Source organism: Micromonospora sp. B9E7 (genome assembly GCF_039871815.1).
GTDB lineage: Bacteria > Actinomycetota > Actinomycetes > Mycobacteriales > Micromonosporaceae > Micromonospora.
On the sequence record NZ_JBDPLX010000001.1, the window covers coordinates 171,748 to 229,418 of the forward strand.

Genomic DNA, 57,671 nt, shown 5'->3' on the forward strand with positions numbered 1-57,671 from the left:
CGACTGGCTGGTCGACCGGTTCTCCCGGCTGGTGCCCGGACTGCCGGTGACCGCAAGCGTCGACGCCGGCGGCGGACAATACCTCGTCGCCCTGGCCACCGGCCGTCGCTGACCGGTGGCGCCGGCGTCGATCAGCTTCCTGATCAGAAGGGGGGTGCGTCCTCGCCCATCAGGGCCAGCACGACGCCTCCCTTTCCGCTCTTGAGGCTCTGGACCACGACCTTGCCGGTGCTGCCGTCGGGAAGCTCCAACGTGAAGGTCTTCCCGACTGCGTTCTTGGGGCCGTTGCCGGCGCTGTTGGCAGGTCGGAAGTCTCCTGCCCAGGGCGGGATCCCACCCCTGCGGGCGGGCTCGGCGAAGAGGGCGGCGGTGCCGGGGGTCCTGGTGCCGTCCGAGGCAAGAAGCACTGAGGCGCTGCGATAGGTAGCCATATGCGGCAAGGCTATCCCGGACGGCGCTCGTTCGCGCCACGACACCTGCCCCCGTTTGGGATCGGTACCGGCGCACAGCTTCGCGGTCATCGACCCGCGTCGCGGTAGAGACGACTCACGGTCTCGGCGACGCACACGGGCTTGCCACCGCTGTCGCTCTCCACGGTGACCGTCATGACCAACTGCACGCCACCGCTCACCGGCGACACCTCGGCGATGGTGGCGGTGGCCCGCACGGCGGCGCCGACCCGGGCCGGCGCGGGGAAGCGCACCCGGTTCAGCCCGTAGTTGACCCCCATCGTCACCCCGTCCACCCGGTAGAGCTGACCGGCCAGCGTCGGCAGCAGCGACAGGGTCAGGTACCCGTGGGCGATGGTGCCGCCGAACGGCCCCGCCGCGGCCCGGGCCGGGTCGAGGTGGATCCACTGGTGGTCGTCGGTGGCGTCGGCGAAGAGGTCGACGCGGCTCTGTTCGATGCGTAACCACGGCCCGGGCCCGAAGGTCTCGCCGACCGCGGCGGCCAACTCCTCGAACGAGCTGAAGACTCTCATGCCTGCTCTCCTTGCAGCTAGAAGGCGTTGACGCCGGTGAGCGCGCGTCCGATGAGGAGTTGCTGGATCTGGCTGGTGCCCTCGTAGAGGGTGGCGACCCGCGCGTCGCGCAGGTACTTGCCGACCGGGTACTCGTCGATGTAGCCGTACCCACCGAACACCTGGACCGCGTTGTTGGCGGCGCGGACCGCGGCCTCGCTGGCGAAGAGCTTGGCCATCGACGCCTCCGTGGCGAACGGCTGGTCGCGGTCGACCAGGTCGGCCACCTGCCACACCAGCAGCCGGGCGGCGGCGGTGTCCACCGCGATGGCGGCGAGCAACTGTTGGACGAGCTGGTGCCCGGCGATCGGCTTGCCGAACTGGGTCCGCTCCCCCGCGTAGCCGACCGCCGCGTCGAGGCAGCCCTGGGCGATGCCGACGCACCCGGCGGCCACCGACATCCGGCCCTTGGCGAGGGTGGCCAGGGCCAGGCGGAACCCGCCGCCCTCGGGGCCGAGGCGGGCCGCGTCGGGCACACGGACCTCGTCGAAGCGCAACTCGCCGGTGGCCTGGCCGCGCAGGCCCAGCTTGCCGTGGATCTCCCGTCGGGTCAGCCCGGGGCTGTCGGTGGGCACCAGGAACGCGGTGATGCCTCGGTGCCCGGGGCCGCCGGTGCGGGCGAAGACCAGCGCGACGTCGGCGGTGGTGCCGTTGGTGATGAACGTCTTCGTGCCGGTGAGCACCCAGTCGGCGCCGTCACGGACCGCGCGGGTCCGCAGTGCTGCCGCGTCCGAGCCGCTGTCCGGTTCGGTCAGCGCGAAGCAGCCGAGTGCGGTGCCGGCGCAGAGTCGGGGCAGCCACTCGGCCCGCTGCACGGCTGACCCGTGGGCGGCGATCGACTTCGCGACCAGGCCGAGCGAGACCGAGACGATGCCGCGCACGGCCGAGTCGCCCCGGCCCAGCTCCTCCAGGACCAGGCAGTACGCGAGGTGGTCGCCACCGGAGCCGCCCTCGGCCTCGGTGATGGTCAGCCCCAGGAAGCCCAGGTCACCCAGCATGCCGACGATGGCGGGGTCGACCGACTCGCGTCGGTCCCAGGTGGCCGCGTGCGGCAACAGCTCCCGGTCGGCGAACTCGGCGGCCAGTTGGCGGACCGCCGCCTGCTCGGCGGAGAGGGTGAGCTCCATGACCAATAAACTAGCGGTGATAGTTAATGCCGTCCAGACCGGACGGTCATCGGTCGGAGGCCAGCCCGACGTGCCGCTCGGTGGCGAACGCACGAGCCAACTCGGTACGCGAGCGGATGCCCAGCCGGTGGAACACGTTGCGCAGGTGGTGGTCGACCGTACGGGTGGACAGGAACATCCGGGCGGCGATCTCCCGGTTGGTGGCACCCTCCGCGACCAGCTCGGCGATCCGCAGTTGCTGCCCGGTCAGCAGTCGCGCCGCCGGCAGGTCCGGTGGGCCGACCGACTCACCGGCTGCCCGCAGCTCCGTGGTGGCCTGCTCGGCCCAGCGACCGACCCCGAGCAGCGTGAACATCTCGCGGGCCTGGTGCAGGTGCGTACGTGCGTCACGGGGGCGTCGGCTGCGGCGCAGCTCCTGACCGAAGAGCAGCTCGGTGCGTGCCCGCTCGAACGTGCCGGCCTCGGTCGGGTGCATCCGTAGCGCCCGCTGGAACTCCTGCTCGGCCTCGGGGCCGCCGCGAGGCGCGAGCAGCGCGTGGCACCGGGCGGACAGGGCCCGCCGCAACGGGCTCGCGGTGCTGCTGGCCCATCGGTCGAACACGGCGAGCGCCGCCGTCGCCGTCGGCCGGCAGGGCAGGTGCGCTGCCGCCTCCACCAGGTACGGAGTGGCCATCACCTGTACGAGCACCTGACCGCGCCCGGTACCGAGCCGGGCCAACGACGCCAACCGGTCCGCGGCCTCGGCGTGTCGGCCGTCGACCAGGTCGAGCACCGCCAGGGCCCAACCGGCGAGCGCGTGCGGACGGCTGCCCGGCGTCGGCGCCTCGCCGATCTCGCGGATCCGCCGCAGGCTGGTGTCCCGGTCGGCCCGCACGGCGGCGAGCACGGCGAGCATGCCGAGGTGGACGTTGGCGCAGTTGACCTGACCGGTGGCCCGGGCGACGCGCAGCCCGTCGCGGGAGGTCTCCGCCGCCGCCTCGTGCCGACCCAACCAGTACTCGGCGACCGCCCGCAACTCCAGCGCCCGGGACAGCATGGACAGCTCGCCCCGCTCCCGGGCCACCGCGACGGCACGGTCGGCGAGTTGGTGTGCCGCGCCGTCCACCGCGACCACCAGGCCGGCTGCCGCGGCGCAGCTCAGCGCGGTGGGCGTCGACGCCGGCCCGGTCAGCCGGCCACCGAGCACGACGGCGCGACGCAGCGCGGGACCGGCCCGCTCGTGGTCACCCCGCAGGGTCGCCGCGACCCCGGCGACCAGACTGCCCATCAGCTCCAGGGCGGGAGGGTCGTCCGGCCGTCGCAACGCCGACGCCCGGCGGCCCACCTCGGCGTACCGGTACTGGTCTCCGGCGAAGCAGACCGCCTCGCCGGCTCGGACCAGCCCGGACAGTGCCCGCGCACGATCGGTCCCGGCCACCGCTGCGGCGGCGGTGAGCAACCGGGCCGACGCACGTGCCGCCGTGCCGCACCGCAGCTCGAGCTCACCGAGCAGCAGGTCGGCACGACCCCGGACGGCCGGGTCCGTGCACACGGGGCGGAGACGGTCGAGGAGGAGCCGAGCCACGTCGGGCTGTCCCCCGACCCAGGCGTACTGGGCGGCGGTCAGCAGCCGGGCGGCTGTCCGGGTTGGTTCGTCGCTGAGGTCGGCGGCCCAGCGCAGCGCTGCCGACGCGGTGGCCCAGCCGTCGGCGCCACCGACCGCCGCCTCCTCCAGCTCGTCGGCGAGGGCCGGGTCCGCGCCGGCCGCGGCGGCGGCGAGATGCATCGCCCGGCGCAGCCGCTGCCCGTCGGCGCCCAGCACCCCGGCGAGGAGTCGGTGCGCCGTGCGCCGTTGCGCGAGCGTCGCACCCGACGCGATCAGAGCGCGAACCAACGGTTGCGGGAACGTGACGCCCCGCGGCTCGACGCGGACCAGGCCGGCGACCTCCGCCGGGGCAAGCGCCTCGACCTCGGTGCCGGCGACAGCCGCCGCCCGGATCAGCGTGCCCGGCTCGCCGTCCTCGTCGAGTGCCGCGAGCAGCAGCACCCGCCGGGTGTCCGGCGGTAGTCGGTCCAGCCGGGCCCGGTACGCGCGGCCCAGCGCGCCGTCCGCCGGTGGCGCGGCGGGCAGCGGATCCTCCCCCCGCCACTGCCCCGGAGTGAGCACCTGGGCGAGATCCACCAGGGCCTGCGGGTTGCCGCCACCGACCACCGCGAGGGTGGCCGCGACCGGCGCGGTGGGGCACTCGGGCAGCCGGTCCGTGAGGATGGCGACGCTGTCGCGCGCGTCGAGCGGCCGGAGTCGGTGCGCCGGTATTCCGTCGACCATGGTGGTGACATCCGCGGTGAGCAGGACTGCGACCGGCAGGTGCCGCAGCCTGCGCGCCACGAAGGCCAGCACCTGCGCCGTCTGCGGATCGCCCCGGTCGACGTCGTCCATGATGACGAGCAACGGATGGTCCCCGGCGCCGGCGGCGAGCAACCCGAGCACCGCCATCGACAGCGTCAGTTGGCGGTCGGCCGGGCAGCTCTCCCCGGCCAGCGCGCGCCGCAGCAGCTGGCGCTGCTCGTCCGCCAGTGCGGCCATCCGGTCGAGCACCGGGTCGAGCAGGCGTTGCAGGCCGGCGTACGGCAGGGCGGCCTCCTCGGCGAGCCCGTTCCCGGCGAGCACGGTGCAGCTCTGGGCGTACCGGTGGGCGTAACCGACCAGCGCGGTTCGGCCCGATCCGGGCTCCCCCTGCAACAGCAGGGCGCCGCCGCCGTCGGTCACCCCGTCGAGCAGGCGCCGGAGCGCTCGACATTCGTCGTCTCGCCCACGCAGCACGGTTAATTGCACTCTCGATGCAGTAACCATGCATGCCAGTGTCACTCATCGGAAACCGAATGGAAAGAGCTGCTCTCTGCTGCCGCGACAGGTCGACGCGGTCGAAGCCGGTGGGCCTCGTCGGAACGGTGTCGCCTGCCGGCGTCAGTCGGCCGCGACCTCGGCCAACAGGGCACCCACCGTCCGGGTCATCACCGCGCGAGCCTGGTCCACGCCGAGCCCGAGGCCGTAGCGCAGCATCGACCAGGCCGGCCACATGCTCGCCGCCACCAGGGCGTTGAGCAGTTGCTGCCGACCCCGACCAGCCTGGGCCAACTCGGCGGCGAAAAGCTCCTCGACCTCGTCGCGCACCCGGTCGATGTGCTTGAGGCGGTTGCGGTGCAGCTGTTCGGAGACCGGCTCCCGCATCTGCGCGGCCCGCGCCGACGGCGTGATGAGCTGGAGCAGCCGGGCCCGCTGCCGGCAGTACGCGTCGACCCGCTTCGCCAGCGGCAACCCGGTCGGCACCGGCCGGAAGGCGGCGTCCTGTTGGCGGAGCACCTCCGCGCCGCTCGCCTCGAAGAGCGTCTCCATGTCCTTGAAGTTGGTCCACAGCGTCCGCAGCGAGATGCCGGCCCGTTCGGCGATGCGCTCCCCCGTCGGGCGCAGGTCACCCTCACCGATGAGTGCGAGATGCGCCTCGACGATGGCCGCACGGGTGCGCTCGGCCCGGGCGGTGCGCCCGTCGACCCGACTCGCCACCTCGACCCCGTCCATCCGCCCCCGCCTCCTCACCGCCACGGCGCCCCCTGACGCACCGCCGAGTCTAGACAGGCGGTGATCAGCTGTTCCGGGCCGACCGTCGGCACGGTCATCCGGCCCGGCCGGTCAGCGAGACGCCGCCGTCGGCGGCTCGCGCCGGTGACGATGGCGACACGGTCCACGAGCCGGGTCGTATATGCATTCACAGTGCAGATAGTAGGAGGGCGGATCGGTGGTGGTCAACGCCCCGGAACGATGGGTCGGAAGGAGTGGGCACAGCCGTCCGACCGGGCATGGTCACGCGCGACCACGCCCGGTCGGGCGGCTGTTGTCCGGGTCGTCAGGAGCCGGTCGGCACCCCGTTCGCCGGCGGCGCTGCCGGCGGGGCGGTGTACTCGTTGACCGCCCCGTCCGCCTCGTCGGTCTCGTACGCCGGCCCGAAGTAGCTTTGCACTCCCCCGCTCACCCGGCTCAGCCGCTGCCCGCCGTACCCGGAGTGGTCCTTGTCGGAGAAGCGCAGCGGCACGAGGCCGGGGCCCTGGAAGCCACCCTTTTGCACGGCCTCGATCACCTTCTCGCGGGTGAGGTCCTTGCCGGCGGCGAGCAACGTCTGCACGAAGAGGTAGCCGACGGACATGCCGTAGACGGTGTTGCCGTCGAACGGCGCGTCCCCGTTGTGCTCCTTGTTGACCTTCGTGAAGAGCTGGATCCACGGGTTGGCCGTGTCGTTCTGCATCGGCAGGTAGTTGGTACCGACCATGCCCTCCAGGATCGGGGCGGAGGCGCCGAGCTGCTTGGCCAGCGTCGGGTGGTCGGCCCCGACGTTGGAGACCAGCCACTGCGCCTTGAAGCCCAGCCGCGCGGCGGTGCCGATCGACAGCGCGGTGAAGCCGGGCACGGTGGCGAGCACGACGACCTTGCACTCGGCCGCCTTGAACGCGCCGATCTGCGGCGCGACGTTGGTGTTGCTGGTGACGTACGTCTGCTTGACCGCCACGGCACCCGCGCCGAGCACCTTCTCCACACCGGCCAGGCTGTCCCGGCCGAAGTCGTCGTCCTGACCGAGGAAGCACACCTTCTGCCCGGCCAGGTTCTCCTTCGCGTAGTTGGCGAGGATCTTGCCCTCGACCGTGTAATCCGGGTTGAACCCGAACGTGCCGGGATACTTGTCCGGCTGGTCCCAGCTACGGCTGCCGGAGGCGACGAACAGGTCGGGCACCCGGTTGCTCTTGAGGAAGTCGAGCACGCCGGTGTGTGTCGGCGTCCCGAGGCCGTTGAGGATGGCGAAGACCTTGTCCTGCAGGACGAGCTGACGGACCACCTGCTGGGTGTTCGCCGGGTTGTAGCCGTCGTCCATGATCTTGTAGGTGATCTTCCGGCCGTGCACACCGCCGTTGGCGTTGACGTAGTCGAAGTACGCCTTCGTCGCCGGGGCGATCTTCGAGTAGCCGGCCGAGGCCGGCCCGGTGAGCGGCATGTGCGTGCCGACGACGACCTCGGTGTCGGTGACGCCCGGCACCGATGCTCCCCCGGGACCGGAGCCGTCGTCACCGCTGCAACCAGCGGCGGCGGCCAACAGGGCGATGGTGCTGGCGATCGCGAGACCACGTTGTGCCAAACGGTGCATGGAGAACACCGACCTTTCTCGGTCCGGTTTGCGGGGACGGTGTGGGTGGTGGGGCGCCCGGCCGGGGCCGGGCTCAGAAACAGCTCAGGAACGCCGGGCCCGCAGGCGCCGACCAAGACGGGACAGCAGTCCCTGCACGCCACCGGGCGCGGCGATCATGACGACGATCAGGGTGAGGCCGAAGATCGCCAGTGGGAGGTTGCCCTCCAGCCGCTGCGCCACCGCGGGCGACAGCGTGAGCAACTCCGTCACGGAGTGGGTGAGGTCGGGCAGGGCGACCAGCAGGACAGCCCCCCACAACGCGCCGCTGAGCCGGCCGAGACCGCCGATCACCACGGCCATCAGCAGGAACAGCGACAGGGTCAGCGAGAACGCCCCCGGGGAGACGCTCTGCGCGAGGACCGCCAGCAACGCGCCGCCGAGCCCGGCGGTGGCGGCACTGACCACGAACGCGAGGACCTGGGTGCGGGCCACGTGGATGCCGGCGAGACGCGCCGCCACCTCGTCGTCCCGGACCGCCCGGAAGGTCCGCCCGTACCGGCTGCGGATGAGGTTGGCCAGCAGAAGCAGGGCGAGCAGAGTCGCCGCGCCGGTGAGCCAGAGCTGCCACCGCTCGTACGGGAAGTAGGGGCCGAGCGCCAACGGCGGCGGCTCCACCGGCACGGACAACCCCTGCTCGCCGTTGAACACGCCGTCGAAGCTGACGGCCAGCGCCGGCACGACGATGGCCACCGCGAGGGTGACCCCGGCCAGGTACGGGCCACGCAGCCGGGCCGCGGCCACACCTACCAACGCGCCCACCGCGACCGTGCTGACGATCGCCGCGACCAGCGAGAGCGGCAACAGCCAGCCGCCGGTCATCCCGCGGTCGGCGAACGCGTTCTGGCACAGAGCCACGGAGTACGCGCCGGTGGCCATCAACGCCCCGTGCCCGAGCGACAGTTGCCCGTTGAGGCCGGTGAGGACGGTCAGCCCGGCGGTCGCGCAGAGGTAGGCCGCCACGGTGGCGAGTTGGAAGTTCCGGAACGGCTCGACGGCGTAGCTGACCCCGACCAGCAGGAGCCCGACAGCGAACACGATCACGAGGTGGCGCAACAGGGTCGAGCCGCGTCGCCGGTCGACGGGTCGGCCCGTGTCGACCAGTTGCCGTTTCGGCGGCAGGGCCGCCCTCGTGGCGCTCACACCCGCCTCGCCGAGACCGGGGCGAACAACCCACCGGGCCGGACCAACAGCACCGCCAGCAGCAGGACCAGCACCGCGAGCGGCGTGAGATCACTGCCGGCGTAGCCGCTCACGTAGGAGAGCAGCAGACCCACCACCAGACCGCCGACCACCGCACCCGGCGGGCTGTCCAGGCCGCCCACCACCGCCGCCGTGAACGCCGAGACGAACACCAGGTCCATGGCGTGCGGGTGCAGGCCCAACTCGGTCGGGATGACCAGCATGGCGGCCAGTGCGCCCACCCCGGAGGCCAGCGCCCACCCGAGGGTCAACATGCCACCGACGTTGACCCCGAGCAGCCGGGACACCTCGGGCGCGAAGGCCGCCGCGCGCATCCGCAACCCCACCGGGGTACGCGCGAACATCCACGCGAGGCCGCTGACCACCACCCCGATCGCGGCGAAGACGAACAGGTCGTACGGCGACAGCACGGCGACCCCGCCCACGCTGAGGGCGGACCGGCTGAACGGCGCTTCGGCGGGACGGAACTCGTTGCCGTAGACCATGCCCAGCACGGCCTGGATCAACAGCACCAGCCCGAGCGCGACGATCACCGGGTTGAGCGGTGAGGCATGGTCGACGTGCCGCATCACGACGCGGTCCACCAGCGCACCGAGCAGCAGGCCGGCGACGATCGCGACCACGAAGCCCAGCCAGTAGGAGCCGGTCGCGGCGGCGACTGTGTACGCGACGTACGCGGCGGCGACGGCCATCGCCCCCTGGGCGAAGTTGACGACCCGCGCCGCCCGCCAGATGAGCACCAGGGCCAGCGCGAACGCGGCGTACACCGCGCCCCGGGACAGGCCGTCGACGGTGAGGAAGACGAAGCGGTCCAACAGTCCTCCCTCCGGGGGACGAGGTGGTGGTCAGAAACCGAGGTACGCGTGGCGCAGGTCGACGTCGTCGCGTAGCTGCACCGCCGGGGCGGCGATCACCACCCGGCCGAGGGACATCACGACGCCCTGGTCGGCGACGGCGAGCGCGCTGCGCACGTTCTGCTCGACCAGCAGGACGGTCAGGCCGGTGCGGTCGCGCAGCTGACGCAGCAGCGCCATGGTCCGGGCGACCACCCGTGGCGCCAGGCCCAGCGACGGCTCGTCCAGCAGCAGCAGTCGGGGTCGGCCGACCAGGGCCCGGCCGAGCGCGAGCATCTGCCGCTCACCGCCGGAGAGCTGATGGCCGAGGTGCCGGCGGCGTCGAGCCAGCGGCTCGAAGAGCTGGTAGACCTCGTCGAGGGCCCGTCCGGCGTCGGCCCGGTCGCGCCGCCACAGCCCGCCGAGGCGTAGGTTCTCGTCGACGGTCAGCTCGCTGATCACGCCCCGCCCCTCCGGCACGTGCGCCATGCCGCGCCGGACCAGCTGCTCCACCGGCGTACCCCGGAGGTCTTCCCCGGCCAGGAGGACCTGGCCGGCGGCCGGGCGGATCATGCCGGAGAGCGCGCGCAGCAGGGTCGTCTTGCCGGCGCCGTTGGCACCGACGACCGCGGCGATCGTGCCCGCCGGCACGGTGAGGTCGACCGCCTGCAGCACCGGCGCGGCGCCGTAGCCGGCCACCAGCCCGCGCACGACGAGCAGATCGGTGCCGGTCGCCGGGCCATCCTTCGTTCGCGACTGCGGGGCTCGCAAACCCGGCTCACTCCTCGCGCTCACGGGGCGGCCTCCTCGACGGTGGCGCCGAGGTAGGCGTCGGTGACCGCCGGGTCGTCGCGGACCTCGTCCGGGGTGCCGGCGGCGATCACCCGGCCGAAGTCGAGCACCACCAACTCGTCGCAGACCGCCATCACCAGGTCCATGTGGTGCTCGACGAGGAGCACGGCGCAGGGATCGGTGTCCCGCCGGGGCAGTTGCCGGATCAGCTCCGCCAGCTCGGCGATGTCGTCGGCGCCGAGGCCGCCGGCGGGCTCGTCGAGCAGGAGCAGCCGGGGTCGGGCGGCGAGCGCGCGGGCCAGGGCGACCCGCTGGCGTACCGCGAAGGGCAGTGTGGTCGGTGCGGCCTCGGCGTGTGCGGCGATCCCCAGGTCATCGAGGATGTCCAGGGCGTGCTGGCGCAGCCGGCGCTCGTCGCGGTCGCTGGCCGGCAGCCCGAGCAGCGCCGGGACGAAGCCCGCCCGAGCGGTGTGCGAGGCGCCGGTCATCACGTTCTCCAGCACGGTCAGACCGGCGAAGAGCCCGGTGCCCTGCAGGGTCCGGGCGATGCCGAGCCGGGTCAGCCGGTGCGGTCGCGGGCGTAGCGGCCGGCCGTCGAGGGTGAGTGAGCCCGTCTCCGGCGCGACGAAGCCGCAGATCACGTTGAACAGCGTGGTCTTGCCCGCGCCGTTGGGCCCGATCACGCCGACCACCCGGTTGGGTGGCACCCGCAGCGAGACGTCGTCGAGGGCGGTGAGGCCGCCGAAACGGACGCCGATGTGGTGCAGTTCGAGGCCGCGCTCCATCACCCATCCCTCTGTCGTGGCGGGTGTTTATTTACACTCGCAGTGTACGTTTCTCGGGTATCGCGTCAAGACCTTCAATGCCCCGACCGCACGTGGACGGGGCGGCCGCCATCGGCGACCGCCCCGAGACCACGATCAGGAGCTGGGACAGGTGTTGCGGTACTCCTCGATGGCCGAGCCGCTCGGGCCCGGGCAGAGGAACTGCTCGTAGCGGGTGTCGTCGTCGACGAACCGCTTCAACCAGGCCACCATCTGCCGGGCGGTGGGCGTGTTCGTCGTCTGCGGGAAGAAGTGGCTCGCCCCGTTCAACTCCAGGTACGCCTTCTCGGCGGAGGCCGGGATGCTGTTGTAGAACGGCACCGAGTGCGACGAGACGGGCGCGACGCTGTCGCTCTCGCCACCGATGATCAGCGTGGGCACGCGCAGCTCGGACCAGCTCTTGTCCAGGTTCCACGGCGCCAGCGGCACCGCGGCCTGCAACGACGGCCGCGACGACGCCGCCTCCAGACTGCCCCCGCCACCCATGGAGTGACCGGCCACCGCGAGCCGGCTGCTGTCGATCCGGCTGCGCACCGAGCTGCGTTCGGTGAGGTAGTCGAGCGCGGCGAGCAACTGCCGGCCCCGGCTGTCCGGCTGGTCCAGCCGGGTGTTGGTCTCGATGCCGATCACCACAAAGCCGTGCGAGGCGATGCGCGGCCCGAGCCAGCTGATGCTCGACCAGGAGGCGGTGTAACCGGGTGAGATCGCGATGGCGCCGAAGGTGCCCTCGCTGGTGCTGGTCGGGTAGTAGATGACGCCGCCGCCGAAGCCGGTGACGCTGAGCGAGGACACGCTCTGCGACGCCGTCGCGAAGGGGCCGCGACTGGCCTCCAGGATGGCGGTGGTCGGGGCGGGGCCCCGCTCGTACGGGCCGGCGGCCTGGGCGGCGCCGGTCGATCCGGCCACGACGCCGCCTGCGGCCAGGACGGCGGCCAGCGCGAGCCGGGTGGCGCGGGCTGCGACGGAACGGGGACGGGTGGTGGTTGGTGAGGACACGTCGGGCACTCCCTAGGGTCGAGGGATATCGACGTGTGTCAGTTTTGATTCCTGCGCGGATCCTCGCATCGGCGAAATCACCAGTCCCGGCGACACATGCCGGCTTCGGTTGTGTTTCGGCCCCCTGACCAGGGGTAGCAGGGCAACCGCCGGCTCACACACGCACCATGGAGAGGTTCGTCCAGTGGATTCCAGCAAGCCCGCCGAGGCGGTCAAGAACGCCGTGAAGACCGCCTCCGGAAAGATCGCCGACGCCCTGAACCCGGATGTCCCGGGTGCGCCGGGAAGCGCCCCACCATCCGTCGAGGAACCGACGACCCCGCACGACCCGCTGCCGCCAAAGCCGGAACAGGGGGCACCGCAGACGCGTACGCCGACCGGCGCCGAGACCGGCGCGCCGCCCACCGTGAAGAGTCAGCAGGGCGCCTACCTCACGACCGCCCAGGGCGCGCGGCTACGCGACACCGACCACTCGCTCAAGGCCGGACCGCGTGGCCCGGTGCTGCTCCAGGACCACCACCTGCGCGAGAAGATCACGCACTTCGACCACGAGCGCATCCCCGAGCGGGTGGTGCACGCGCGGGGCGCCGGCGCGCACGGCGTGTTCACCGCGTACGGCACCGCCGAGGCGGTCACCCGGGCCGGCTTCCTGAAGAAGGGGCGGGAGACCGACGTCTTCGTACGCTTCTCCACCGTGCTCGGTTCGCGTGGTTCGGCCGACACCGTCCGCGACACCCGGGGCTTCGCCACGAAGTTCTACACCGACGAGGGCACCTTCGACCTGGTCGGCAACAACATGCCGGTGTTCTTCATCCAGGACGCCATCAAGTTCCCCGACATCATCCACGCCGGCAAACCGCACCCGGACCGGGAGATCCCGCAGGCGCAGAGCGCCCACGACACCTTCTGGGACTTCGTCTCACTGCACACCGAGGCGCAGCACCACACGCTGTGGAACATGTCCGACCGGGGCATCCCGCGCTCGTACCGCACGATGGAGGGCTTCGGCGTGCACACCTTCCGCCTCGTCAACGAGGCCGGGGAGACGGTGCTGGCCAAGTTCCACTGGAAGCCGAAGTTGGGCGTGCACTCCCTCACCTGGGAGGAGGCCCAGATGTTGAGCGGGATGGACCCGGACTTCCACCGTCGGGACCTCTACGACGCCATCGAGGCCGGCGCGTACCCGGAGTGGGAACTCGGCATCCAGGTCTTCCCCGACACTCCCGAGGAGACCTTCGCCGGCATCGACCTGCTCGATCCGACGAAGATCGTGCCGGAGGAGCTGGCCGAGGTGCAGCCCATCGGCAAGCTGGTCCTCAACCGGACCCCGACGAACTTCTTCGCCGAGACCGAGCAGGTGGCCTTCCACCTCGGTCACCTCCCGCCGGGCATCGACGTCACGAACGACCCGCTGTTGCAGGGCCGGCTCTTCTCGTACGTCGACACGCAGCTCACCCGCCTGGGCGGGCCGAACTTCTCACAGATCCCGATCAACCGCCCGCACGCGGCGGTGAACGACATGCTGCGCGACGGCTTCCACCAGCACGCCGTGCACGCGGGTGTCGCGCCGTACCGACCGAACTCGCTCGACGGCGGCAACCCCTTCCCCGCCGGGGACGCCGAGCACGCGTTCGTCGACGTGCCGGTCACCGTCGCGCAGGCGCCGAAGGTGCGGGCGAACCCGGCCTCGTTCGACGACCACTACAGCCAGGTACGCCTGTTCTGGTCGAGCATGTCGCCGGTCGAGAAGGAGCACATCATCCGGGCGTACACCTTCGAGCTGGGCAAGTGCTACCACCAGGCGATCAAGGAGCGCCAGCTCCAGTGCCTCGCCAACATCGATCCGGTGCTGTGCGAGCAGGTCGCCACCGGTCTGGGCCTGCCCGCCCCGCAGCCCACCGTGCCGTTGGCCGACGTCACACCCAGCTCGGCGCTGTCGCAGGTCGGCCGGGAGTGGCCGAGCGACGGTCGTACCGTCGGGATCGTGGTCGACCCGGACGGTGACCTGGACGCTGTCGCCGACGTGCGCCGGGCCGTGTTCGAGGCCGGCATGGTGCCGCTGCTGATCGCGCCGCACGGCGGCATGGTCGGCGGCATGCCGGTCCAGCGGACCTTCGCCACCGGCCGGTCGGTCGAGTTCGACGCAGTCCTGCTGGCCGCAGCTCCGGCACCCGCCCCGGATGCCCTCCCCACCCGCGACGACAAGGCTGGCCGGCCCGGCCCGGCAGCCGTGGATCCCCGTGTGCTGCTGCTCGTCGAGGAATGCTGGCGGCACGCCAAGGCGATCGGCGCCTGGGATGCCGGCGTCACCGTGCTGGAGCAGGTCGGGGTGACCGGCACCCCCGGCGTCGTCGCGGCGGGCTCCGGTGCCGAGGCACTGACGGCGGTGCGGCGGTTGATGGCCGCACACCGGGTGTGGGAACGGTTCCCGGCCTCGGTGGCCTGACCCGACCAGTGAACAAGGGCCGTCCCCCGCTCTGCCGGGAGGACGGCCCTCGTCGGTGTCGTGGCGCTATCGCCGGGTCCACTGCAGATGGCTGGCGCCGACGCCACAGCCGCGCTGCTCGATCAACGCCCCGTTCGCGGTGCTCTGACCGACCGCGCCCAGGCACAGTCCGCTGTGCGCGTTCACCAGGTGCCGATCAGGATCCAGGGTGAACTGCTGCGCCGGGGTCGTGTTGCAGGTGGTGAGTTGGATCGCCGCACCGGCGTCGCTGGACGCACCGAGCACGTCCAGACAGCGTCCGCCCAGTTGCACGCTGCCGTCCGACCGCATCGTCCACACCTGGTTGCGGGCCCGGTCGTCCCGGCAGTCCCAGAGTTGGAGCCGGACCGGATCCGGTGAGTCCGGTGCCGCGATGTCCAGGCACCTGTTGCTCGCCACCCCGACGAGCCGGTAACCCGACCGTGCCGGGGGCGGCGGCGCACTGGACGTCGGCGACGTGCTGAGGTCGGGCTTGGCGGACGGAGTGGTGCCGTCCGCCGTCGACGCCGGCCGGAAGCCCGCGGTGACCTCGCGAAACGTGTCAGCCCCCGCCGCCCAGTCGGCCTGCGGCGTGAGCCACGCGATGCTGTAGCCCTGACGCTTCGCCGTCGTGAAGGTCCGCTGGCGCGCGTGCATCGCCGTGCCCGCCTCGCTGGTGTAGACCCACTCCAGGTCGGCGGCCTTGAGCTGGTAGTTGACGGCGTGCAGCTCGACCCGGCGGAAGTCGCGGTACCGCTCGCCGACGGCCGCACTGCCCAACTCGGCCAGCGGATCACCACGAGGCGAGTCGGTCTGGCCGACGACGAGCCGCCGTTCGCCGTTCGGCTCGCGGAACTCGACCTGCTGGCCGCGCCGGACGACCTGCCAGTCGCGCGGCGCCGGCAGGGCGAAGCCGGTGCCGTCCCGGTAGAGCGACCACGAGATCGGTGCGGGCGTCGCGGTGACCGGTGCCGTGCCGGGCGTCGACGCCGCGCCCGGTGCGGCGGCCTCCACCAGCTCCGCTCCGCTGCCCGCCGACCGCGACGGGCGGCGGTTGGCCAGTGGAATCCCGATCACCAGGCCGAGCGCGACCAGGGCCGCCAGGCCACCGAGCAGCCAGGTCCGCCGCCGGCCGGCCGAGCTCGGCCCGTCGCCGTCCGCCGTGACGTCGACCGGCGGGCGGGGTACGTCGGACGCGCCGATCGCGCGCGACACGGTCACCGCCGCACCCGAGTCGAGCGCGGTGGTCGCGGCCGGGCGCCACGTCACGGCGATGGGCCCCGGTGTGCCGTCGAGCACCCCGCGCAACAACCGCTCGGCGGTGTCGGCGTCCATCCGCTCGTCCGGATCCTTGCGCAGCAGGCCGGCCAGCACCGGGGCGAGTGGTCCGGCCTGTCGCGCCGTCGGGGGTGGTTCGGTGACCAGCGCGGTGAGGCTCATCAGGCTGGACGGCCGGGCGTACGGCGACTGGCCCTCGACGGCGGCGTACAGGGTCGCGCCGAGCGACCAGATGTCCCCCTCCGGACCCACCGTGCCGCGCATGGCCCGCTCGGGAGAGACGTACGCGGGCGAACCGAGCACCACACCGCTGAGGGTCAGGTTCACGTCCTCGACGGCGGTGGCCAGGCCGAAGTCGGTGAGCACGATCCGGCCGTCCGCGCCGACGAGGATGTTTGCCGGTTTGACGTCGCGGTGCATGATCCCGGCGCGGTGGGCGGCGCGCAACGCGCCGAGCACGGCCAGCCCGATCTCGGCCGCCCGCACCGGCGGGACGGGGCCGTCGGTGGTGATGGTGTCGTGCAGCGACCGGGACGGCACGTACTCCATCACGATCTGCGGGTCACCGTCGGCACTCAACAGAACATCGAAGACCCGGACGACGTTTACGTGGTCGAGCTGCGCGATGGCCCGGGCCTCTCGAAGTGACCGGATCCGCAATTCCTGTCGCGCCTCATCGGTCAGGCCGGACGGTGGAACGATTTCCTTGATGGCGACGTCCCGTTGCAGCATTCGGTCGCGGGCTTTCCACACTCGACCCATTCCGCCCTGGCCGATGAGCTCGACGACCTCATACCGATCGGTAACAAGAAGCGGTGACATCTGCGACACCCGGAGAGGCTACCTGCCATGCCGTCGAACAATTTCCGGCAGTGGAGATAAACCACCGCATGTGATCCGACTCATCCTCGCCGGAAAGGTCTCTTGTAGAGCCGAATGCGGTGCGGGCGCACCGTTGATCTACCAGGAGTTGGCCCATTGTTCACCGTGGCCGCCCACCGGGGCCGCCCTCACCGTGGCGGCGGAATCAGCCGACGTCGGCCAACCGGGGCAACACCTCGTCGCCGAGCCGCCGGGCGAACTCGACCGGGTGCCGATCCGGCGTCACCTGCACCTCGCTCACACCGAGCGCGGCGTACTCGGACACCTCGGCGAGGAACGCGTCGACGTCGTCCAGCGGCGCCCGGGAGGCGACCACCGTCTTCTCGATGGTGTCGTAGTCGCGGCCCTCGGCGGCGCAGTGCCCGCGCAGCACGTCCAGCTTGCGCGCGATGTCGTCGATTCCGCCGCGACCGAACAGGTTGCAGGCATCGGCATAGCGGGCCACCAGCAACAGGGTCTTCTTCTCGCCCCCACCACCGATCATGATGGGCGGGTGCGGGCGGCTCAACGGCTGCGGTGAGTTGATGGTCTCGGCGAGCTGGTAGTGCTTTCCGTTGAACGGGCCGTCGTCGGCACTCCACATCTGCCGGCAGATGCGCAGCGTCTCCTCCAACCGCTCGAACCGCTCGGCCACCGGGACGACCGGCACACCCAGCCCGAGTTGCTCCCGCTCGTACCAGGAGGCGCCGATGCCGAGACGGGCCCGCCCGCCGGAGAGCACGTCGAGGGTCGTCACGGTCTTGGCGAGCAGCCCCGGATAGCGGTACATCACACCGGTCACCAGCACACCCAGCGTCATCCGCTGAGTCTGCCCCGCGACGTAACCCAGCGTGGTGTACGCCTCCAGCATCGGCTCCTCGGCCGCGAAGACCGCGTCCATCTGGAAGAAGTGGTCCATCACCGTGAACGACGCGACGCCGGCCTGCTCGGCGGTGGCCGCCGTCTGCGCCAGGGTCGGTGCGATCGCGGTCGGGTCGGCCGGGGTCGAGTAGTTCCAGTAGTGCAGTCCGAGCTTCATGTTCGGCACCTCCGCAACGAGCCTAATGGGCCTCCAAGCCGCCTTTGGGGATAACGCGGTGGAGCCGCCCCGGCCACCAGATCCACCGGTCGAGGTCGATCGTCAACGCGGTCACCAGGATCGAGCGAACCACGATGGTGTCCAGCAGGATGCCAAGGGCGACGGCGAAGCCCAGCTCGACGAACTGAGTCAGCGGCAGGACCGTCAGCACCGCGAACGTGCCGGCCAGCACGATCCCTGCTGAGGTGATCACCCCGCCGGTCGCCGCGAGTCCGATGAGCGTTGCCCGTCGCGTGCCGTGCCGGACCGTCTCCTCACGTACCCGGGTCATCAGGAAGATGTTGTAGTCGATGCCAAGAGACACCAGGAACACGAACACGAACAGGGGGAATGAGCTGTCCGTGCCCGCGAAACCGAAGACGTGCCGGAATATCAGTGCGCTGACGCCGAGCGCCGCACCGAAGGACAGCACCACGGTCGCGGTGAGCACCAACGGGGCGATCAACGACCTGAGCAGGGCCACGAGGATGAGGAAGATCAGCGCGCAGACGATCGGCACGATGACCCTGCGGTCGTGCTGCGCCGCCCGTTGCCCGTCGAGTTTCACGGCGGTGTCCCCGCCGACCTGGGCTCGCGCGTCCGGGATCTGCCGCAGCGCCGTCCGAACCCGGTCCACGGTGGCGTACGCGGCCACACTGTCCGCCGGGTCGGTGAGCGTGCCCTCCAGGTAGGCGTGCTCGCCCTTGAGGACGGGTTCGGTCACCGTGGTGGCCTGGATGCCGGGTGTCCCGGCCAGGGCCGCGCGGACCGCCGGCCCCGCCGACCGGTCGCTGACCACCGCGAGCGGGCTTCCCGCCCCCGCCGGGAAGTGTCGACTGAGCACCTTCGCCCCGACGAAGGAGTCGTGCGCGCCCCGAAACGACTCCGCACCGGACAGTCCGGTCGCGTCCAGCCGCAGCACACCGGTCGACAGTGCCGCCAGCACGAGCGCAGTCAGCGCCCAGATCAACCGAGGCCGCCGGGCGACAAGGGCACCGAGCCTGACCCACAGCCGAGGAGCCGCCGCGTCCCGGCCGTTCAGAGCAGGGACCACCGGCCAGAACACCCAGCGTCCCGTGATCACCAGCAGTGCCGGGAAAAGGGTCATCATCACCGCGAGGCCCACCACGATCCCGATCGCGAAGACCGGGCCGAGCGCACGGGTGGCGCCCGTGTCGGCGAGGAGTAGACACAGCATCCCGGCCGCGACGGTGAGGGCGCTGGCAGCCACCGCTGGCGCTGAGCGACGGAGGGCGATTCTCATCGCCGCATGCCGATCTTCATGTCGATGCAACTCCTCCCGGTACCGGGCAATGAGCAGCAACGCGTAGTCCGTGCTCGCGCCGAACACCAGGATGGTGAGGATCGCTGCGCCGTCCGCGGTCACGGTGAGGTCGGCGTGCCGCGCCAGCAGGTAGACGACCGCCTGGGCACAGGCCAGGGCGACCCCGGCAGCGGCGACCGGGATCAGCCACAACACCGGGCTGCGGTACGTGACCAGCAGGATCACGACTACCACCGCGAACGTCGCCAGCAACAGGGTGGTGTCGAGGCCGGCGATGGCGCGGCGCTGATCGGCGGCAGCACCCGCTGGCCCGGTGACGTACACGGCGAGCCCGTCGCGGTCGTCCTGTGCGACCTCTCCGATCGAGTCGACCGCGTCGCGCGCGTCGGCCATCGGATCCAGCGGGATCGTGATCTGGGCCGCCCGCCCGTCGCTCGAGAATACCGGCCCGATGACCTGACCAGCGAGGTCTGCCCGCTGGGCGAAGGCGCGAGCGTCGCCGTCGGCCCCGCTACGATCGGCGGCGGTGAGTCCGGCGGCCCGCTCGTAGACAACGATCGCCGGCCGGCTGTCCGCGACGACGAACGACCGTTGCAGGTCCAGGACCCGGGTCGACTCGGCACTCGCCGGGAGGGACGCGCCGCGCTCGTCGCGCTGGACGTCCCCCAGCCGCCCAGCGAACACCGCGGCCACCACCACCAGGCCCAACCAGACGAACACGACGACGTACGCGCTGCGCCGGCCAGTCAGCAGGGCGGCAAGCGACCGCCTGCGTCCGACCTCTCCCTGCCCCGTCACACCCGCTCCTTGATCGGGGCGAGCGGGGTGGGCCGTCCGCCGCTGCGGGCCCGCAGGCGGCTCATCGGACGCGGGAACCACCAGATCGTGCGGCCCAGCAGGGTGACCAGTGCCGGAGTCAGCACACCTCGGACGATGGTGGCATCGATGACGATGCCAGCAGCGAGTGCGGTGGCGAACACCTTCACGTCGGTGACGGGGATCCCGGCGAGCGCGGTGAAGGCCAGGAAGAGGATCAGCGCGGCAGAGGTGACCAACCTTCCGGTCCGGCTGATGCCGGTCACCACCGAGGCCACCAGGGTGTCGCGCTCCCCCGCCGCGTTCAGCCGCAGGTGGGTCTCCCGGATCCGGTGCAGGATGAACACCTCGTAGTCCATCGACAGCCCGAACAGAAACGCGAACACCGCCATGGGTATCCAGATGGTGACCGCCCCGATGGCCGGTGTGTCGAAGAGCAGCTCACTGCCGTGCCCCTGCTGCCAGACGAACACCACCACGCCGTACGCGGCGGCGGTGGACAGGGCGTTGAGGGCCAGTGCCTTCAGCGGAAGGACGACCGAGCGCAGTGCCCGCGCCAGCACGACGAAGGTGACCGCGGCGACGAGGAGCAGGACCAGCACCAGCGACCCGTAAACCGCGTCGATGAAGTCGACGTCGGTCGCGGGTGCGCCGCCGGCGAGCACGCCGGGGGTCGCGCGGGCGGTGTCGAGGATGCCGTTGATCGCCGACCGACCCTGCTCGGCGGACGGGTCGGCAGCCGTCCAGACGTCGATGATCCGCGTGTCGCCCTGCGCCCACTGGTCCGGGGCGACGCTGCCCATGACTCCGTCGAGTTGCCGCAGTTCGCCGGTGAGCGACGGCAGCGACCCGGCGGGTACGAGCACCTCGATCGGCCGGGCGATGCCCTCGCCGAAGCCCGCGTCGACGATCCGGGCGAATGCCTGCGCGGGTGCCCCGCCCTGAGCGAGGGTCGCAGTCGCCGGTTGACCCAGCCGCAGCGCGAGCGCGGGAGCTGCCAGTGCCAGCAGGACGAACCCGCTGACCAGCACGGACGCCACCGGACGCCGGGTGGTGAACTGGGCGATCCGGGTCCAGGCCCGGCTGTCCACCTGGTGCGGACGTCGCGGACGATCCAGACGGTCGCCCCACGAGTACAGCACCACGGGCAGCAGGGTGAGCGCGACCGCGACGCTGACCAGCGGGATGAGCATCCCGGCGTAGCCGACACTGCGCAGGAATGGCACGGGCAGCACCACCAGCGCGGCCAGTGAGATGGCGACCGTCGCCCCACTGAGCGCGACCGCCCGACCCGCACCCGCCATCGCCCGGACAATCGCCGTGTGCCGGGCCGCTGCGCCGGTTTCGGCGTCCGGATCGTCGCGCTCCTCCCGCCAGCGGGTGACCACGAGCAGCGCGTAGTCGATGGCGACGCCCAGCCCGATCAGCGCCACGAGGAACTGCGCGATGAACGAGACGTCGGTAAGCGCGGTGACGCCGCGTACCAGCAGGAACGTCGTCGGAATGGCGACGGCGGCCATCAACAGGGGCACGACGGCCAACCCGCTGGCGAAGACAACGGTCAGCACGATCAGGGCACCGGCAGCACCGAGGAGGGTCTCGTAGATCGGTCCGCGCTGGGCGCCGCTGTTGCGCCCGGAGAGCACCGGCTGGCCGGTCAGTTCGACCGGTGCGCCGAGGATCCGGGCCTGATCCACGGCGGCGGTGATCCCGGGCAGCCACCTCTCGTAGGGTGCGTTCGACGGAGTCGCCGGTGGATATAGCAGTGCGATGGTGGTACGCCCATCCGCAGAGACCAACGACTCGTCGCCGGCGCCCCGGTAGAAGGCGCTCCGGCCGCCCTCCGGGGTCACCCGCGTCACCAGCGCCGACCACTGCTCACGGACGTCGGCACTGGTGACGCTCGCGCCCTCGGGCAGCGTGACGACGAGCAGCAGCGGGGCGTTGCGCCCGCCGGTCTGATCGAAACGCTGCGCGAGGGCGTCGTTCGCCTCCTGCCCCGGCCGGTCCGGCAGGCGGGTCTCGTAGCTGAGCCGGTCGATGGTGCCAGCCGCCAGCGCGCCCCCGGCCAGTGCGAGCGCCACCCAGACCAGAACCACCGGCAGCCGATGGGCGAGCACCCACCGCGTCATCCGCTCCATGGCGGCGTCCTTCCGTTCGTCGCGGGCGCCAGGGCACTGAGGACCCGGATCACCCGTCGTTTCGCAGCAGACGATGCCGGCTGCCCGGGGTCGGTGTCGTCAGGCCGGCGATGGTGATCCAGCTACCGCAGGAGGTGCACGACCAGGCGAACTACATCCGCTGCGGTAGTACCGACTGCCGCGTCAGGGTGACGTGCCGCACGGGCGATTCGTCTATCGTTCCCGGCATGATCGGCGCGGGTTTGCGGAGGACGTTGTGGTTGGTCGCCGAGCCCATCGGCCTCACCGTCCTGGTGATCGTCGGCGCGCGGACCGCGCCGCCCGGTCGCGAGGTGCTCGACGTCGTCGGCTTCCTGCTGCTGACCTTCCCGGCCCTGGCGACCGCGGCACGCCGGCAGCTGCCGGTGCCGGTGCTCGCGCTGACCGCAGCTGCCCTGGTGGCGTACCAGATCAGGGGTTATCCGGGCGTCACCCCGGCGCTGCCGGTCCTGCTCGCCCTGTACGCGACGGTGACCGCGGAGCACCGCAGGGCCGCCGGGGTCGCCATCGGCCTCATCCTGGTCGGCGGTTCCGCGGGGGAGACGGTCGCACTCGGCGATGCCGGGCCGCCCGCCGACACGTTCCAGCGCTGGTTCCTGCTCATCGGCTGGATGGTCGCGATCAGCGTCGCGGCGGAGTTGTCCCGCCAGCGCCGCCGCTACCTCGCACAGGTCGAGCAGCGCGCAGTCGACGCGGAGCGCACCCGCGAAGACGCCGCCCGGCGCCGCGCCGACGAGGAGCGGCTGCGTATCGCCCGCGAGCTGCACGACTCGCTCACCCACTGCATCTCGATCATCAACGTGCAGGCGGGGGTCGCCGTGCACCTGGCCCGCAAGCGCGGCGAGGCGGTGCCCGACGCGATGGTCGCCGTCCAGCAGGCGAGCCGCGAGGCGATGCGGGAGTTGCGCGCCACGCTGGAGGTGCTGCGGACCGAGAGTCCGGCGGGCGAAGCGCGCCTGGATCGGCTGGACGACCTGGTCGACGGCGCCCGCCGGGCTGGCCTGCCGGTGACCCTGAACGTCGGCGGCCATCCTCGTCCGTTGCCGTTGGCGGTCGACCGCGCCGCGTACCGGATCGTTCAGGAGTCCCTGACCAACATCGCCCGGCACGCGGGCCCGGCAACGGCGTCGGTCGAACTCCGGTACGACGTCGGCGCGCTCGCCGTCCGGGTCGACGACGACGGCAAGGGCGTGGCGACCGCCGACCTCGCTCCTGGCGTCGGGCTGCTCGGCATGCGGGAACGGGTCGCCGCGCTGGGCGGGTCGTTGGAGACAGGCCCGCGCGACGGGAGCGGCTTCCGCGTATATGCCACCCTCCCGCTGGACGGTCCAGCATGATCCGGTTGCTGCTCGTCGACGACCAGGCGCTGGTCCGCGCCGGTTTCCGCGCGTTGCTCGACGCCGAAGACGACCTCGAGGTGGTCGCCGAAGGCACCAACGGCCGTGAAGCGGTCGACCTCGCGGGCCGGCACCGCCCCGACGTCGCGCTGATCGACATCCAGATGCCGGTCCTCGACGGCATACAGGCCACCCGGCAGATCGCGGCGGACCCGGCGCTGGGCGGCGTGCACGTCGTCATCCTCACCAACTACGGGCTCGACGAGCACGTCTATGCCGCGCTGCGGGCCGGGGCAGCAGGCTTCCTGGTCAAGGACACCGAGCCGGAGGACCTCCTGCACGGCGTCCGAGTCGCTGCCCGGGGCGACACGCTGCTCTCCCCGACGATCACGCGCCGGCTCATCAGCGAATACCTGACGCACCCGCCGCCGGGGGCGCGCGGGGCGGAGTTGGCGGCCCTGACCCGGCGGGAACGCGAGGTGGTCGCACTCGCCGCCCGTGGCCTGTCCAACGACGAGATCGCCGCACGGATGGTGATCAGCGTCGCCACGGCGAAGACCCACATCAGTCGGGCGATGTCCAAGCTGCGGGCCCGTGACCGGGCGCAGCTCGTGGTCCTCGCGTACGAGGCCGGCCTGGTGGTGCCCGGCGGCGGGTGAGGCCGGCGACAGCCATTACCGGTTCATGACAATCCGTGGATCACGTGCGGATATCCGGCTGGCAACTTCGGGTGGGTGATCCAACAGCCCACCAAGTCCCGGCCCGCCGAACTGGAGCCGGACGCGACGCGCGTCCGGTTCCGCCACCGGTACCGGACCGGGACCACCACCGCCGCAGGGCTGTCCCGGCGGGCGGAGTGGGCCGACGCCGCGAAGGGCGTCTGCATCATTCTCGTCGTCCTGTGGCACGTCGTCGTGAAGGACTACCTGCAGATCGACTGGCACCTCGGCGTCCCGGTGCCGGGCCTGTGGGGAACGCTGGGTGAGCAGTTCCTTCCCCTGCGGATGCCGCTGTTCTTCACCATCTCGGGCGTCTTCGCGGCGAACGCCGCCCAGCGGCCCTGGCGGGTCGTGGCCCGCAGCCGGGTCGCCGGGTTCCTCTACCTGTACGCCCTCTGGCTGCTGATCCACACGGCGATCCTGGCCGCCGCCCCGGAGCTGCCGACCGACCGCGCCACCTCCGCCCTCGGCGTGCTGGAGCAGCTCACCATCACGCCGTCCAACCTCTGGTACCTGTACGCCCTGGCGCTGTACTTCACGATCGCCAAGGCGACCCGTCGGGCACCCCGGGCGCTGGTGCTCGTACCCGCCGCGGTGTTGTCCGCGGTCGCCGCCGCCGGCCTGCTCGACACACCGGGCAACCGTGGCGGCCTCTACCAGAATCTGGTGTTCTTCCTCGCCGGCCTGTACCTGCGACCGCAGATCCAGCGGTGGGCCGCCACCGCCAGCCGGCGACGTCTCCTGCTGACCTCGGGGGCCTACGTTCTCGCGCTCGCCGCGATGGCGGTGGCCGGCGCACAGCAGTGGTTCGGCGTGTGGCCGGCGGTCTCCGTCGTGGCAGTGATCTTCGGCATAACCGCCGCTGCCAGGCTGGCCCGCTGGTCGGCGCTCAGCAAACCGATGGCTAGTCTCGGCCGCATCACGCTGCCGATCTACGTCGTCCACATGCCGGTCCTGGCTCTGCTGCACCGGCTGTTGCTCGTACCGGTTTCCGAGCTGGGGCGGTCCGCTCAGGGCCTGATAGTCCTCGGATATCCGGTTCTGCTGACCGGCCTGGTGATCGGCCTGAGCCTGGCCGTGCACCGTGGCCTGCTGGCGGTGCGGGCGGGCTGGCTGTTCGCGCTGCCCGGCCCTCGTCGACCGGAGGCGGCCCGATGAGCGCCCTGGCCGAGGCCCTCGTCGACCTCGACGCGATCGCCGGCAACGTGCGGACGATCGCGTCGGTCACCGGCACCGACCTGATGGCGGTGGTGAAGGCGGACGGGTTCGGCCACGGCGCGGTGCAGGTGGCCCGGGCGGCGGTGCGCGCGGGCGCGAGCTGGTTGGGGGTGACCTCGGCGAGCGAGGCCCTGGCCCTGCGTGACGCGGGTGTGACCGCGCCCACGTTGAGCTGGCTGCACGGGCCGAGCGACGACTTCGGTAAGTTGATCAACGCTGGTGTCGACGTCGGCGTGTCGACGACGACGCACCTGCACGCTGTCGCCGACGCGGTCCACCTGCTCGGCGTGCCGGCGATGGTGCAGCTCAAGGCGGACACCGGTTTGTCCCGCAACGGGGCCGCCGGGGACGACTGGCCCGAGTTGGTGGGTTGGGCCCGCAAGTACGAACGGGAGGGCGGGATCCGGGTGCGCGGCGTGTGGTCCCACCTCATGGACGCGGACCTGCCGGGCGCTCCCGAGCTGACCCGACAGGTGACGACCTTCGAGGAGGCGCTGCGGGTCGCGCGGTCGGCCGGCCTCGACCCCGATCTCGTCCACCTGGCCAACTCGGCGGCCGCGTTGTCCGCGCCACGGACCCGCTTCGACCTCTGCCGGATCGGGATCGCGCTCTACGGCGTGGACCCCTTCGGCGCCACCGGCCCGGGCGAGTTCGGGCTGCACGCCGCGATGACCCTGCGCACGAGCGTGGTCAACGTCAAGCGGGTGCCGGCCGGCACCGGTGTCTCCTACGGGCCCGAACATGTGACCGGGGCGTCGACCACCCTGGCGCTGCTGCCACTCGGGTACGCCGACGGACTTCCCCGGGCCGCGGGTGGCCGCGCCTGGGTGTGGCTCGCCGGCCGGCGGTGCCCGATCGTCGGGCGCATCGCCATGGACCAGTGCGTGGTCGACGTCGGGGACCTGCCCGTGGCGATCGGCGACCCGGTCGTGGTGTTCGGCCCGGCCGAGGCCGACCAGAGCCCACCGACGGTGGTCGAGTGGGCCCGCTGGGCCGACACCAACCCACACGAGATCTTGACCGGCATCGGGGCCCGGGTGGCCCGCGACCACCACCACGGAAGGGCACGCATTTCATGACAACCCGACTGGCAGTGCTGTACGGCGGGCAGAGCGGCGAGCACGACGTGTCCTGCCGCTCGGCGGCGAGCATCCTCGCTCACCTGGACCGTGAGCGGTACCAGGTCGTCGAGGTACTCATCGACCGCGACGGCGGGTGGCACGTCGACGGACGCCCGACGCCACTTCCGGCGGCGCTGCGCGTGCTGCGCGCCCAGGACGTGGTGTTCCCGGCCCTGCACGGCCCGTACGGCGAGGACGGCACCGTGTCGTCGCTGCTCGAGTGGCTCGGCGTGCCGTACGTCGGCAACGGCGTCTTCGCCAGCGCCGCCGGCATGGACAAGGGGGTCACCAAGCGGCTCCTCGCCGCGGAAGGGCTGCGGGTCAGCCCGGGGGTGACCCTGCGGCCGGGCGAGGACCTGTCGGCCGACGACCGGCGACGCCTGGACCTGCCGGTCTTCGTCAAGCCGGCTCGGGCCGGCTCCAGTCTGGGCGTCGTCAAGGTGGACGACTGGTCGGGCGTTCCCGCCGCGCTGGAGCAGGCCCGACAGGTCGACCCGAAGGTGCTGGTCGAGCAGGGGGCCCGGGGGCGGGAGATCGACGTGGCCGTCCTCCAACACCCGGACGGCCGGGTGCAGGCCGGCCCGCCGCTGGAGATCCGGGTGACCGGTGCCGGCTTCTTCGACTACGACGCGAAGTACGACGGCGGTGCGGTCTTCCAGATCCCCGCCGCGCTCGACGCGGCGACCACCGAGGTGCTCCAGGACCGCGCGATCCGCGCCTTCCACGCCCTCGACTGCCGTGGGCTGCTCCGGGTGGACTTCTTCCTGCCCACCGAGGCGTCGCCCGAGCCCATCGTGAACGAGGTGAACACGTTCCCCGGTTTCACCGCCGCGTCGCAGTTCCCACAGATCTGGCAGCAGGCCGGCATCGGGTTCGCCGACCTGATCGACATCCTGATCGACGGCGCGCTGGCCGACCAGGACCACGGCCGGCACAGCGGGTTGCCCGGGCTGGGCCGGGCGGTCGACCTGGTGTGAGCGGTGGTGGGTGCCCGGTCACCTGATCGGGCACCGCCGAGGCGGCCGGGCACCGTCCGGCCCGACGATGGTGACCGTGGCGGACCTGTTCGTGAGGCCGGTCTGCGCCGCGGCGTCTGCGACCGTGCAGACGATCTGGTCGACCGCGTTCGTCGACAACGGCCGCGCCGCACCGGTCGTCGTCACCGTGAGGCCGGATCGCTGCGTCTCCGGCGTCACCATGACCAGGCCGAGCCCGGCGGGCACCTCGCTGGTCAGGCCGCTGGCACGTTCGTTCCCGCTCGGACCCGCCGCGAGCAGGGCGAGGGCCTGGGCCGGCTGGCAGGACGAGCCGACCGGGGATGCCGGTGAACAGTTCACGGCGGGCGATGCACCGGACTGGATCACTTTCGGCTGGCGCAGGACCAGCGCGAGTTCGCCCTGCGCGAGCAGGTAGACCCCGATGCCCTCGGTGGGGCCGCTGACCGCGGCGCGACCGGTGATGACGCCGCTGGGCCTAACTCCACACCCCGCCGTGAGCAGGGCGACGAGCAGGCTGCCGGCGATCAGCGCGCGGCCCGTCCGCCGGGCGGTCACCGGGCACCTCCGGCGTACGCCGTCTCGCGGGGCAGGCGGAGCGTGAACACGGCACCGCCACCGGGGCGGTTACCGGCGACCAGGCTTCCCCGTCGTTCACCGTGTCGGTGCAGGCGCGCGTTCTCCCAGGAGATGGCGAGGCCGAGGCCGCTTCCCTCGGACCGGGTTCGGGCGGTGTCGGCCTTGTAGAGACGGTCGAAGACGTGCGGCAACACGTCCGGGTCCAGGCCGGGCCCCTGGTCGGCCACGTCGACGGTGACCCACTCCTCGTCGGCGCTCAGGCGCACGGACACCGGCTCGGCACCGTGCCGGAAGGCGTTGCCGACCAGGTTGGCGACGATGACGTCCAGCCGACGGGGGTCGACCCGGGCCACGACTCCGGGTGGCAGCTCCGCGCGTACCCGGTCGGTCCAGCCGCGGATGCGCAGGGTCGCGGTCACCGCCGCGGCCACGTCGACGTCGTCCAGGGCGAGCCGTGCCGTGCCGGAGTCGAACCTGCTGACCTCGATGAGGTCGTTGACCAGCTGGGTGAGGTTCTGCGTCTCCTGACTGACCAGCCGGGCGGCCCGGCCCGCGTCCCCTGGCAGGTGTTCCGCCTCCTCGTCGAGGACGTCGGTGACCGCCGTCATCGCGGCCAGCGGCGTACGAAGTTCGTGCGAGACGTCCGCCACGAACCGGCGCGCGTCGGACTCCATCCGGCGCAGCTCGCCGACCTGCCGCTCCAGCGTTCCCGCGGTGTCGTTGAAGGTCCGCGCCACATCGGCCAGCTCGTCGACGCCCCGGACGGTCAGCCGGGTGGTCAGGTCCCCCTCGCCGAGGCGGCGCGCCGCCCGGCCCAACTCGCGTACGGGTCGCAGCACACTGCCGGCGGCCAGCAGGGCCAGCAGGACGGCGAGGACCAGCGACAGCCCGCCGGTCAGCCACGCGCGGGTGGCGAGCCGGTCGATGCTCTGCTGCTCGGGCAGGAGGCTGCGCATCGAGTAGACCTCCAGCCCGGACGGTCGGGAGGTGCCATCGGGTCGTTCCAGCCCCAGTTGGGTGCCGATGAGCAGCTTGGGTTCTCCGTCGAGCGCGACCCGTTGCCAGGCGACGGAGCCGTCGCCGACCTCCTGCCGCAGCTCGGGGGTGAGCGCGTCGGCCACCCCGAAGCTCTGCGACCGTAGGTCACGGTAGACGACCACCGTGGTCGTGTCCCGGTCGGAGAGGCGCTGGGCCAGCAGGTCCAGGTCGTTCTGGTTCGGTGGGAGCTGGACTATCGGGTAGACCTTGCTGAGCTGGTCGGTCAGCGACATCACCGCGGCGTCCTGCGCCTGTTGGAGGATGACCGTCCGGGCCTGAAAGTAGCTGCCGCTGGCCACGACGGCCGTAGTGGTCACGCCGAGCAGCGCGAACGCGAGGAGCAGCCGGACCCGCAGGCCCGAGACCCGGGTGCCAGCCCAGCGCCAGAGTGTCACAGCGGCCCGAACCGGTATCCGAATCCGCGGACGGTCTGGATGAAGACCGGCGCCGACGAGTCGACCTCGATCTTGGCGCGCAGCCGCTGGACGCACGCGTCCACGAGCCGCGAGTCGCCGAGGTACCCGTGCTCCCACACGGCCTCCAGCAGTTGCTGGCGGCTGAGCACCTGGCCCGGCGTGTGCGAGAGTTCGAGCAGCAGACGCAGCTCGGTCGGGGCGAGGCCGACCGGCACGCCGTCCTTGCTGACCACCAGCGCCGCCCGGTCGATGGTCAGCGCGCCGTGCTGTTCCAGGCCGGGCCGCTCGCCACCGGCACGCCGCGAGTCGCCGCCGGTCCGTCGGAGCACCGCGCGGATCCGCGCCTCGAGCACCCGGGCCTGCACGGGCTTGACCACGTAGTCGTCGGCGCCGGCCTCCAGCCCCGCCACCACGTCCATGTCGTCGTTGCGGGCGGTCAGCATGATGATCGGCAGGTCGCCAAGCTGCCGGATCCGGCGGCAGACCTCGAACCCGTCCATCCCGGGCAGCATCAGATCGAGGACCACGACGTCGGACGCGCTGGTGCGCAGCCGTTCCAACCCCTGCTCCCCGGTCTCCACGGCGTGCACCGTGTGGCCCTGTCGGGTGAGCGCCAGCTGAAGCCCGTCGCGCACCGTCTGGTGGTCTTCGATCAGCAGGACCTGGGACATGTCGTCAAGTATCCCATCATGAGATCTTCTGGAAATCGCTCGGCGACGGCAGCTCACCACGCCGGGCCCGCAGCGGGACCACGAAGTCCGCCGAACGCACCAGGAACACCACCGAACCCACCAGGAACATCGTCGACGCGCCCGCCACCACGATGGCGACGAGCGCCCCGCGCTGCACCGAGGCCGCCAGAGCGGGGACCACGATCACCACTGCGCCGACCAACGCGACCAGGCCCACCGCCACCTCGGCCAACCCGCGCCACAGGCTCCCGCCGTCCGGCCCACCGTCCGACTCCCGGTCACCCCGCAGGCCCGCCAACGCGGCCGCGGCCAGGCAGAACAACGCCACCCCCAGCAGTACGCCGCCCAGCACGTCACTGAACCGGTGCCAGCCCGCGATCATCGTGGCCGAGGCGATCACCGAGACACCGGCGGCGCCGGGCACCGTCACCCAGCGCCGGGCCCACCCGGGCAGGACCAGCATGAACGCCAGCAACAGCGCCGTCGCCGCGGCGACATGGCCGCTGGGGAAGCTGTTGTGGGTGGTCGAACTCTCGATCTGGAGATCCGGACGGGGCAACGCCGACTTCACCACGCCGGCCGTCACCACCGTGCCGACCACCATGCCCACACCGACGACCCCCGCCACCAGCCGCCGGCGGAGCACACCCACCAGCAGCACCGCGCCGAGCAGCGCGGCGAGGAGTGTCGGGCTGCCGAAGGTGGCCAGCACGGTCTTGGCCGGACCCACCAGGACGGTCTCCTGCTCGTACCCCCCGCCCCGCTCGGCGCGCGGCAGGAGCAGGCCGTCCAGCCACTGACCGGGGTACGTCCGGACGAAGACGGCGGCGGTGAGCGCCAACGCGACCAGACAACACAGCGCCGCCGCGAGCAGCCGGAGACCCAGCGGCACCGCCACGCGGGCGGTTGGCAGGGGTCGCGCCGGCGGCGGGCTGGGCGTCGACCGCCCCACGGGGTACGACGATCCGATGGTCATGCCGGCCATGCTCGTTCCGGCAGGTCTGTATGCCGTACTCGGATTGTCTTGGTTCTGTCACAACTGCCCCCGCTGCTTCCGGGAGGCGGATCGTCGTCGGGAGGGCCGGGGTGGACCTCGACGGAGCAACGGGATTCACGTGCTTACATGCAACCATGTTTTACCCCGCCGAGATCAGCCACCACTAGGGTCAGGACACCGATCGATGTCTTCGTCGGTGCGAAGAATCCATCCGGAGTGAGCTGGGGAACCGGAAGGGGTTGGGGGAATGCAGGGAATTCCAGTCGCCAGCCTGGTCATCGGCATCGCGTCCTCGCCGGCCGAACGCCGACATCTGGCCCGGCTGCTCGGCGGAAGTGACGCCTTTCTGATCGTCTCGACAGTCGACCAGGCCCGAGAGTTCCTCGGTGTGGTCGACACGCCTCCGGCGGCGACCTCGCCGGACCGGCCTGTGCTCGCCGAGGCCCGGCAAACCGAAACCGCCACGGCCCCGCAGGCCGCAACCGTGCTCGCCACGGCCCCGCAGGCCGCAACCGTGCTCGCCACGGCTCCGCAGACGAGCACCATGCTCGCCACGGCTCCGCAGACGAGCACCATGCTCGCCGAGGTGACACCGAGCCCGCAGCCGTCGCCGGACCTGGCCGTCGACTCCGACCGCCGGGTGCTGCGGTGGCGCGACCAGGAGATCGACCTGACCCGGTTGGAGCACGACGTCCTGCTCTGCCTGGTGCACGCGCCCGGGCAGATCTGGACCTACGAGCGTCTGCACCTTGAGGTCTGGGGCAACCGGCACCTCGGCCGGGGCTCCGACATGCACTCGGTGGTCCGCCGGGTGCGCGGCAAGCTCGCGAGACTCAACGCCGCGACGACCATCCACTCGGTACGCGGCGTCGGCTTCCGGCTCGCTCCGGTCTGACCCTCGGACACGGTCCGGCCCGCCTGGTCGAGACCAGGCGGGCCGGACGGTGCGCTAACGCTCAGGCGTCAGCACTTGATCGGCACCAACCCGAAGTTCTCCACCGTGGGAGTGGTGGTGTTGATCTTCGTCTGGCGGGTCTGCGGCTTCCAGCCGTCCTTGGCGACGATCATCGTGAGCGGGTTGTTGCGGCGGTCCACCCAGTAGGCGTACTTGCCCTCGGCATCGGTGGCGAAGGTGTACGACGCCGCCCACGAGTCGACCTGGACGACCGCGCCGGTGAGCGGCGAGGTCGCACCCTGGCAGCTGCTGCCGATGACCGTACCCATGAGCTTGCCCCAGGTCTTCGGGGGGTTCGCGGTCATGGTCACCGCGACCGGCGCCACCGAGTACGGCGTGTTCTCGGTGATCCCGACCGAGCCGGAGTAGGTGCCCGGCTGGTCCACGTTCGCCGTCAGACCGACGGTGACCGTCACCTTCGCACCCGGTGCGAGGGTGGCCGACGACTTGTCGATGGTCATCCAGCTGACGTCGGCCGCCGACTCGGCGCATCCCTCGAAGCCCGGGAGCACCTCGCTGTTGGCCGCCGCGTTGAAGCTGCCGGACGAGCCGCCGACCTTGTAGAAGCCGCATGCCGCGCCGCCCCGGTAACGGGCGGTGTTGGCGTTCGGCAGGTTGGACCACGAGCCGGCGGCCGGGTCGAAGGCGAAGCCGGCGTTGCTGATGGCCCCACCCTGCGAACCACCGACGACGAGCAGCTTGCCGCTGGCGACGGCGTACGAGCTGGCCCAGTTGTCGGCCGGCGCGTCGGCGATCGCGGTCCAGGTGTTGGCACCCGGGTCGAAGGCGTAGCTGGACTTCTGCGAAACCGAACCGTCGTTGCCGCCGGTGCAGTAGACCATGCCGTCGATCCCGCCGCAGGAGGCGAAGGCCACCGACTTCGGGTAGTTGGCCATCGTCTCCCAGGCGTCGGTCGCCGGGTCGTACCGGACGACGCTGTTCGACATCGGCGTACAGGCGGCCGTGGTGCAGCCACCGATGGCGTACAGCTTGCCGTCGACGACGGCCTGACCGGCGGCGGCTCGCGGTGCCGGGTTGTCGGCCAGCTCCGTCCAGGTGTTGGCCCCCGGGTCGTACGACCACGTGGCGGAGTCCGGGCCCTCGTCGCCCCAGCCACCGCTGGCGATGATCTTCCCGTTCAGGACGCCCACCGTCACGGCGTTACGAGCGCCCGGGAGGTCCGCGATCGCCGTCCAGGTCTGGGCGGCCGGGTCGTAGGCGTAGTTCTTGGTGGTGGAGGCGCTACCGTCGCCACCACCGATCGAGTACACCTTGCCGTCCAGGTTCACCACCCGGTTGTCCATGATCGCGGACGGGTAGTTGGCGATGTCGGTCCACGGTGCCGCTTGCGGGCCGACCGCGGAGGCGGCGGCCTTGGCCTCCTTGCCGGACGCCTTGGCGGCGAACGACGTCGGTACGGTGAGCCGCTGCTCCGGCGCACCGCTGCCCCCGAGCACCTGCTGCCGGGTGACCTTGGACCCGTCCGCCCGGAGGAGTTCGAATCCGTTGTCCCGCTCGCCGAACTTGACCTCGACCGGCGCGCCGCCGGTGTTGGTCACCGTGAACGTCCTGCTCGCCTTGCCGTTGGGCATCTGGAGCGTCGCGCTCAGCTCAGTCGGCGTCACCGACAGCCGGCCGGCCGCGAGCTGGAAGTTCGCGGTGGTCGCCCAGTCGGCCTCGACGTCGACCGACTTGGTCTGGCTGACGTAGTTGCCGGCGCTCGCCGTGAACTCGTGCTCGCCGGTCACCGACGAGTAGATCCAGTAGAAGCCGTCGGCCAGCCCCGGGTCGTCCGGGGTCGCCACCGTGACGGCCTTCTCGGTGGGCCGGTCCTTGCTGGTGACGGTCGCACCGTTGACGTAGCTGTCGTCGTTCTTGTCGCGGACGTTGCCGACGACCAGACCGCCGTCGACCGGCACGCAGGTGACCTGGCTGCCGATGAGGACGTTGTCGACCTCCCACCACCACTCGTACGAGGCGTCGTAGTAGTGGAACCGCACCTGCACCTGCGCCTGGCCAGCCGCCTGCGGGATCGGAATCTCGGTCACCTTCGGTCCCCGGACGTCGGTCTCCTGCCGGAGCAGGTTGGTCCAGGTGGTGCCACCGTCGATGCTCAGATCGACGTCGGCGGTGTCGTCGGCCAGCTGGTTGAAGTCCTGGTTGAACCGGATGACCGGGGCCGTGACAGCGGTCAGGTCGACCACCGGGCTGACCAGGGAGGTGTCCTGGCTGCTGCCCGCTCCGTAGGCGTCGCTGTCGATCATCGCGAAGTTTCCGGTGCCGCCGGTCAGGTTGCCCCGGTCGCCGTCGTCGGTGAACTTCCAGACCTGACCGCTGCCCGCGTTGTCCACGACGGTCCAGCCGGCCGGGGTGGTCGTGCCGTCGAACGTCTCGTACTCACCGTCGGAGCCGAACGTGTAGCCGGGTGCCGTGGTGCAGGTGTCGGTGTCCACCGGCACCGCGACGTTGGCGGTGGCGTTACCCGTGCCGACCACGACCTGCTTGGTGACGGTCTGGTAGCCCGGGTACTGCGACTCGTACTTCAGGGTGTAGGTCTGCCCGGCCGGCAGCTTGATGCTGTAGCGACCGTTCGACGGGGTGGTGTAGTCGTAGACGCCGGACACGCCGGTGACGGTCACCTTCGCGTACAACGGCCAGCCGTGGCCGGAGCCGTCGGTGACCGATCCGGTGACGTTGACACTGGGCACCGGCGTCAACGCGACGTCGAGCGTGGTGGTCGCGCTCTTGGCGACGGTCGCCGGCTTCGTGGTGCTGCCGTAGCCGAAGGCCGCCACGGCGACCTGGTAGTCACCGGTGGGCAGTTGGGTCGAGTACTTGCCGTCGGCGCCGGTGGTCAGCTCCCGCGCGGCCGGGCCGGTGAGCGTCAGGGTCGCGCCGGCGATCGGGGCGCCGGTGGCCGCGTCGGTGACCGTGCCGGCCAGGGTGCCGATGTCGCCGGTCGGGGCCGCGTTGAGCAACGCGAGGGCGTCCAGCGTGCCTTCGCCGTAGACGTTGTTGTCGGCCGCGGTGCCGCCACACTGGTCGTCGGCCTTGTCGACCGCCGCGCCGTTGAGCAGCGCACGGGTGGCGTCGACGTCACCGATCAGCGATGGCGCCGCCGAGTACAGCAACGCGATCGTGCCCGCCAGGTGTGGTGCGGCCATCGAGGTGCCGCTGATGCTGCCGTACGCGCTGCCCGGGATGCTCGACCGGATGTTCACGCCCGGTGCCGAGATGTTGGGCTTGATCTCGCCGTTCTGTCCGACGCCCCGGGCGGAGAAGCCGGCGACGTTGTTGTTGATGTCGTACGCGCCGGTCGAGTAGTTGCTGGCGAGGCTGCCCGGCGAACCACTGGTCTGGCACGCCGGCCCGCTGTTGCCGTTGGACCAGGCGCCGAAGATCCCGGACGCGGTCCAGGCGTTCGTCACGTCCTCCATGAACGGCTCGTTCGACGGGTCCCGGGTGCCCCACGAGTTGTTGATGATGTTCGGCCGCTTGCTCGCGTCCGCGTTCTGACCGTTGAGGTCCAGCGGTTCGAGCATCCACTGACCGGATTCGATCAGGGCGGCGTCACTGGGGCAGCAACCGTTCGCCGCGATCCACTTGACCCCGGGGGCGACACCGATCTGGTTCGCGCCGTCGGAGCCGGCCATGGTGCCCATCGTGTGCGTACCGTGGCCGTCGCCGTCACAGGGGGCGGTCGCGCAGGCACCGGTGGCTTCGGCCGCGTTGAACCAGTTGTAGTTGTGGTCGAACGTGCCGTCGCCGTTGTTGCCGCGGTAGGAGTTGACGAGCGCCGGGTGGTTGAACTGGACCCCGGTGTCGATGTTCGCGATGGTGATGCCCTCGCCCTTGACGCCGTACTGGGACCAGACGTCGTCGGCGTTGATGTTGGCGATGCCCCACTCGAGGGCGTTCACGGTCTTCTCGTCCGCGCCCTTGGTGGTCTCGGGCACCTTGTAGGCAACCGGCGCGTAGAGGCCCTCGACCTCCGAGTGCCCGGCGAACTTCTGCGCCATCGCGAGCGAGCCGCTGCTCACCTTGATCGCGTTGGTGGCCCAGAAGGTCTGGTACCTGGCGCCCGAGCTGTCGAGGTCGGCCCGGATCTTGCCCTGGCTCGCGGCGGCGGTCTTGCGCAGAGCGTCCGCGACCGCGGTGCCGCGCTTCGACCAGTCCTTGATGGCGCTGGCCTTGCTGAGGTCCGCCCGGTCCTTGAACCGGATCCAGAAGTCCCCTTCACTCTTGGCCTGGAGCTGCTTGGCGAGCTCGGGTCGGATCTTGTCGCCGGTCGGGGCGCCCGCCTGCATCCCGCCGCCCGGCGCGGCCTGTGCTCCGGAGCCGACGGTGGCCAAGCATGTCGCGGCGAGGATCGCCGCCGCACCGGCGCTCACCAGTGATCTGGCTGTGCGCCGCCATTGTGGACGTCTGAACATCGGTGCTGCCTCCCTCAGAACGACCCAGGGTGAAGATGGGCCATGGGTGGACTCCCCATGCACCGCGCGGGTCACGCCGGTTGCCCGAGTGGACACTATGATCGAGAAGAAAGGACGATCAAGAACTTGCCGTGAGCAACTTGTCGCTAAGAGTTGCAGCGCTGGCGACGCGCTTGCCAATCATTGTCAGGACCATGACGAGAGCCGGGCAGGGATGCCCATCGATCCCGGGCGGTGCTGTGGCCGAGGACGACGATGCGACGTCGAACAGGGAGGGTCCGGCCGACGAGCCGTTCCCGCTACTGATCGCGGTGACCTCGTCGCCGGCCGAACGCATCCGGCTCGCGGAACGTCTCGACGGCATCGCACCGTTGCTGCTCGTGGCCGACCTCGACGAGCTACGCCGACTGATCGCCACCCCGCAGCAGATGGCAGTCGCCGCGTCCGAGCCCGCGCCGGTCACCGCTCTGGTGATCGACTCGGCCCGATCCAGCGCCCGCTGCGGGGAACGGGAGGTCGACCTCACCCGGCTGGAACACGACCTGCTGACCTGCCTGATCACCGAGCCGGCCCGGGTCTGGAGCTACGCGGAGTTGCACCGGTCGGTCTGGGGTGACGAGGGACGTGAACGGAAGGCGGACGTGCAGTCGCTGGTGAAGCGGCTACGCCGCAAGCTGCACGACCTCGGCACCGGGGCCACCATCGACGTCGTTCGAGGCGTCGGGCTGCGGCTGACCGATCACCAGCAGGCCCGGGTCGAACGCGCCTGACGCGCCGGCGCATGAACTGATCAAGGGGCGGGTACGACCTGACAACCTGGGGATCGACCTGATCCAGTTCCAGGACCCGGTAGGCGAGGCCGCCCAGGTGGCCGCCAACCGGCCCGGCTCGATGCACCTCTGCTTCCACGTGGACGACGTGCGTTCGTTCTTCGACCGGATGCGCGCCGCCGGGTTCGAGTTCCTCGGGGAGCCGTACACCTTCGCGGCCGGTGAGGTGAACCCGCCGGAGGCCCTCGGCACCGAGGTCGCGTACTTCAACGACCCGGACGGGACGAACCTCGAACTCATCGCGCCGAAGGGTGGCTTCGCCCGCAGCGAGTGAGCCACGCGGGCGGCGTGGGGGGCCGGCCGGAGACGGCACGCCCCCACGCCGCTCCACCGAGGGAGAAGGGTCAGATCGGCCCCCGGCCCGGGGCGAACCGGACATGCCGCGCCCGCACGCTGACCCCTGTCGCTGGCGAGCCGACGTCCCCCATCCCGCGTTTCTGGGTAATCACATGGCGTGAACCTGTCGCCACGTAACGTGAGGCTAAGCCGGTAATCGGCTGACGCCAGACGTGCGCCGAGCCGCCACTGCGGCGGCGCCCCTCGGCCAACTGCCGGGTCGGACAGCTCGGCAACGTCCCGGCCTTTTCAGCCGCAGGAGGTGTGGACGATGCCCATGCTGTCGGTCTTCGATCCCCGGCACACGGTCGCTCCCCCGGGATACAGCCGCTGGCTCATTCCGACCGCCGCACTGGCCGTGCACGTCTGCATCGGCCAGGTCTACGCGACGAGTGTCTACAAGAACTCCCTCATCGCGCACTTCGACACCAGCCAGACGGCGATCGGGGCGATCTTCAGTATCGCCATCGTCATGCTGGGTTCGTCCGCGGCGGTGGGTGGCCGTTGGGTGGAGCGGAACGGACCGCGCCGGGCGATGTTCGTCTCCGCCTGCTTCTGGGCGGTCGGGTTCCTGGTCGGCGCACTCGGCATCGCGACCCAACAACTCTGGCTCCTCTACCTCGGGTACGGCGTCATCGGCGGCATCGGGCTCGGCATCGGCTACATCTCGCCCGTCTCCACCCTGATCAAGTGGTTCCCGGACCGCCCCGGCCTCGCCACCGGGCTGGCCATCATGGGGTTCGGCGGCGGCGCCCTGGTCGCCGGCCCGCTCGCGCGCCAACTGCTCTCCCTCTACGACTCCGGCTACAACCCCAACAACCCGGCCGCCGTGGCGTCGGGCAACGCCCTCGTGGCGCTCTTCGTCACGTTCGGCATCGGCTATTTCGTGATCATGATGTTCGGCCCGTTCAACGTCCGGGTGCCGGCGCCGGACTGGCGGCCCGCCGGGTTCGACCCCGCGAGCGTCGCCGCCCGGCCGCTGGTGACGACGGCGAGCGTGTCCGCGTCGAACGCCGTGCGTACCCGGTCGTTCTGGTTGCTGTGGATCGTGCTGTTCTGCAACGTCACCGCGGGCATCGGCATCCTGGAGCAGGCAAGCCCGATGATCCAGGACTTCTTCCGGGACAACGGGACCACCACCACGGTCTCGGTGACGGCGGCGGCCGGTTTCGTGGGAGTGCTGTCGCTGTTCAACATGGCTGGGCGGTTCGTCTGGTCCACGACGTCCGACCTCATCGGCCGCAAGCCCATCTACATGGTCTACCTCGGCGTCGGCATGGTGCTGTACCTGCTGCTCGCCGTGGCCGGCCACTCCGCGACCGCCGTCTTCGTGCTGATCGCCGCCGCGATCATCTCCTTCTACGGCGGTGGCTTCGCCACCATGCCCGCCTACCTGCGTGACCTGTTCGGCACCTTCCAGGTCGGGGCCATCCACGGCCGGATCCTGACCGCCTGGTCGGCCGCGGGTGTCGCCGGTCCGCTGATCGTCAACGGGATCCTCGACACGCAGGGCAAGCCCGGCACCCTCACCGCGGCCGCGTACCGGCCCGCGCTGTTCACCATGGTCGGCATCCTCGCCATCGGATTCGTCGCGAACCTGCTGGTCCGTTCCGTGCCCGAGCGGTTCCACGAACCGAACCGAGGGCCGACCTCACCCGTGGCGAAGGCCACCGTCACCGAGCCGGTCGCTCTCGGGCGGGACAGTCGACCTCCCGCGCCGCCGCGCGTCGGTAGCCAGACCGGGCGGCTCTGGTTGTCGTGGCTGCTGATCGCGGTACTACTCGGGTACGGCATCGTCCAGACCGCGATCACCGCCGCGAAGCTGTTCACCGGCTGACGCGCGGCGGCCCGTCGCGGCCGGACCTCTTGCATCGCAACGGAAGGCGCCCCTGAAGGGGGCGCCTTCCGTTCGCCGATCCGCTCAGAGTTGGGTGGTCGACCGGTTCTCGGCGAGCCGCTCCCGTTGCGGCACGACGGTGTACTTCGGATCGCGGGCCGACACCCTTCCCGCCTCGAAGACGCCGAACCGGGTGGCGACCGACGACGCCACGAGGGCAGTGCCGGAGATCGCCGACAGGACCCGGCTGCGTCGGCTGACCAACGCGATGGCGGTGCCCACGGCGAGCAGGGCGCGTCCCGCCTTGACGAGCCGGCCGCTGCGTCCGTGCCTGTAGGGCTCGCTGGTGAGGCCCTGCCGCTCCAGCCGGTGCCCCCCGCCCAACTCGATGGCCGCGGCGGCCAGGGCGAGTCGGCGCAGTGGGGTGGTCTCCGCGGCCGGCGCCGCGATCAGTCCGACCCCGGACGCGGCGGCGAGCGCGCTACCGGCGAAGACGAACGGCAGCGACGGGTAGGCGTCGTGCCAGGACGGCACGGCCGTGTCGGCGAGCAGCACCCCGGTGTACGTCGCCAGCGCCGGCGCGGTGGCCGCGGCGGCCAGGCCGGCGACGTTGCCGACGGGCGGTGCGAGCCGACGGGCGAGGCCGAGCACACCGTGCTGCGGGAGCAGCGGCGCGAGCTCGGCGACCGCGGCCACGCCGGCCAGCGGGCCGAACGCGGCGAGGATCCAGGTGCCGACCGACATCGGCGAGGTCACCTTGGCGACCCGGAGCATGTGATGGAACCGGGCCGGCCGGCCGAGGTCGTGGACCAGCAGGTACGTGCTGGCGGCGACGCCTCCGAGGGCCGTCCAACGGCCCACCTTGCGTAGTCCGGGTCGTCCGGTCAGTTGGGCGCCCGCGCCGATCAGCGCACTTCCGGCGGCGAGGCCTCCGGTGAACAGGTAGCCGGCGATGTCGTACTTCCACACCGGTGGCTTCAGAACCGGCCGGCCGTAGTAGGAGGCGAAGTCGGCCGGCGGCACCGTGAGCTGCTCGCCGTCGCCGCCTCGTCTGCGGGGCTGCCGGTGGCGCTTTCCGTCGGGCTGATCGAGGCCAGCCTGGAACTCGCGGAACCGGGCGCCGACCGGCTCGTTCGATGGCGTCCCGTCGGTCATCGCCGCCTGCCCAGGAACGCGACCGCCGTGGCGACCCCCATCGTCATCGCTGCCAGGCCGGCACGCTTCCACATGGCCGGCAGGTCGCGGGTGGTCACGATCGGGTCCGGGGGCAGCCCGTACACCTCCGGCTCGTCCAACAGCAGGAAGAACGCACCATCACCACCGACGCCGTCGTTCGGGTCATGCCCGTACAGACGCGCCTCGGGGACGCCCCGCTCGTGCAGCGTCTCGACCCGCGCGGCGGCCCGCTCCCGCAGCTCGTCCAGCGGCCCGTACTGGATCGACTCCGTCGGACACGCCTGCGCACACGCCGGCGTCATCCCCGCACCCAACCGGTCATAGCACAGCGTGCACTTCCACGCCCGACCATCATCCTTACGTTGATCGATGACGCCGTACGGACACGCCGAGATGCAGTAACCACAACCGTTGCAGATGTCCTCCTGCACCACCACGGTGCCGAACTCCGTCCGGAACAACGAACCGGTCGGACACACATCCAGGCAGGCCGCATGGGTGCAGTGCTTGCACACATCCGACATCATCAACCAGCGGAAATCCGTCCGCTCCTCCGCGCCCGAGCCCCTCCCCGGCGGCTGCGCACCCGGCATCCCCAGGAACTCCGGCCCGCCCGACATGCGGGCCGCCGCGGCAGGCGAGCCGGTGTCCAGGCCGGGGTCGGTTCCGGTGTCGGTGCTGGTACGCGCGCCGACGGCCGCCGTGAGCGGGCTGATCGCCGGCCCGTCCGGTTCCCCCTCGAACGCCGGAGTCGCCCAGCCGGCCGAGCGGGGCTGCTCGATGAACGCGACGTGCCGCCACGAGTTGGCGGTCAACGCGCCGGTGTTGTCGTACGACATGCCCAGCAGGTCGAGCCCACCCGCGGGGACGCCGTTCCACTCCTTGCAGGCCACCTCGCACGCTTTGCAGCCGATGCAGACGCTGGTGTCGGTGAAGAACCCCATCCGCGGCGGCGGGTTCTCGTAGCCGGCGTCCGGTGCGGGGTCCAGCGGCCCGTACAGGGCGTTGGCGTGGGGCATCGGTCAGGCCTCCTGGTCGCTGCTGCTGTCGGCGACGTCGGTCGTGACCATCGGCGGGTACCGTTGGACGAGGTTCCCCGACCGCCGCCGGTAGTCGACGACGAGGTCCAACAGATCCTGTCCTCTGGGGCGTCGTCCGGGCCGGACGTCGCACGTGCCGACCTTGCTTTCCTGAATCAGGACGTTCGGGTCGAGGGTGATGCCGAACAGGTCGTTGGCCGAGTCGCCCGTCACCAGGCCCTCGTAGCCGAAGTGGTACGGCACCCAGACCTGGTGGATGACCCGGCCATCCACCCGCAGCGGCGTGACACGGTCGGTCACCAGTACCTTCGCCTCGACGGCCGCGCGGCTGGTGACCAGGTGGGCCCAGCCCAGGTGACTCAACCCTCGCAGGGCCGCCAACTCCGGCGACACCTCGACGAACATCTCCGGTTGCAGCTCGGCCAGCGGTGACACGGTCCGGCTCATCCCGCCGGCGGTGTGGTGCTCGGTGAGCCGGCTGACCGTGAACACGTACGGGAAGACGTCGCTGTGCTGCTGCGGCGGACTCGGGTTCAAACTGTTGATCGGGTGCGCGTAGACCTTGCGGGTGGGGTTGGCCTGCTGCCGGTAGAGCGGGTTGCGCACCGGCGACTCGACCGGCTCGTAGTGGGTGGGCAGCGGCCCGTCGAGCACGCCGGTGGGCGCGTACAGCCAGCCCTTGCCGTCACCCTGGAGGATGAACGGGTCGTCGCCGGCGATGCCCGCCACGCCCGAGGCGTCGCGCTCCGGCCGGTAGGACGGCGGCTTGGTCTTCTCGAAGTCCGCCACGTCGTAACCGGTCCACTCGGATTTCTCGGCGTCCCACCACACGTAACGCTTGCGCTCGGACCACGGGTTGCCGTCCGGGTCCGCCGACGCGCGGTTGTACAGGATGCGCCGGTTCGCCGGCCACGCCCAACCCCACTCCGGCGCCACCAGAGACTGCTCCGCGCCGGGTTTGCGGCGGGCGGCCTGGTTGACGCCGTCCGCGTACACGCCGGTGTAGATCCAGCAACCGGCGACGGTGGAGCCGTCGTCCTTCATCTCGGTGAACGACGCCAGCGGCCGACCGGTGGCCACGTCGTACCCGTTGATCTCCCGCAGCACCGCCTCGGCGCTCGGCTCCGCGTGCGGACCGTGCGTGGGGTAGTCCCAGCTGAGGTCGAGCAGCGCCCGGTCGCGGGGCGTGGTCGACGCTGCCAACCGTTCCCGGATGATGCGCCCGAGGTGGTAGAAGAACCACAGCTCGGAGCGGGCGTCGCCCGGCGGTTCGACGGCCTTCTCCCGCCACTGCAACAGGCGTTGCGTCTGGGTGAAGGTCCCCTCCTTCTCCACGTGTGAGGCGGCGGGCAGGAAGAACACCTCGGTGCGGCACTCCTCGGGCACGATCTCTCCGGTGGCGAGCTCGGGCCCGTTCTGCCAGAACGTCGCGCTCTCGATCATGAACAGGTCCCGAACAACCAACCAGTCCAGGTTGGCCATCCCGAGCCGCTGCGCCCGACCGTGCGCCGACCCGACCGCCGGATTCTGCCCGAGCAGGAAGTACCCCTTGATCTTCCCGTCGATCATGTCGAGCACCTGCTGGTACGTGCCGTGATCACCGGTCATCCGCGGCAGGTAGCCGTAGCAGTAGTCGTTTTCGGCGGTGGCGGCATCACCCCAGTACGCCTTGAGCAGGTTGACGCCGTACGTGCGGGCGTTGCCCCAGAACCCCTTCTGTCCCGGGTGCCGGATGCTGTCCACCCACTCGTCCAGGGTCGGGTGGTCGGCGTGGTGCGGCATCGGCAGGTAGCCGGGCAGCAGGTTGAACAACGTCGGGATGTCGGTAGAGCCCTGGATGCTGGCGTGTCCCCGCAGGGCCATCACCCCGCCACCTGGGCGGCCCACGTTGCCCAACAGCAGCTGGATGATCGCGCCGGTGCGGATGTACTGCACACCGACGCTGTGCTGGGTCCAACCCACCGAGTAGACGAGCATGCCGGTGCGGTCGCGGCCGGAGTTCTCCGTCCACGACTGGGCCAACTCCAGGAACTTCTCCTGCGGGACGCCGCAGACCCGTTCCACCATCTCGGGTGTGTAGCGGGCGTAGTGCCGCTTGAGGATCTGGTAGACGCAGCGCGGGTGCTGCAACGTCTCGTCGCGTTCGGTCTCGCCGCCGACCGGTGCGCCGTGCGACTCGTGTTCCAACCCGGCCGCGGTCTCCCGCTGGGTCTCGCTGTCCCGGGTCGTCTGGTCCTGCGAGTGGCCCTCGTAGCGCCAACTGGCCTGGTCGTAGGTCGCGTTGTCGTCGTTGAAGCCGGAGAAGAGACCGTGCATGTCCTCGGTGTCGGCGAACTCCTCGGTCACGATCGTCGCCGCGTTGGTGTAGGCCACGACGTACTCCCGGAAGTCCAGCTCGTTTTCGAGGATGTAGCGCACCACCCCACCGAGCAGCGCGATGTCGGTGCCCGCCCGGATCGGCAGGTACGAATCGGCCAGCGCGCTGGTGCGGGTGAACCGCGGGTCGACGTGGAAGACCTTCGCGCCCCGGCGCTTGGCCTCCATCACCCACTGGAAACCCACCGGGTGTGCCTCGGCCATGTTCGAACCCTGGATGACGATGACGTCGGAGTTCGACAGGTCCTGCTGGAACTGGGTGGCGCCGCCACGGCCGAAGCTGGTCCCCAGACCGGGGACGGTGGCGGAGTGTCAAATACGGGCCTGGTTCTCGATCTGGAGCGCCCCCATCGCGGTGAACAACTTCTTGATGAGGTAGTTCTCCTCGTTGTCCAGCGTCGCCCCACCCAGGCTGGAGATGCCCAGGGTCCGGTTGAGCGGTCGCCCCTCGGGGTCGACGTCCTCCCAGGTGTCGTCCCGGGCGGCCAGCACCCGGTCGGCGATCATGTTCATCGCCGTGTCGAGGTCGAGGTCCTCCCACTCGGTGCCGTACGGGCGGCGGTAGCGCACCTTGGTCTGCCGCAACGGACTGGTCACCAGGCTCTTGCTGGCCGAGCCCTTCGGACAGAGCCGACCCCGCGAGATCGGACTGTCCGGATCACCCTCGATCTGGGTGACCTGCCCGTCCTTCACGTACACCCGCTGGCCGCAACCGACGGCGCAGTACGGGCAGACGGACCGGGCCATCGAGTCGGCGGTGTCGGTGCGGGCGGTGAGCGCGCGGGACCCGTCGGACTTCGCCGCGGCACCACGGCCGAGCGGGTCGGTGCCGGTGAGCTGGCGGTAGACCGGCCAGCCCTCGATCCAGCGAGGCACCCCCATCGCGCACCTTCCCGACTAATCACACCAAATGTGAATAGCCTGACATTAGTCGAGGTGCCGTCCCCGTCGCAGCGGGATCAGAAGAGAGAGAAGCCTCCCCCGCCCTCTTCGCGAGGGCCGGGGGAGGCTCGGTGGCCGCCGGGCGGGGGTCAGTTCGGCTGGAGTTGGCCGACGGGGTGGTCGTTGAAGGTCCGGTAGCGGTGCAGTTCCCAGAACAGCCAGCCGATGCTGACGACGGCGACCACGACGAAGACCAGCGAACCGGTGAACGTGTCCCAGAGGGTGTGCAGGACGACGACGCCCAGGAACGTGCCGATGAACCCGAACAGCCGGCGGACGCTCGGGCTGGCCAGCAACGCCCAGAGCGCCCCAGCGGTGAGCCCGGTCCAGGCGGTGTGACCGGCGGGCGCGGTCAGACCACGGATGAACAGCGTCTGCTCGACCGCCCCGATGTTGCCCTGCGAACTCAGCAACGCGCTGAACGCGTAACCCATCGTCTCCAGCGCGGCGAACCCCATGCCGGCGGCGACGCCGATGACCAGCCCGTCCGAGGGCACCCGACGCCGATGCTGGGCCACCACCGTGAACAGCAGCACCACCGGCACGATCAGCTTCGCCGACTCCTCGATCAGTGCCACGAACAGCATGGGCAGCGTGCCGAGGCCACGCAGGGTGTCGTACTCCAAGGTGCCGGCGACGACCGTGCCGATCACACCACCGAAGAACGCCGACGTCGCCAACACCGACGCCGGCACCTGCCACCGCCCGGTGCGGGCCTGCGCGAACGTCAGGAACGTCAGCGGCACCAGCGTCGCCCCGAGCAGGATCAACGCCGGTACGAAGTTCGGATTCTTGGTGCTGACGAGGGTTCGCAGCACCGCCACATAGAGGATCAGCCCGATGACGAGCACCCCGACCCACGCCCACCGGCGCCAACGATCACGCATACCGCGCAGTGTGGCCGACCCAAGTTACGAAAGGCCAGCCCCGGCACTGAGATCCTGGCGACGTCGCTCGGAGGCGCTGTCCGACAACGCTCGGCAGGAACACGTGCGACCGCACCCGTCGCTCGGGTCGCGCAAGTCAGCGCTTCTGGAACATCAACGCTGCCGCCTCCGCGATCAGCTCGATTGCCCAATCAAGCTGCGGACACTTGTTGCGACCTCGGCACTCTAGGCATCCACCCACACGCCAGGGACGGTCGAGTGCCCGCGTCCAATGCGCGTCCAGGACCCGCTTCGCCGTGAACAACTGCGTTGCCTTGGAGATCGGCTCGTCGATCGGCACGGCCAGCACCCTCCCCGCACTCATGATTAGTCCCCACCTGGGAGGCAGAGTCCGTGCGTCGTACTCCCCCAGGTGGGTATGCCGCCGGGATCCCAGGAGTTTGCCGAAACCAGGGAACCCGACTGAGCCAACAACCTATTCCAACTTGTAGGAGTAGGTCAAGCTAGGTCTTGGAACTTGTTGGAACAGGTCCGCTTGTGATCGAATCAGGGTGCCGAAACCAGGGAACCCGCGGAGATCGACTCATGCCGACCGAGAGAGTGGACTACCGGCGCATCGCCAACGAGATCACCGAAAAGATCAATTCCGGAGAACTCGCGCCGGGAGAGAAGCTACCGTCCATACGCGAACTGGCCGATCAACACAAGGTTCACATCTCGACGATCAACCGCGTCATGACGATCCTCAAGGATCGAGGGGTGGTCGAGGGACATCCGGGCAAAGGTGTCTACGTTGCCGAATCTGGTCAATCGGATTAGGACGCAGCTCGCTCTTGGATGACCCAGATTCAGCGCCTGATCAGTGCTTGTCTTGGGCACCTCGGGAGGGAGTCACCCGTCGCGAAGTCCGGCATTGGCGGCAAGCCATTTTGGCGGCAAGGGGATGGTGTGGAACCACTCGCGCGATATCTGGCCGTAAAATGGCCCCTTGAGCACCTGCGTTCCCCCGCCGAACCGGGCGGCGGCTGCGGCAGCTCGCCCGACGTTCAACCGCCAGCCGCCCATCCCTCGGGAATGGACGATTCGGCTACCTTGAACGAGGCCCACGTTACGGTTCGTGGCTGGCATGCTACTGGTCGTCCACACCCGACCGTGGAAGTGGACTATGCAGTCGATGTTGGACCACGGCACGCGCATCGCCGGCCGGCCAAAGTCATCCGGACCGAGGTAGACGCCCTTCTCGTCAATGGCGAAGAGCAGCTCCCGGCGCGCCGCTCTGCGCACACGACCACGTGCGTCGATGAGGACTAAAGCCTCGATCACCAGTCCGATGATGAAGAACAAGTAGCGGACGGACAGGTCCTGCAGGCCGATCACCATGGCCGTGACCGGCAACAGGCTGTACAGCGCCAACGTCAGTCCGGTCCGGATCCGGCCCTGCCGAACCTCGTACGCCGAAGCTGCATCCACTCCCATGGCTAGAAGATAGCGAGTGCCGTCACGACAACATCCTCGGCTTCACGCTGTGCGTAGGCTCACCGCCGTGCGCCCGTTGCTGTAGGCAGTGCTGCTCGTTCCTTGATCGTTGGCAGCTGACCTGCTCGACACGCCGAGCGGTGCCCTGCTGAGCTGCCACCGATCCATGTGGCGATCTCGCGCACACGGGACGGTGATCGGGGCGGGGTGGACCGGATGACGGCTCAGGCGACATGCACCAGCCGGAAGCGCTCGGTCACCACCAGGGTGTCGTCGTCCACTGTGAAGTCGGGATCGCCCAGCTCGGCGCGCACCTCGGCGCTGTGCCAGAACGTCTCGTGCCCCGCCCGCCACTGCGCCACCGACTCGTCGCCCTCCCCCTCGGCCAGGGCGTGTGGCAGGTCGACGTCGGCGAGCCGGACCACCCGCACGTCGGTCAGCTCGATGGCCGCGACCCGCCGGCCCGCCGAGTCCACGACGACGGACAGTTGGCCCACCTCGGGCAGCGGCTCGTTGGCGCACTCGTACCCGATCAGCAGGCCCGTGGTCGAGGTCTTCGCCCCGGACAGGATCGCGCCCACCAGCTTGTCCCGCAGCGGCCCCGGAAACGCGAACTCGGCCAGCGGAAGTTCATCGAGGTCCATCCGCGGAGGGTACGCGACCCGGCGCGCTACGACCGGCGGCGGTCTGGTGCGACGCGGTTCACGCAGTACACGTCGCCGGAGTTCGCGCGGTGCGGCAGTGCGGCGAGGTGTGTCGCCATGTCGGTAGCGGAGACCCAGCGTTGGAACGTCATCGCCTTGTCGTCGCCGAGCGCGACGTCGAAGCCCTCGAAGCCGAGCGCGGTCAGGCGATCGAGACACCGGGAGGCGACCGGGCGCGCGATCGTGGTGAACTCGAACGAGAGTGCGGGCAGTGGACGGCTCAGACCGGCCAGCACCTCGTCCTCGAAACCCTCCACGTCGATCTTCGCGAAGGTCGGCACGCCGTACTCGGCGATGAGGGTGTCGACGGTGACCACCGGGACCTCGATGTCGGCGTCCCACACCTCGCCCTCCCACCCGCCCGCGCCCTCCGCGGCCCGCATGAAGTCGGGCGAGGCGGTCGACACGGTGGGATTGGCGGAGTTGACGTGGAAGCGGGTCTTCCCGGGGGCAGCCCCGCAGACCGCTTCGACGAGCGTCACCTGCTCGTCGTCGGCGTAGATCGCTCGCAGGGCGCGTAGGCACAGCGGCTGCGGTTCCACGGCGACCACCCGTGCCCCGAGGCGACGGAAGCTGGCGATGTGGTCGCCCACGTGCGAGCCGACGTCGAAGACGAGATCCCCCTCGGCGACGAAGCTGGAGTAGAAGGCGTCCATCCGCGCGTCGCGCTCGGCGTCGCCGTAGTAGACGTCCAGCGATCGGTGCAGGAGGGACATCGCCGGATCGGTCCGGAGCGCGGCGATCCTGGTGTTGGTGCCAGCCGTCATCTGTCTGAGTCCTGTCCGTGAGGGTGGCCGGGTCACGGCCCGAAGGCGGTCAGGAACCGGTCCCGGAAGGTGTCCATCCGCCAGACCGGCGCCTGCGGGCCCGGCTTGAGCCCGTCCTGCCAACCCCACCCGGAGATCCGGTCCAGGACGGCCCGGTCCCGGGTGATGAGGCTGATCGGGACGTCTCGGCTGGCGTTGTCGCCGGTGACCACGGTGGCGGGCTGGTGGTCGCCGAGGAAGATGAACACGAGGTCGTCGTCTCCGTAGGTCTGCACGTAGGAGATGAGCGCGCTCAGCGTGTACTCGATGGAGTACCGGTAGTCTGCCCGGATCTGGGCGGTGTTGCGTCGCCGGTCGTCGGACTCCTTCGCGGTCCCCTTGAAGATCGCCCCGTCGCCGATGTCGGCCCAGTCGACCAGATCCGGGACGGGCGTCCACGGCGCGTGACTCGACACCAGCGCGAGTTCCGTCATCGTCGGGTTGTCGTCCTGCTTCGCCTGCTCCAGGCGCCGCCAACTGGCGAGGGTGTACTGGTCGGGCATGGTGCCGAAGCTGAACTTCGGGCCACGGTACGCGAGCTTCCGGGCGTCGTAGAACCTGTCGTAGCCGAAGAAGGAGCCTTCCGGCCATGCCCTGCTGACGGCGGGCATCACGCCGACGGTCTGCCAGCTCGCCCGCCGGAAGGCACCGTTGAGGGTCATCCGGTCACTCGCCAACAGGGTGCGGTGACGCTGGTCGTTGTCGATCCAGAGGCCGGAGAGCAGCGTGTCGTGCGCGAGCCAGCTGCCGCCGCCGAACGTCGGCGAGGTGAGGAAGCCACTCTGCGCGGCGAACCCGGCCGCGCTCAGCCGGCTGGTCCCGCCGTCGAGGACCGCACCGACCTGTGGGGCGAACTCCGGGTCCTCGACGGCGTCCCGGCCGTAGCTCTCCACGAAGGAGATGACCACGTTCTTGCCGCGCAGCGCGGTGAGTAGTTGGTCGCCGGGAGTCTGGTCGAACCGGTCGTCGCCGAGGAGCGCGGCGAACTTCTCCCGGTCGTCGAGACGCAGGCGCACCTGGAAGCCGTGGCCGTTGGTCAGGGTGGTCGCGGACGTGTCGGCAACCGTCACGCCCTCGACCACCCGCACGTTGAACGCGGCGCAGACCACCCAGACGACCACCAGCGCCGCCACGATCCGGGTGGTCCCGGCGCGGTGCCGGATCACCAGCCGGCGCATTCGCCGCATCGACAGCGTGACCAGGGTGGGCAGGCCCACCGCCACCACCGCCAGGGCGATCGCCGCACCGACGGCGGCGGGTCGGCCGTACGACTCGCTGAGGAAGGCGAACCCCTCGTCGAGCAATGCCCAGTCGAGCACCGGGTCGAAGGCCCGGCTGAGCGCGGCGGTGAACCCCAGGTCGAACAGCTTCAGCAGACCGAGCAGGCCGAGGGCCACGCCGGCGAGGGTGGCGACCCACCGGCTCGCGCGAGGCGGTAGGGCCAGCAGGAGGGCGACGGCCAGCAGCGCCTCCAGGGGGATCCGCACGAACGCACCCGGGCTGAAGCGGCCGAAGTCGTACGGCAGGGTGAGCACGAGCAGCACGAGCAACGCGGCCAGGACCGTCGTCAGTCGTGCCGCGACGGAGCGCTTCGGCTGATCCTCGGCTTCGCCGCCGACGGTGGCGGTGACGTCCGGACGTTCGCCCCTCATCGCCTTCCGTCCCTGGCTCGGCATCTGACGTACGCGCGTCAAGAGCGACAACCCGGGCATCCTTCCATGATCTTTGTTGGGCGCGGCATCCGGGCGGCTCAGACGCGGGCGATCCCGCGCCGGGCCACGGCGACCGTCCGGTGTTCCGGCCAGGGCAGCCCATCCGCCCTGCCGTGGCCCAGCCCGGGCAGCCCCGCGCCCGCACTCGGGACACTGTGGCTCGGCTGACTGCCCGCGTGGGCCATCGCGCCGGGCGCATCGGCAATGCCCGAGGCGTGCTGGGCGACCGGAGCGTGCTGGTCGACCGGAGTGTCGTGGACGAGGACGCGGCGGAGAAGGCGCGTCGTCCACAGCCACCTGACGTCCCGCCCGAACGACTCGACCAGCAGCGCCAGTGACGCCACCAGCACGACGGTCGTCAGCGGGCCGGGCAACGCGTCGCCCATCGCCACTGTCAGCACCACACCCTGGATCGCGGCGACGACCTTGCGCCAGTAGCGCGGCGGCAACGATCCACGCATCCATCCCAGCACCCAGCTCGCGGCGACGAAGACGTACCGCATCGCGCCGATCGCGAGCACCCAGCCTCCCGCCGAGGGGGCCACGTACAGGCAGAGCACCAGGACCAGGAAGGAGTCGATCTCCATGTCGAAGCGCGCGCCGAGCTCGCTCGACGTCCCGGTGCGGCGGGCCGTGTATCCGTCCACGGCGTCGAGGGCCAGCGCCACGCTGGTGAGGACGACCATCAGGGTGACCGGTGCCGGCCCGGAGAACGAGTCCGCGGCCAGGGCCGTCACGCCGCCGACGAGGACCGCCCGACTCAGGGTCACCCGGTCGGCCGGGCTCAGATCACGCGCGCCCGAGCGGGACATCCCCCGGCTGAGCAGGGCGCACAGGACCACCCCGTACGCCAGCCCGGCCACCCACCCGGCCGAGCCCAGACCGACTGTTCCTGCGAGCACCGCCAACACGCCGATCTGCGCGAGCAATCCGATGACCGGACCCGTTCGAACCGTTGACATCGCGCCTCCGTGACTCTGGTGGGGTGACCCTGACCGTCATCACGGAAAACATGACCGATCGGTTCATTCTGAACGCGACTCGGCAGGGTGGCACCGATGGACGTGCCCCTTCGGGGGCCGGTTAATCGTCCACCGTGGCTGCAGCGCCGGGCTGTTGACCCGGCATCACGGGCGCGACGGTGGTGCTGGAGGTCAGCCAGCGCTGACTGCGGGCGCGCCGAGGGCGTGGAGCGCGGCGGTGGTCACCGGATCGGCGGGAAAGAATGCCTCCACGGCCAGCCCGGCGACGGTGACGTCCAGCGGGGTGCCGAAGAGGGTGGTCGTGCTGAGGAACGACAACTCCTGGTCGCCGTGGCGGTAGCGAAGTGGGATGACGACACGCGAGACGTCGTCGCTGGTCGGTGCCTCGACGTCGTCACCACTGGGATAGCCGCGAAGCTCCTCGAACAGTTCGGACAGGGCCGGGTCGTTGGTTGTCGCGGCCTGCTGGTGCAGTCGTCTGAGCAGGTGGGCCCGCCACTGCGGGAGGTTGAGAATCCGGGAGGCCATGCCGTCGGGGTGCAGGCTGAGCCGTAGCACGTTGATCGGAGGGGCCAGGAGGTGCGGCTCCGCGCCGGCGGTGAACAGGGCGACGGCGGGGTTGGCCTCGACGAGGTGCCAGTGTTGGTCGACGAGCACCGCCGGGTACGGGCTGTGTCCGTCGAGAATCTGCCGTACGGCCGCGCGTAACGGGGCGAGTTCCGGATCTGTCAGCTGGTGGCTGGGGAAGGCGGGGGCGTAACCGCCAGCGAGCAGCATCGCGTTGCGCTCGGCCAGCGGCATGTCGAGCTGCTCCGCCAGCCGCAGGATCAATTCCGCGCTCGGCCGGGATCGCCCGGTTTCCACAAAACTGAGATGCCGGGCCGACACCCCCGCCTCGATCGACAGGTCGAGCTGGCTCTTCCCGCGCGTTCGGCGCCAGTCGCGCAGCAGCTCCCCCACCGACCGTCCCGGCCTGGTCATGATCGTCACACCCTGACCCTAGTGACGACGGCGCGGCACGACCCCTTACCTGCGACGTAATCGACAACGTGGATGGGGGTTCGCGACCATCTCCTGGAAGGCGACAACCCGGCTACGACGAACGGAGAATCATGACCGCGTACGCGCTTGCTCATCTACGGAAAGCACCCGTCCATGCCGAGGTGCTGGAGTACCTGGATCGCATCGAGGCCACCCTGGCGCCCTTCGGCGGCCGGTTCATCGTTCACGGTGGGTCCGTCGAGGTGCTGGAAGGCAGCTGGCCGGGTGACCTGGTCGTCATCGAATTCCCCGACCTGGCCGGAGCCCGCTCGTGGTACCACTCCAGCGCCTACCAGGAGATCAGACCCTTGCGGACGAGGCACCTCGTTGGCGAGGTGATCCTCGTCGAGGGGGTCGACGCCGACCACAGTTCGGCGGAGATGGCCGCCGCGATCCGACGAGCCGACGGCTCCTGACGTCGGGTCACGGCTTCGGCAGGGTGAGCACCTCGGCGCCGTCGTCGGTGATGGCGATCGTGTGCTCGCTGTGGGCTGTCCGGCAGCCGGTCACGCTGCGCAGGGTCCATCCGTCGGGATCGGTGACGAGCGTCGCGGTGTCCGCCATGACCCACGGCTCCAGTGCCAGCAGCAGCCCCGGGCGCAACCGGTAGCCGCGGCCGGGTCGTCCCGTGTTGGAGACGTGCGGGTCCTGGTGCATCGTCGAACCGACGCCGTGGCCGCCGAACTCGGTGTTGATCGAGTATCCCGCCGCGCCGAGAACCGAGCCGATGGCGTGGGAGATGTCACCGATGTGGACTCCGGGGCCGGCGGCGGCGATGCCGGCGTTCAGCGCGCGCTGGGTGGCGTCGATCAGCGCAATGCTCTCCGGGGGCTGCGCCTCGCCCACGACGAAACTGATCGCGGAGTCGGCGACGACTCCACCCAGGGAGACGGCGAGGTCGAGCGACAGCAGGTCGCCGTCGGCGAGCGTGTAGTCGTACGGCAGGCCGTGCAGCACCGCGTCGTTCACCGACGTGCAGATGTAGTGGCCGAACGGCCCACGCCCGAAGGACGGCTCGTAGTCGACGTAGCAGGACTGCGCGCCGGCCTCGATGATCATGCTTTGCGCCCACGCGTCGATGTCCAGGAGGTTCGTGCCGACCACGCTGCGGCCCTTCAACGTCTGCAGGATGCCGGCGACCAGCGCGCCGGTGTCCCTGGCGCGCGGCAGGTCGGTGGGGCTCAGGATCTCGATCATGCAGCGCCTTCCTCAAACCAATAAGTATCCCGGCCATATTATCCCGGTACTAGAATCGGGCCATGGTCAGGTTGCCACTCACCCCCGCAGAGGTCGAACGCGGACAGCGCCTCGGCGCCCTCCTGCGCCGAGCCCGAGGGGAGCGCTCGATGCTCCTCACCGCGCTGGACGCGGGGGTCTCACCGGAGACGCTCCGGAAGATCGAGTCCGGCCGCATAGCCACCCCCGCCTTCCCGACCATCGCGGCGATCGCCGACGTCCTCGGCCTCTCCCTCGACGCGGTCTGGTCGGAGATCAACAAGTCGGACGACGGGGTCGATTTCACCCGAGCGGGCACCAAGGTGGGTGAACGGTTGGCCTCGTAGGTCCCGTCGCGCGGCCGCCGGTTCCACCTGACCGCAGGCCGTCTGGCCACGGCGACCACGCCGCCGACCGGAGCCACCGATCTCATGGTCTAGAGTTTCCCCCTTCGGCAGCCGCGCGCTTCTGGAGTCATCGAAGGTGGTCGTCATGGCCCCTGACCCTGCTGACGTGACCCGACGTCTGGACGCGGCGCTGGTGGGAATCGCCACCAGTTTCCGGGGCATGAGCGCCCACCCGCAGGAGTCCAACTGCGAGTGCCACTGGGGCAGCGCCGAGGAGTTGGCCCTCCTCAAGACACCGGACGTCGCGCTCGACGACGACCTGCTGCGCCGCACGTACTGGACGAACGACTGGCACCACCCGGGGCCACTGCTGCGCCGGATCCTGCCCCAGGTGACGCACGGCCTCGTCACCGGTCAGGTCGAGCCGGTGGACCAGTTGGGATGCCACTTCGGCCACTCCCGTTGGCAGGAGTGGCCCACCGCGCAACGCGACGCCGTCCAGGAGTTTCTGGACGCCTGGTGGCTGCACGTGCTCATCGATCCCACCGCGAAGGCGCCCGCCCACGAGGCCCTGGTGCTCGTCTCCGAGGCCAGCGCGACACTGACACCGTGGTTGACCACCTGGGCGAGCGTACTGACCGACCCGATCGCGGGGCATCAGCTCGTCGTGGCGACGAGCGAGTGGATGTACGACCTGCTGGGCGACGCCCACCCCTGGTCGAGCTGGCACGACGAGGACGACTGGTCCGTCGCGCTGTCGCGGTGGGTGCTGCGGCACGCACCGGCGGCGCTGCGGCAGTTCGGCGGCCCGTCCAGGCTGCACGACGACGTACGGCGACTCGCGCTGCCGTTCGCCGATCGGTGGGACCGGTAGGGCCGCCGCCGCACACGTGAGCGGCGGATCGGCAAAAGGCGCTGGTCCCGGTCGGTGAGCGACCGGGACCAGCGGGTGACGCGTTCAGGAGGCGGCGATGCCTTCCATGCCGATGCCGTCGGTGAACTTCGGCAGGCCCTCCACGGTGGTGACGAGCTTCAACGAGCCGTCCTCGTGCACCTCGTAGCCCTGCACGTTGCCGGCGGTGGCGTTCTGCACGTACAGGAAGCCGTCGCTGGTGGTCATGTCGATCGACCCGCCGCCGGTGTCCGCGGCGACGGCCTTGACGAGTTGGAGCTTGCCGTCGTCGTCGACCCGGTAGGAGCTGATGGTGGAGGTGCCGGCGTTGGCGACGAAGAAGTAGTCGCCGACGCGCTGGATCCAGCACGGCGCCTGCTGACCGTTGGGCACCGACGGCCCGATCTGGTCGAGCGCGCCGTCGTCCTCCAACTCGAACCGGCTGACCGCGTTCGCGTTGGACTCGGTGACCAGCAGCGAGTCGTCGGTGTCGAAGGTGAAGCCGAACGGACCGTCCCCCGCGTCGCTGATGACGGGGTTGCGGGCCAGCTCGCCGTGGCGACCGATCTCGTAGCTGAACATGACGTTCGCGGCCTTGGTCGACACCAGGACGAACTCACGGTCCGGGTCGATCTTGACCTGGGCCGGGGCGGTCCCGAACGCGGGCGGGTTGCCGTTGTGCAGGCCGAGCGACCGGTTGGCGTTCTCGATCCGCGACAGGTGCCCCTTGTCCAGCTTGAAGCCCTGGACCGACCCCTCGCCGCCGGCGTTGAGGACGTAGACGAGGTCGCCACGGGCCGCGATGCTGACCGGCAGCAGACCGCCGGACCAGATGACCTGGAGCTTGTGCAGCTTGGTGCCCTCGACACCGAAGACCGTCACCGTGTTGCTGCCGGCGTTCACGGCGAAAAGCAGGCCCTTGTGGTAGATCAGGGACCCCTGCGAGGCCAGCGCGTCGAGCGGCGCGCCGATGGTGAACCCGCCCAGCCCGCCGGTCTCGTACTCGCCGGCTTTGGTGAGGCGGCCGTCCTCGTCGCGGTCGTACACCTTGATGGTGTTGCCTTCGGCCTTGTTGGTCTGCACGAAGACCGCGCCCTCGTCGCCGTGATGGTGTTCACCTCCCTTGCGGTCGTCGTGGTAACCAGGGCCGCCGCCATCGGCGAAGGCGGTCCCGGGGATCGATCCGACGCTGGTCAGACCCGCCAGGAGGGCTGCCGCAAGCGCGATGCTGCGCTTCATCACTGACTCCTTATGCACCCGAAGGGAGGAATACGAATTTTCCTCTCCTTCGAAAGCTATCGGAGGAGGTAGGCGGGTTGGACGCACTTACCCTAAAGCGGTAATTCTGTGCCGTTCCGTGGAATGACCAGACGTACGCGCTGAGGTGGCATAGGGCGAAGCGGACGTTCGGCCCGTCAGGGCAGGAAGTCGGCAGTCAGGCCGATCAGCACACGTGCGGCAGCCCCGAAAGTGCTGCCTCGCCCGCCGTGGAGGCACCTACATCCCTGCAGTTGTGCGGATCCTGGCCGGCGCACGGGATGTCCGGGGTCAGGTCGCGTCCGGCCACCACGGTTCGAGGAGGGTGGGGTCGGCGACGTACTGCGCCACCTGCGTCCGCTGCTCCGGGGTCAGGGACAGCGCCTGGAGGCGGGCGCCCCACTCGGGCACCCGGTCGGCCTTGTCCAACGCGGTGGCCAGCTCGATCAGGCCGGCCAGCGCCATCGCCTGCTCGACCACCGGCGCGTCCTCGGCGCGGCGGCGCATCCCCGAGTCGAGCGCCCGGTAGGCCGCCCGGTCGTCCATCTTGAACTCGCGCAGGATCCGCGCGTTGTCGAGCACCCGGGCCAGCCCGTCAAGCTCCTTCGACCCGCCGTACTCCACGTCCTCCGGCTCGTCCCGCTGGATGAAGACGATGGTGTTGCCCGACGGGTCGACGATGCTGAACCGCGACGCCCCGGCGCGGTAGCGGGTGATCCGGGGTAGACCCTTGACCAGCACCTTGCCGTAGCTGCGGCGCATCGCCTCGGTGAACGCCGCGTGGTACGGCGCCACCGCGTCCACCATCACCAGGCACCCGCCGGACTGCTCCTTCGCCGGGTCGAGGTCCTTCGGCGCGGGGCCGTAGTCCAGTTGGAACCCACTCCACGTGAAGGCCAGGTACACGTAAGGCTTGAGCTGCTCGTAGGCCACCTCGAACCCCAGCGCCCGCCAGAACGCCAGGGTCTCCTCCGGGGCTGGGCAGTGCAGCAGCGGCACGGTGGTCTCGTTCGGTTGGACACGGTCCTCGTCGGTCGTCATCGTCGATCCCCGTCCGGTCGGCAGGCCGGCCATTGTGCCAGCACCACCGAGCGGCTTCGACGGGTTTCGTCTCCTACCCGGGGAGGAGACGCGTTCCGACCACCGGCCACAACCGGGGCTCGCGGTCGGACGCGATCGGAGGGCACGGCCGCGAACATCTACAGACATGACTACCGTTATGCGCCGGGCGACGCGCTGGAACCGCCCGCTGATGTTCCTGGTATCCGTGATGGCGGTGCTCGCCGTCGTCGCCGTGGTCGGCATCCTCGTCGACTCGCGCGTCCTCACCGGGGCGCCGATCTGGC

Annotated in this window: 48 protein-coding genes and 3 pseudogenes (2 of these 51 only partly in view); 16 read left to right on the top strand and 35 right to left on the bottom strand. The window is 70.7% G+C overall.

Annotated elements, in window-relative coordinates; genetic code table 11:
- Window positions 1-112 carry the end of a hypothetical protein gene (locus tag ABGB10_RS00775; RefSeq protein WP_347658852.1) on the top strand. The gene continues 329 nt to the left of window position 1, outside the view, so the window shows 112 of its 441 coding nt (coding positions 330-441); its start codon lies off the left edge, out of view; its stop codon occupies window positions 110-112.
- Between the two features lie 31 nt (window positions 113-143).
- Here the strand turns inward: ABGB10_RS00775 and ABGB10_RS00780 are convergent, their stop codons facing one another.
- The 11 genes from ABGB10_RS00780 to ABGB10_RS00830 form a co-directional block, all read right to left on the bottom strand.
- Window positions 144-431 (bottom strand): hypothetical protein, encoded by a 288-nt coding sequence (locus ABGB10_RS00780; protein ID WP_347658853.1) that lies wholly within the window; start codon window positions 429-431, stop codon window positions 144-146.
- An 86-nt stretch (window positions 432-517) separates the two neighbouring features.
- The gene (locus tag ABGB10_RS00785; RefSeq protein ID WP_347658854.1) at window positions 518-982 is read right to left on the bottom strand and encodes a MaoC family dehydratase; all 465 of its coding nucleotides are present in this window, start codon (window positions 980-982) and stop codon (window positions 518-520) included.
- Window positions 983-999: 17 nt separating this feature from the next.
- Window positions 1,000-2,148: an acyl-CoA dehydrogenase family protein gene (locus tag ABGB10_RS00790; protein WP_347658855.1), complete on the bottom strand. Its 1,149-nt coding sequence runs from the start codon at window positions 2,146-2,148 to the stop codon at window positions 1,000-1,002.
- Window positions 2,149-2,194: 46 nt separating this feature from the next.
- Window positions 2,195-4,981: an AAA family ATPase gene (locus tag ABGB10_RS00795; RefSeq protein ID WP_347658856.1), complete on the bottom strand. Its 2,787-nt coding sequence runs from the start codon at window positions 4,979-4,981 to the stop codon at window positions 2,195-2,197.
- Window positions 4,982-5,095: 114 nt separating this feature from the next.
- Window positions 5,096-5,707, bottom strand: a complete 612-nt coding sequence (locus ABGB10_RS00800) for a TetR/AcrR family transcriptional regulator (protein ID WP_347658857.1) — start codon at window positions 5,705-5,707, stop codon at window positions 5,096-5,098.
- A 325-nt stretch (window positions 5,708-6,032) separates the two neighbouring features.
- A complete protein-coding gene (locus ABGB10_RS00805; protein ID WP_347658858.1) occupies window positions 6,033-7,319 on the bottom strand; it encodes an ABC transporter substrate-binding protein in 1,287 nt (428 codons plus the stop codon).
- Between the two features lie 84 nt (window positions 7,320-7,403).
- A complete protein-coding gene (locus ABGB10_RS00810) occupies window positions 7,404-8,501 on the bottom strand; it encodes a branched-chain amino acid ABC transporter permease (protein ID WP_347658859.1) in 1,098 nt (365 codons plus the stop codon).
- A complete protein-coding gene (locus tag ABGB10_RS00815; RefSeq protein WP_347658860.1) occupies window positions 8,498-9,376 on the bottom strand; it encodes a branched-chain amino acid ABC transporter permease in 879 nt (292 codons plus the stop codon). Before ABGB10_RS00815 ends, ABGB10_RS00810 begins: the two co-directional genes overlap by 4 nt.
- Window positions 9,377-9,406: 30 nt before the next feature.
- Window positions 9,407-10,114, bottom strand: a complete 708-nt coding sequence (locus ABGB10_RS00820) for an ABC transporter ATP-binding protein (protein WP_278142313.1) — start codon at window positions 10,112-10,114, stop codon at window positions 9,407-9,409.
- Between the two features lie 71 nt (window positions 10,115-10,185).
- The gene (locus tag ABGB10_RS00825) at window positions 10,186-10,971 is read right to left on the bottom strand and encodes an ATP-binding cassette domain-containing protein (protein ID WP_347658861.1); all 786 of its coding nucleotides are present in this window, start codon (window positions 10,969-10,971) and stop codon (window positions 10,186-10,188) included.
- A gap of 135 nt (window positions 10,972-11,106) precedes the next feature.
- Window positions 11,107-12,006: an alpha/beta hydrolase gene (locus ABGB10_RS00830; protein WP_347658862.1), complete on the bottom strand. Its 900-nt coding sequence runs from the start codon at window positions 12,004-12,006 to the stop codon at window positions 11,107-11,109.
- 184 nt (window positions 12,007-12,190) lie between these two features.
- On the opposite strand from ABGB10_RS00830, the gene ABGB10_RS00835 reads away from it, so the two are divergent.
- Complete coding sequence (locus ABGB10_RS00835) at window positions 12,191-14,452, top strand: catalase (protein WP_347658863.1); 2,262 nt, start codon at window positions 12,191-12,193, stop codon at window positions 14,450-14,452.
- Between the two features lie 66 nt (window positions 14,453-14,518).
- On the opposite strand, the pseudogene ABGB10_RS00840 reads toward ABGB10_RS00835, so the two are convergent.
- The 5 genes and pseudogenes from ABGB10_RS00840 to ABGB10_RS00860 form a co-directional block, all read right to left on the bottom strand.
- A pseudogene (locus tag ABGB10_RS00840) lies at window positions 14,519-14,893 on the bottom strand (RICIN domain-containing protein); the annotation flags it as partial.
- 96 nt (window positions 14,894-14,989) lie between these two features.
- Window positions 14,990-16,579 (bottom strand): annotated as a pseudogene (locus ABGB10_RS00845) (serine/threonine-protein kinase); the annotation flags it as partial.
- Window positions 16,580-16,775: 196 nt separating this feature from the next.
- On the bottom strand, window positions 16,776-17,648 hold the full coding sequence (locus tag ABGB10_RS00850) for an LLM class F420-dependent oxidoreductase (protein WP_347658864.1): 873 nt from the start codon (window positions 17,646-17,648) through the stop codon (window positions 16,776-16,778).
- A 22-nt stretch (window positions 17,649-17,670) separates the two neighbouring features.
- Window positions 17,671-19,725: an MMPL family transporter gene (locus ABGB10_RS00855; protein WP_347659226.1), complete on the bottom strand. Its 2,055-nt coding sequence runs from the start codon at window positions 19,723-19,725 to the stop codon at window positions 17,671-17,673.
- A 41-nt stretch (window positions 19,726-19,766) separates the two neighbouring features.
- The gene (locus ABGB10_RS00860; RefSeq protein ID WP_347658865.1) at window positions 19,767-21,929 is read right to left on the bottom strand and encodes an MMPL family transporter; all 2,163 of its coding nucleotides are present in this window, start codon (window positions 21,927-21,929) and stop codon (window positions 19,767-19,769) included.
- Window positions 21,930-22,156: 227 nt separating this feature from the next.
- Between ABGB10_RS00860 and ABGB10_RS00865 the strand changes: the two genes are divergently transcribed.
- The 5 genes from ABGB10_RS00865 to ABGB10_RS00885 all read left to right on the top strand — a co-directional run bounded on the left by ABGB10_RS00865 (window position 22,157) and on the right by ABGB10_RS00885 (window position 27,340).
- The gene (locus tag ABGB10_RS00865) at window positions 22,157-23,305 is read left to right on the top strand and encodes a sensor histidine kinase (protein WP_347658866.1); all 1,149 of its coding nucleotides are present in this window, start codon (window positions 22,157-22,159) and stop codon (window positions 23,303-23,305) included.
- Window positions 23,302-23,964, top strand: a complete 663-nt coding sequence (locus ABGB10_RS00870) for a response regulator transcription factor (RefSeq protein ID WP_347658867.1) — start codon at window positions 23,302-23,304, stop codon at window positions 23,962-23,964. Before ABGB10_RS00865 ends, ABGB10_RS00870 begins: the two co-directional genes overlap by 4 nt.
- A gap of 75 nt (window positions 23,965-24,039) precedes the next feature.
- Entirely contained in the window at window positions 24,040-25,182 is a 1,143-nt protein-coding gene (locus tag ABGB10_RS00875; protein ID WP_347658868.1) for an acyltransferase, read from the top strand.
- Window positions 25,179-26,321: an alanine racemase gene (alr, locus tag ABGB10_RS00880; RefSeq protein WP_347658869.1), complete on the top strand. Its 1,143-nt coding sequence runs from the start codon at window positions 25,179-25,181 to the stop codon at window positions 26,319-26,321. The genes ABGB10_RS00875 and alr overlap by 4 nt, the downstream gene beginning before the upstream one ends.
- Window positions 26,318-27,340: a D-alanine--D-alanine ligase family protein gene (locus tag ABGB10_RS00885; protein WP_347658870.1), complete on the top strand. Its 1,023-nt coding sequence runs from the start codon at window positions 26,318-26,320 to the stop codon at window positions 27,338-27,340. Before alr ends, ABGB10_RS00885 begins: the two co-directional genes overlap by 4 nt.
- 18 nt (window positions 27,341-27,358) lie before the next feature.
- Here the strand turns inward: ABGB10_RS00885 and ABGB10_RS00890 are convergent, their stop codons facing one another.
- From ABGB10_RS00890 to ABGB10_RS00905, 4 genes are read right to left on the bottom strand one after another with little or no spacing between them, the layout of a single operon-like run.
- Window positions 27,359-27,916, bottom strand: coding sequence for a hypothetical protein (locus ABGB10_RS00890; protein ID WP_347658871.1), 558 nt, complete (start codon window positions 27,914-27,916; stop codon window positions 27,359-27,361).
- Complete coding sequence (locus ABGB10_RS00895) at window positions 27,913-29,370, bottom strand: HAMP domain-containing sensor histidine kinase (protein WP_347658872.1); 1,458 nt, start codon at window positions 29,368-29,370, stop codon at window positions 27,913-27,915. Before ABGB10_RS00895 ends, ABGB10_RS00890 begins: the two co-directional genes overlap by 4 nt.
- Window positions 29,367-30,062, bottom strand: coding sequence for a response regulator transcription factor (locus tag ABGB10_RS00900; RefSeq protein ID WP_347658873.1), 696 nt, complete (start codon window positions 30,060-30,062; stop codon window positions 29,367-29,369). Before ABGB10_RS00900 ends, ABGB10_RS00895 begins: the two co-directional genes overlap by 4 nt.
- Before the next feature lie 16 nt (window positions 30,063-30,078).
- Window positions 30,079-31,059 carry a phosphatase PAP2 family protein gene (locus tag ABGB10_RS00905; protein ID WP_347658874.1) on the bottom strand — a complete coding sequence of 327 codons (981 nt, stop codon included), beginning with the start codon at window positions 31,057-31,059 and terminating at the stop codon, window positions 30,079-30,081.
- A 268-nt stretch (window positions 31,060-31,327) separates the two neighbouring features.
- Between ABGB10_RS00905 and ABGB10_RS00910 the strand changes: the two genes are divergently transcribed.
- The gene (locus ABGB10_RS00910) at window positions 31,328-31,975 is read left to right on the top strand and encodes a winged helix-turn-helix domain-containing protein (protein WP_347658875.1); all 648 of its coding nucleotides are present in this window, start codon (window positions 31,328-31,330) and stop codon (window positions 31,973-31,975) included.
- A 68-nt stretch (window positions 31,976-32,043) separates the two neighbouring features.
- On the opposite strand, the gene ABGB10_RS00915 is transcribed toward ABGB10_RS00910, so the two are convergent.
- The gene (locus ABGB10_RS00915) at window positions 32,044-36,426 is read right to left on the bottom strand and encodes a S8 family serine peptidase (RefSeq protein WP_347658876.1); all 4,383 of its coding nucleotides are present in this window, start codon (window positions 36,424-36,426) and stop codon (window positions 32,044-32,046) included.
- Between the two features lie 281 nt (window positions 36,427-36,707).
- Between ABGB10_RS00915 and ABGB10_RS00920 the strand changes: the two genes are divergently transcribed.
- The 3 genes from ABGB10_RS00920 to ABGB10_RS00930 all read left to right on the top strand — a co-directional run bounded on the left by ABGB10_RS00920 (window position 36,708) and on the right by ABGB10_RS00930 (window position 39,471).
- Window positions 36,708-37,238, top strand: a complete 531-nt coding sequence (locus ABGB10_RS00920) for a winged helix-turn-helix domain-containing protein (RefSeq protein ID WP_347658877.1) — start codon at window positions 36,708-36,710, stop codon at window positions 37,236-37,238.
- Between the two features lie 52 nt (window positions 37,239-37,290).
- Window positions 37,291-37,572, top strand: coding sequence for a VOC family protein (locus ABGB10_RS00925; protein ID WP_347659227.1), 282 nt, complete (start codon window positions 37,291-37,293; stop codon window positions 37,570-37,572).
- Window positions 37,573-37,911: 339 nt separating this feature from the next.
- Entirely contained in the window at window positions 37,912-39,471 is a 1,560-nt protein-coding gene (locus ABGB10_RS00930) for an OFA family MFS transporter (RefSeq protein ID WP_347659228.1), read from the top strand.
- 84 nt (window positions 39,472-39,555) lie between these two features.
- On the opposite strand, the gene nrfD is transcribed toward ABGB10_RS00930, so the two are convergent.
- The 5 genes from nrfD to ABGB10_RS00955 form a co-directional block, all read right to left on the bottom strand.
- Window positions 39,556-40,626 carry an NrfD/PsrC family molybdoenzyme membrane anchor subunit gene (nrfD, locus tag ABGB10_RS00935; protein WP_347658878.1) on the bottom strand — a complete coding sequence of 357 codons (1,071 nt, stop codon included), beginning with the start codon at window positions 40,624-40,626 and terminating at the stop codon, window positions 39,556-39,558.
- Window positions 40,623-41,666, bottom strand: a complete 1,044-nt coding sequence (locus tag ABGB10_RS00940) for a 4Fe-4S dicluster domain-containing protein (protein ID WP_347658879.1) — start codon at window positions 41,664-41,666, stop codon at window positions 40,623-40,625. The genes nrfD and ABGB10_RS00940 overlap by 4 nt, the downstream gene beginning before the upstream one ends.
- A gap of 3 nt (window positions 41,667-41,669) precedes the next feature.
- Window positions 41,670-44,945: a formate dehydrogenase gene (gene fdh / locus ABGB10_RS00945; RefSeq protein WP_347658880.1), complete on the bottom strand. Its 3,276-nt coding sequence runs from the start codon at window positions 44,943-44,945 to the stop codon at window positions 41,670-41,672.
- Window positions 44,946-45,094: 149 nt separating this feature from the next.
- Window positions 45,095-45,892, bottom strand: coding sequence for a PrsW family intramembrane metalloprotease (locus ABGB10_RS00950; protein ID WP_347658881.1), 798 nt, complete (start codon window positions 45,890-45,892; stop codon window positions 45,095-45,097).
- Between the two features lie 136 nt (window positions 45,893-46,028).
- The gene (locus ABGB10_RS00955; protein WP_347658882.1) at window positions 46,029-46,232 is read right to left on the bottom strand and encodes a hypothetical protein; all 204 of its coding nucleotides are present in this window, start codon (window positions 46,230-46,232) and stop codon (window positions 46,029-46,031) included.
- A 245-nt stretch (window positions 46,233-46,477) separates the two neighbouring features.
- Between ABGB10_RS00955 and ABGB10_RS00960 the strand changes: the two genes are divergently transcribed.
- On the top strand, window positions 46,478-46,711 hold the full coding sequence (locus tag ABGB10_RS00960) for a winged helix-turn-helix domain-containing protein (protein ID WP_347658883.1): 234 nt from the start codon (window positions 46,478-46,480) through the stop codon (window positions 46,709-46,711).
- A gap of 72 nt (window positions 46,712-46,783) precedes the next feature.
- Here the strand turns inward: ABGB10_RS00960 and ABGB10_RS00965 are convergent, their stop codons facing one another.
- The 6 genes and pseudogenes from ABGB10_RS00965 to ABGB10_RS00990 form a co-directional block, all read right to left on the bottom strand.
- Window positions 46,784-47,368, bottom strand: a complete 585-nt coding sequence (locus ABGB10_RS00965; protein WP_347658884.1) for a hypothetical protein — start codon at window positions 47,366-47,368, stop codon at window positions 46,784-46,786.
- 224 nt (window positions 47,369-47,592) lie between these two features.
- Window positions 47,593-48,012 carry an ASCH domain-containing protein gene (locus ABGB10_RS00970; protein ID WP_347658885.1) on the bottom strand — a complete coding sequence of 140 codons (420 nt, stop codon included), beginning with the start codon at window positions 48,010-48,012 and terminating at the stop codon, window positions 47,593-47,595.
- Between the two features lie 26 nt (window positions 48,013-48,038).
- Window positions 48,039-48,839 (bottom strand): FkbM family methyltransferase, encoded by an 801-nt coding sequence (locus ABGB10_RS00975; RefSeq protein WP_347658886.1) that lies wholly within the window; start codon window positions 48,837-48,839, stop codon window positions 48,039-48,041.
- A 32-nt stretch (window positions 48,840-48,871) separates the two neighbouring features.
- Window positions 48,872-50,530 carry a sulfatase-like hydrolase/transferase gene (locus ABGB10_RS00980; protein WP_347658887.1) on the bottom strand — a complete coding sequence of 553 codons (1,659 nt, stop codon included), beginning with the start codon at window positions 50,528-50,530 and terminating at the stop codon, window positions 48,872-48,874.
- Between the two features lie 347 nt (window positions 50,531-50,877).
- Window positions 50,878-51,552: pseudogene (locus tag ABGB10_RS00985) on the bottom strand (CDP-alcohol phosphatidyltransferase family protein); the annotation flags it as partial.
- Window positions 51,553-51,744: 192 nt separating this feature from the next.
- Window positions 51,745-52,554, bottom strand: coding sequence for a helix-turn-helix transcriptional regulator (locus ABGB10_RS00990; protein ID WP_347658888.1), 810 nt, complete (start codon window positions 52,552-52,554; stop codon window positions 51,745-51,747).
- 131 nt (window positions 52,555-52,685) lie between these two features.
- Between ABGB10_RS00990 and ABGB10_RS00995 the strand changes: the two genes are divergently transcribed.
- Window positions 52,686-53,030, top strand: coding sequence for a DUF1330 domain-containing protein (locus tag ABGB10_RS00995; RefSeq protein WP_347658889.1), 345 nt, complete (start codon window positions 52,686-52,688; stop codon window positions 53,028-53,030).
- A 7-nt stretch (window positions 53,031-53,037) separates the two neighbouring features.
- On the opposite strand, the gene map is transcribed toward ABGB10_RS00995, so the two are convergent.
- Window positions 53,038-53,811 (bottom strand): type I methionyl aminopeptidase, encoded by a 774-nt coding sequence (map, locus tag ABGB10_RS01000; RefSeq protein WP_347658890.1) that lies wholly within the window; start codon window positions 53,809-53,811, stop codon window positions 53,038-53,040.
- Between the two features lie 62 nt (window positions 53,812-53,873).
- Here map and ABGB10_RS01005 point away from each other — a divergent pair, with 62 nt between their 5' ends.
- Both ABGB10_RS01005 and ABGB10_RS01010 read left to right on the top strand, forming a co-directional pair.
- Window positions 53,874-54,176 carry a helix-turn-helix transcriptional regulator gene (locus ABGB10_RS01005; protein ID WP_347658891.1) on the top strand — a complete coding sequence of 101 codons (303 nt, stop codon included), beginning with the start codon at window positions 53,874-53,876 and terminating at the stop codon, window positions 54,174-54,176.
- A gap of 166 nt (window positions 54,177-54,342) precedes the next feature.
- Complete coding sequence (locus ABGB10_RS01010) at window positions 54,343-55,050, top strand: hypothetical protein (protein WP_347658892.1); 708 nt, start codon at window positions 54,343-54,345, stop codon at window positions 55,048-55,050.
- 84 nt (window positions 55,051-55,134) lie between these two features.
- Here ABGB10_RS01010 and ABGB10_RS01015 read toward each other — a convergent pair whose 3' ends face one another.
- Window positions 55,135-56,307 (bottom strand): beta-propeller fold lactonase family protein, encoded by a 1,173-nt coding sequence (locus tag ABGB10_RS01015; protein ID WP_347658893.1) that lies wholly within the window; start codon window positions 56,305-56,307, stop codon window positions 55,135-55,137.
- A gap of 309 nt (window positions 56,308-56,616) precedes the next feature.
- Window positions 56,617-57,366 carry a glyoxalase gene (locus ABGB10_RS01020; protein ID WP_347658894.1) on the bottom strand — a complete coding sequence of 250 codons (750 nt, stop codon included), beginning with the start codon at window positions 57,364-57,366 and terminating at the stop codon, window positions 56,617-56,619.
- A gap of 166 nt (window positions 57,367-57,532) precedes the next feature.
- Between ABGB10_RS01020 and ABGB10_RS01025 the strand changes: the two genes are divergently transcribed.
- Window positions 57,533-57,671, top strand: the start of a protein-coding gene (locus tag ABGB10_RS01025) for a hypothetical protein (RefSeq protein WP_347658895.1). It continues 788 nt past the right edge of the window; only the first 139 of its 927 coding nucleotides appear in the window; its start codon is at window positions 57,533-57,535; the stop codon falls past the right edge of the window.

Coding starts and splice junctions, on each gene's coding strand:
- ABGB10_RS00780 (WP_347658853.1), bottom strand. CDS start 431: ATGGCTACCTATCGCAGCGCCTCAGTGCTTCTTGCCTCGGACGGCACC.
- ABGB10_RS00785 (WP_347658854.1), bottom strand. CDS start 982: ATGAGAGTCTTCAGCTCGTTCGAGGAGTTGGCCGCCGCGGTCGGCGAG.
- ABGB10_RS00790 (WP_347658855.1), bottom strand. CDS start 2,148: ATGGAGCTCACCCTCTCCGCCGAGCAGGCGGCGGTCCGCCAACTGGCC.
- ABGB10_RS00795 (WP_347658856.1), bottom strand. CDS start 4,981: ATGGTTACTGCATCGAGAGTGCAATTAACCGTGCTGCGTGGGCGAGAC.
- ABGB10_RS00800 (WP_347658857.1), bottom strand. CDS start 5,707: ATGGACGGGGTCGAGGTGGCGAGTCGGGTCGACGGGCGCACCGCCCGG.
- ABGB10_RS00805 (WP_347658858.1), bottom strand. CDS start 7,319: ATGCACCGTTTGGCACAACGTGGTCTCGCGATCGCCAGCACCATCGCC.
- ABGB10_RS00825 (WP_347658861.1), bottom strand. CDS start 10,971: ATGGAGCGCGGCCTCGAACTGCACCACATCGGCGTCCGTTTCGGCGGC.
- ABGB10_RS00850 (WP_347658864.1), bottom strand. CDS start 17,648: ATGAAGCTCGGACTGCACTACTGGAACTACTCGACCCCGGCCGACCCG.
- ABGB10_RS00860 (WP_347658865.1), bottom strand. CDS start 21,929: ATGGAGCGGATGACGCGGTGGGTGCTCGCCCATCGGCTGCCGGTGGTT.
- ABGB10_RS00865 (WP_347658866.1), top strand. CDS start 22,157: ATGATCGGCGCGGGTTTGCGGAGGACGTTGTGGTTGGTCGCCGAGCCC.
- ABGB10_RS00870 (WP_347658867.1), top strand. CDS start 23,302: ATGATCCGGTTGCTGCTCGTCGACGACCAGGCGCTGGTCCGCGCCGGT.
- alr (WP_347658869.1), top strand. CDS start 25,179: ATGAGCGCCCTGGCCGAGGCCCTCGTCGACCTCGACGCGATCGCCGGC.
- ABGB10_RS00885 (WP_347658870.1), top strand. CDS start 26,318: ATGACAACCCGACTGGCAGTGCTGTACGGCGGGCAGAGCGGCGAGCAC.
- ABGB10_RS00900 (WP_347658873.1), bottom strand. CDS start 30,062: ATGTCCCAGGTCCTGCTGATCGAAGACCACCAGACGGTGCGCGACGGG.
- ABGB10_RS00905 (WP_347658874.1), bottom strand. CDS start 31,059: ATGACCATCGGATCGTCGTACCCCGTGGGGCGGTCGACGCCCAGCCCG.
- ABGB10_RS00910 (WP_347658875.1), top strand. CDS start 31,328: ATGCAGGGAATTCCAGTCGCCAGCCTGGTCATCGGCATCGCGTCCTCG.
- ABGB10_RS00930 (WP_347659228.1), top strand. CDS start 37,912: ATGCTGTCGGTCTTCGATCCCCGGCACACGGTCGCTCCCCCGGGATAC.
- nrfD (WP_347658878.1), bottom strand. CDS start 40,626: ATGACCGACGGGACGCCATCGAACGAGCCGGTCGGCGCCCGGTTCCGC.
- ABGB10_RS00940 (WP_347658879.1), bottom strand. CDS start 41,666: ATGCCCCACGCCAACGCCCTGTACGGGCCGCTGGACCCCGCACCGGAC.
- ABGB10_RS00950 (WP_347658881.1), bottom strand. CDS start 45,892: ATGCGTGATCGTTGGCGCCGGTGGGCGTGGGTCGGGGTGCTCGTCATC.
- ABGB10_RS00960 (WP_347658883.1), top strand. CDS start 46,478: ATGCCGACCGAGAGAGTGGACTACCGGCGCATCGCCAACGAGATCACC.
- ABGB10_RS00965 (WP_347658884.1), bottom strand. CDS start 47,368: ATGGGAGTGGATGCAGCTTCGGCGTACGAGGTTCGGCAGGGCCGGATC.
- ABGB10_RS00970 (WP_347658885.1), bottom strand. CDS start 48,012: ATGGACCTCGATGAACTTCCGCTGGCCGAGTTCGCGTTTCCGGGGCCG.
- ABGB10_RS00975 (WP_347658886.1), bottom strand. CDS start 48,839: ATGACGGCTGGCACCAACACCAGGATCGCCGCGCTCCGGACCGATCCG.
- ABGB10_RS00980 (WP_347658887.1), bottom strand. CDS start 50,530: ATGAGGGGCGAACGTCCGGACGTCACCGCCACCGTCGGCGGCGAAGCC.
- ABGB10_RS00990 (WP_347658888.1), bottom strand. CDS start 52,554: ATGACCAGGCCGGGACGGTCGGTGGGGGAGCTGCTGCGCGACTGGCGC.
- ABGB10_RS00995 (WP_347658889.1), top strand. CDS start 52,686: ATGACCGCGTACGCGCTTGCTCATCTACGGAAAGCACCCGTCCATGCC.
- map (WP_347658890.1), bottom strand. CDS start 53,811: ATGATCGAGATCCTGAGCCCCACCGACCTGCCGCGCGCCAGGGACACC.
- ABGB10_RS01005 (WP_347658891.1), top strand. CDS start 53,874: ATGGTCAGGTTGCCACTCACCCCCGCAGAGGTCGAACGCGGACAGCGC.
- ABGB10_RS01015 (WP_347658893.1), bottom strand. CDS start 56,307: ATGAAGCGCAGCATCGCGCTTGCGGCAGCCCTCCTGGCGGGTCTGACC.
- ABGB10_RS01020 (WP_347658894.1), bottom strand. CDS start 57,366: ATGACGACCGACGAGGACCGTGTCCAACCGAACGAGACCACCGTGCCG.